This window comes from Ferrovibrio sp. GW821-FHT12E11, from assembly GCF_058806975.1.
This window is the reverse complement of sequence record NZ_JBXAQG010000001.1, coordinates 3060199-3116219: the sequence shown is the minus strand read 5'-3', so window position 1 is coordinate 3116219 and position 56021 is coordinate 3060199. Positions and strand designations below refer to the sequence as shown.

53 protein-coding genes and 2 tRNA genes (2 of these 55 only partly in view) are annotated in these 56021 nt (G+C 64.9%); 25 read left to right on the top strand and 30 right to left on the bottom strand.

Going from position 1 to position 56021, the window contains the following annotated elements:
* Window positions 1-2065 carry the 3' portion of an efflux RND transporter permease subunit gene (locus AC1ROT_RS15475; protein WP_493000052.1) on the top strand. It extends 1088 nt beyond the left edge of the window, so only the last 2065 of its 3153 coding nucleotides appear in the window; its start codon lies beyond the left edge, outside the window; its stop codon occupies window positions 2063-2065.
* A gap of 83 nt (window positions 2066-2148) precedes the next feature.
* Window positions 2149-3267, top strand: a complete 1119-nt coding sequence (locus AC1ROT_RS15470) for a DUF2855 family protein (protein ID WP_493000051.1) — start codon at window positions 2149-2151, stop codon at window positions 3265-3267.
* Window positions 3268-3356: 89 nt separating this feature from the next.
* On the opposite strand, the gene hemW is transcribed toward AC1ROT_RS15470, so the two are convergent.
* Genes hemW through rph form a run of 3 tightly spaced genes read right to left on the bottom strand, consistent with a single transcriptional unit; the run spans window position 3357 to window position 5882 of the window.
* Complete coding sequence (hemW, locus tag AC1ROT_RS15465) at window positions 3357-4568, bottom strand: radical SAM family heme chaperone HemW (RefSeq protein WP_493000049.1); 1212 nt, start codon at window positions 4566-4568, stop codon at window positions 3357-3359.
* Window positions 4552-5163, bottom strand: coding sequence for an RdgB/HAM1 family non-canonical purine NTP pyrophosphatase (gene rdgB, locus AC1ROT_RS15460; protein ID WP_493000047.1), 612 nt, complete (start codon window positions 5161-5163; stop codon window positions 4552-4554). Before rdgB ends, hemW begins: the two co-directional genes overlap by 17 nt.
* Window positions 5164-5165: 2 nt before the next feature.
* Window positions 5166-5882: a ribonuclease PH gene (gene rph, locus AC1ROT_RS15455; RefSeq protein WP_493000046.1), complete on the bottom strand. Its 717-nt coding sequence runs from the start codon at window positions 5880-5882 to the stop codon at window positions 5166-5168.
* 168 nt (window positions 5883-6050) lie between these two features.
* Here rph and AC1ROT_RS15450 point away from each other — a divergent pair, with 168 nt between their 5' ends.
* Complete coding sequence (locus AC1ROT_RS15450) at window positions 6051-7502, top strand: alginate export family protein (protein ID WP_493000044.1); 1452 nt, start codon at window positions 6051-6053, stop codon at window positions 7500-7502.
* A gap of 2 nt (window positions 7503-7504) precedes the next feature.
* On the opposite strand, the gene ybaL is transcribed toward AC1ROT_RS15450, so the two are convergent.
* The 4 genes from ybaL to AC1ROT_RS15430 all read right to left on the bottom strand — a co-directional run bounded on the left by ybaL (window position 7505) and on the right by AC1ROT_RS15430 (window position 12193).
* On the bottom strand, window positions 7505-9211 hold the full coding sequence (gene ybaL, locus AC1ROT_RS15445) for a YbaL family putative K(+) efflux transporter (protein ID WP_493000043.1): 1707 nt from the start codon (window positions 9209-9211) through the stop codon (window positions 7505-7507).
* Between the two features lie 233 nt (window positions 9212-9444).
* Window positions 9445-10671 (bottom strand): threonine--tRNA ligase, encoded by a 1227-nt coding sequence (thrS, locus tag AC1ROT_RS15440; RefSeq protein ID WP_493000042.1) that lies wholly within the window; start codon window positions 10669-10671, stop codon window positions 9445-9447.
* A gap of 237 nt (window positions 10672-10908) precedes the next feature.
* Complete coding sequence (locus tag AC1ROT_RS15435) at window positions 10909-11316, bottom strand: hypothetical protein (protein WP_493000041.1); 408 nt, start codon at window positions 11314-11316, stop codon at window positions 10909-10911.
* A 4-nt stretch (window positions 11317-11320) separates the two neighbouring features.
* Window positions 11321-12193: an AraC family transcriptional regulator gene (locus AC1ROT_RS15430; RefSeq protein ID WP_493000039.1), complete on the bottom strand. Its 873-nt coding sequence runs from the start codon at window positions 12191-12193 to the stop codon at window positions 11321-11323.
* Window positions 12194-12309: 116 nt separating this feature from the next.
* On the opposite strand from AC1ROT_RS15430, the gene AC1ROT_RS15425 reads away from it, so the two are divergent.
* Entirely contained in the window at window positions 12310-12672 is a 363-nt protein-coding gene (locus tag AC1ROT_RS15425) for a nuclear transport factor 2 family protein (RefSeq protein ID WP_492971689.1), read from the top strand.
* A 102-nt stretch (window positions 12673-12774) separates the two neighbouring features.
* On the opposite strand, the gene AC1ROT_RS15420 is transcribed toward AC1ROT_RS15425, so the two are convergent.
* The 5 genes from AC1ROT_RS15420 to AC1ROT_RS15400 form a co-directional block, all read right to left on the bottom strand.
* Window positions 12775-13608: an alpha/beta fold hydrolase gene (locus tag AC1ROT_RS15420; protein WP_493000038.1), complete on the bottom strand. Its 834-nt coding sequence runs from the start codon at window positions 13606-13608 to the stop codon at window positions 12775-12777.
* A gap of 19 nt (window positions 13609-13627) precedes the next feature.
* Window positions 13628-14356: a hypothetical protein gene (locus tag AC1ROT_RS15415; protein ID WP_493000036.1), complete on the bottom strand. Its 729-nt coding sequence runs from the start codon at window positions 14354-14356 to the stop codon at window positions 13628-13630.
* The gene (locus tag AC1ROT_RS15410; protein ID WP_493000035.1) at window positions 14353-15915 is read right to left on the bottom strand and encodes a hypothetical protein; all 1563 of its coding nucleotides are present in this window, start codon (window positions 15913-15915) and stop codon (window positions 14353-14355) included. Before AC1ROT_RS15410 ends, AC1ROT_RS15415 begins: the two co-directional genes overlap by 4 nt.
* 130 nt (window positions 15916-16045) lie before the next feature.
* Window positions 16046-16792: a molybdate ABC transporter substrate-binding protein gene (locus AC1ROT_RS15405; RefSeq protein ID WP_493000034.1), complete on the bottom strand. Its 747-nt coding sequence runs from the start codon at window positions 16790-16792 to the stop codon at window positions 16046-16048.
* 14 nt (window positions 16793-16806) lie between these two features.
* The gene (locus tag AC1ROT_RS15400; RefSeq protein WP_493000032.1) at window positions 16807-17829 is read right to left on the bottom strand and encodes a polysaccharide deacetylase family protein; all 1023 of its coding nucleotides are present in this window, start codon (window positions 17827-17829) and stop codon (window positions 16807-16809) included.
* An 82-nt stretch (window positions 17830-17911) separates the two neighbouring features.
* Here AC1ROT_RS15400 and pyrF point away from each other — a divergent pair, with 82 nt between their 5' ends.
* From pyrF to AC1ROT_RS15370, 6 genes are read left to right on the top strand one after another with little or no spacing between them, the layout of a single operon-like run.
* A complete protein-coding gene (gene pyrF, locus AC1ROT_RS15395) occupies window positions 17912-18631 on the top strand; it encodes an orotidine-5'-phosphate decarboxylase (protein ID WP_492971695.1) in 720 nt (239 codons plus the stop codon).
* Window positions 18632-18636: 5 nt separating this feature from the next.
* A complete protein-coding gene (locus tag AC1ROT_RS15390; RefSeq protein WP_493000031.1) occupies window positions 18637-19278 on the top strand; it encodes a phosphoribosylanthranilate isomerase in 642 nt (213 codons plus the stop codon).
* Between the two features lie 11 nt (window positions 19279-19289).
* Window positions 19290-20501: a tryptophan synthase subunit beta gene (gene trpB / locus AC1ROT_RS15385; protein ID WP_492971697.1), complete on the top strand. Its 1212-nt coding sequence runs from the start codon at window positions 19290-19292 to the stop codon at window positions 20499-20501.
* Complete coding sequence (gene trpA, locus AC1ROT_RS15380; protein WP_492971698.1) at window positions 20498-21319, top strand: tryptophan synthase subunit alpha; 822 nt, start codon at window positions 20498-20500, stop codon at window positions 21317-21319. Before trpB ends, trpA begins: the two co-directional genes overlap by 4 nt.
* 14 nt (window positions 21320-21333) lie before the next feature.
* On the top strand, window positions 21334-22278 hold the full coding sequence (gene accD, locus AC1ROT_RS15375; RefSeq protein WP_492971699.1) for an acetyl-CoA carboxylase, carboxyltransferase subunit beta: 945 nt from the start codon (window positions 21334-21336) through the stop codon (window positions 22276-22278).
* Window positions 22250-23569, top strand: coding sequence for a bifunctional folylpolyglutamate synthase/dihydrofolate synthase (locus AC1ROT_RS15370; RefSeq protein WP_493000030.1), 1320 nt, complete (start codon window positions 22250-22252; stop codon window positions 23567-23569). Before accD ends, AC1ROT_RS15370 begins: the two co-directional genes overlap by 29 nt.
* Here the strand turns inward: AC1ROT_RS15370 and trxA are convergent.
* Complete coding sequence (trxA, locus tag AC1ROT_RS15365) at window positions 23566-23889, bottom strand: thioredoxin TrxA (protein WP_144068820.1); 324 nt, start codon at window positions 23887-23889, stop codon at window positions 23566-23568. The genes AC1ROT_RS15370 and trxA overlap by 4 nt on opposite strands.
* Before the next feature lie 355 nt (window positions 23890-24244).
* Here trxA and AC1ROT_RS15360 point away from each other — a divergent pair, with 355 nt between their 5' ends.
* On the top strand, window positions 24245-25207 hold the full coding sequence (locus tag AC1ROT_RS15360; protein WP_492971701.1) for an alpha/beta hydrolase family protein: 963 nt from the start codon (window positions 24245-24247) through the stop codon (window positions 25205-25207).
* Between the two features lie 79 nt (window positions 25208-25286).
* On the opposite strand, the gene AC1ROT_RS15355 is transcribed toward AC1ROT_RS15360, so the two are convergent.
* From AC1ROT_RS15355 to AC1ROT_RS15320, 8 genes are all read right to left on the bottom strand, one after another.
* Window positions 25287-25778 (bottom strand): DUF4167 domain-containing protein, encoded by a 492-nt coding sequence (locus AC1ROT_RS15355; RefSeq protein ID WP_493000029.1) that lies wholly within the window; start codon window positions 25776-25778, stop codon window positions 25287-25289.
* A gap of 269 nt (window positions 25779-26047) precedes the next feature.
* Window positions 26048-26941: a peptide chain release factor N(5)-glutamine methyltransferase gene (prmC, locus tag AC1ROT_RS15350; RefSeq protein ID WP_493000028.1), complete on the bottom strand. Its 894-nt coding sequence runs from the start codon at window positions 26939-26941 to the stop codon at window positions 26048-26050.
* The gene (prfA, locus tag AC1ROT_RS15345) at window positions 26934-28022 is read right to left on the bottom strand and encodes a peptide chain release factor 1 (protein ID WP_492971704.1); all 1089 of its coding nucleotides are present in this window, start codon (window positions 28020-28022) and stop codon (window positions 26934-26936) included. Before prfA ends, prmC begins: the two co-directional genes overlap by 8 nt.
* Before the next feature lie 4 nt (window positions 28023-28026).
* A complete protein-coding gene (gene hisS, locus AC1ROT_RS15340) occupies window positions 28027-29268 on the bottom strand; it encodes a histidine--tRNA ligase (RefSeq protein ID WP_492971705.1) in 1242 nt (413 codons plus the stop codon).
* A 27-nt stretch (window positions 29269-29295) separates the two neighbouring features.
* On the bottom strand, window positions 29296-30429 hold the full coding sequence (ispG, locus tag AC1ROT_RS15335; RefSeq protein WP_492971706.1) for a flavodoxin-dependent (E)-4-hydroxy-3-methylbut-2-enyl-diphosphate synthase: 1134 nt from the start codon (window positions 30427-30429) through the stop codon (window positions 29296-29298).
* Window positions 30430-30534: 105 nt separating this feature from the next.
* The gene (locus AC1ROT_RS15330; protein WP_493000027.1) at window positions 30535-31554 is read right to left on the bottom strand and encodes a helix-turn-helix domain-containing protein; all 1020 of its coding nucleotides are present in this window, start codon (window positions 31552-31554) and stop codon (window positions 30535-30537) included.
* A 62-nt stretch (window positions 31555-31616) separates the two neighbouring features.
* Entirely contained in the window at window positions 31617-33890 is a 2274-nt protein-coding gene (gene ptsP / locus AC1ROT_RS15325; protein WP_492971708.1) for a phosphoenolpyruvate--protein phosphotransferase, read from the bottom strand.
* Window positions 33891-33959: 69 nt separating this feature from the next.
* On the bottom strand, window positions 33960-35180 hold the full coding sequence (locus tag AC1ROT_RS15320) for an aspartate kinase (RefSeq protein WP_492971709.1): 1221 nt from the start codon (window positions 35178-35180) through the stop codon (window positions 33960-33962).
* 152 nt (window positions 35181-35332) lie between these two features.
* Here AC1ROT_RS15320 and ubiG point away from each other — a divergent pair, with 152 nt between their 5' ends.
* Window positions 35333-36076: a bifunctional 2-polyprenyl-6-hydroxyphenol methylase/3-demethylubiquinol 3-O-methyltransferase UbiG gene (gene ubiG, locus AC1ROT_RS15315; protein ID WP_493000026.1), complete on the top strand. Its 744-nt coding sequence runs from the start codon at window positions 35333-35335 to the stop codon at window positions 36074-36076.
* On the opposite strand, the gene AC1ROT_RS15310 is transcribed toward ubiG, so the two are convergent.
* Window positions 36073-36492, bottom strand: coding sequence for a DUF1178 family protein (locus AC1ROT_RS15310; protein ID WP_492971711.1), 420 nt, complete (start codon window positions 36490-36492; stop codon window positions 36073-36075). The two genes, ubiG and AC1ROT_RS15310, sit on opposite strands and share 4 nt — an antisense overlap.
* A gap of 109 nt (window positions 36493-36601) precedes the next feature.
* On the opposite strand from AC1ROT_RS15310, the gene AC1ROT_RS15305 reads away from it, so the two are divergent.
* The 3 genes from AC1ROT_RS15305 to AC1ROT_RS15295 all read left to right on the top strand — a co-directional run bounded on the left by AC1ROT_RS15305 (window position 36602) and on the right by AC1ROT_RS15295 (window position 38561).
* The gene (locus tag AC1ROT_RS15305) at window positions 36602-37102 is read left to right on the top strand and encodes a class I SAM-dependent methyltransferase (RefSeq protein ID WP_493000025.1); all 501 of its coding nucleotides are present in this window, start codon (window positions 36602-36604) and stop codon (window positions 37100-37102) included.
* Window positions 37102-37656: a GNAT family N-acetyltransferase gene (locus AC1ROT_RS15300; protein WP_492971713.1), complete on the top strand. Its 555-nt coding sequence runs from the start codon at window positions 37102-37104 to the stop codon at window positions 37654-37656. The genes AC1ROT_RS15305 and AC1ROT_RS15300 overlap by 1 nt, the downstream gene beginning before the upstream one ends.
* Before the next feature lie 74 nt (window positions 37657-37730).
* Window positions 37731-38561: an inositol monophosphatase family protein gene (locus AC1ROT_RS15295; RefSeq protein WP_493000024.1), complete on the top strand. Its 831-nt coding sequence runs from the start codon at window positions 37731-37733 to the stop codon at window positions 38559-38561.
* Here the strand turns inward: AC1ROT_RS15295 and AC1ROT_RS15290 are convergent.
* The 3 genes from AC1ROT_RS15290 to AC1ROT_RS15280 are packed head-to-tail and all read right to left on the bottom strand — an operon-like array spanning window position 38519 to window position 40483.
* Window positions 38519-39373 (bottom strand): carbon-nitrogen hydrolase family protein, encoded by an 855-nt coding sequence (locus AC1ROT_RS15290; protein ID WP_493000023.1) that lies wholly within the window; start codon window positions 39371-39373, stop codon window positions 38519-38521. The two genes, AC1ROT_RS15295 and AC1ROT_RS15290, sit on opposite strands and share 43 nt — an antisense overlap.
* Window positions 39374-39397: 24 nt before the next feature.
* Window positions 39398-39655 carry a glutaredoxin 3 gene (gene grxC / locus AC1ROT_RS15285; protein WP_492971716.1) on the bottom strand — a complete coding sequence of 86 codons (258 nt, stop codon included), beginning with the start codon at window positions 39653-39655 and terminating at the stop codon, window positions 39398-39400.
* A gap of 51 nt (window positions 39656-39706) precedes the next feature.
* Window positions 39707-40483 carry a double zinc ribbon domain-containing protein gene (locus AC1ROT_RS15280; protein ID WP_493000022.1) on the bottom strand — a complete coding sequence of 259 codons (777 nt, stop codon included), beginning with the start codon at window positions 40481-40483 and terminating at the stop codon, window positions 39707-39709.
* Between the two features lie 117 nt (window positions 40484-40600).
* On the opposite strand from AC1ROT_RS15280, the gene AC1ROT_RS15275 reads away from it, so the two are divergent.
* The 5 genes from AC1ROT_RS15275 (at window position 40601) to AC1ROT_RS15255 (ending at window position 45951) form a co-directional block, all read left to right on the top strand.
* On the top strand, window positions 40601-42397 hold the full coding sequence (locus AC1ROT_RS15275) for an acyclic terpene utilization AtuA family protein (RefSeq protein ID WP_493000021.1): 1797 nt from the start codon (window positions 40601-40603) through the stop codon (window positions 42395-42397).
* Window positions 42398-42464: 67 nt separating this feature from the next.
* Complete coding sequence (gene ada / locus AC1ROT_RS15270; RefSeq protein ID WP_493000020.1) at window positions 42465-43571, top strand: bifunctional DNA-binding transcriptional regulator/O6-methylguanine-DNA methyltransferase Ada; 1107 nt, start codon at window positions 42465-42467, stop codon at window positions 43569-43571.
* 167 nt (window positions 43572-43738) lie between these two features.
* A complete protein-coding gene (locus AC1ROT_RS15265) occupies window positions 43739-44218 on the top strand; it encodes a Dps family protein (RefSeq protein WP_341895659.1) in 480 nt (159 codons plus the stop codon).
* A 107-nt stretch (window positions 44219-44325) separates the two neighbouring features.
* A complete protein-coding gene (gene msrP, locus AC1ROT_RS15260) occupies window positions 44326-45279 on the top strand; it encodes a protein-methionine-sulfoxide reductase catalytic subunit MsrP (protein WP_493000018.1) in 954 nt (317 codons plus the stop codon).
* A 24-nt stretch (window positions 45280-45303) separates the two neighbouring features.
* A complete protein-coding gene (locus AC1ROT_RS15255) occupies window positions 45304-45951 on the top strand; it encodes an HAD family hydrolase (protein ID WP_493000016.1) in 648 nt (215 codons plus the stop codon).
* 262 nt (window positions 45952-46213) lie between these two features.
* On the opposite strand, the gene AC1ROT_RS15250 is transcribed toward AC1ROT_RS15255, so the two are convergent.
* The 4 genes from AC1ROT_RS15250 to AC1ROT_RS15235 form a co-directional block, all read right to left on the bottom strand.
* A complete protein-coding gene (locus AC1ROT_RS15250) occupies window positions 46214-48415 on the bottom strand; it encodes a PAS domain-containing sensor histidine kinase (RefSeq protein WP_493000014.1) in 2202 nt (733 codons plus the stop codon).
* Window positions 48416-48417: 2 nt separating this feature from the next.
* On the bottom strand, window positions 48418-49314 hold the full coding sequence (locus tag AC1ROT_RS15245; RefSeq protein WP_492971723.1) for a LysR family transcriptional regulator: 897 nt from the start codon (window positions 49312-49314) through the stop codon (window positions 48418-48420).
* Between the two features lie 40 nt (window positions 49315-49354).
* The gene (gene trxB / locus AC1ROT_RS15240; RefSeq protein WP_492971724.1) at window positions 49355-50338 is read right to left on the bottom strand and encodes a thioredoxin-disulfide reductase; all 984 of its coding nucleotides are present in this window, start codon (window positions 50336-50338) and stop codon (window positions 49355-49357) included.
* Between the two features lie 214 nt (window positions 50339-50552).
* Window positions 50553-52544 (bottom strand): hypothetical protein, encoded by a 1992-nt coding sequence (locus AC1ROT_RS15235; protein WP_493000012.1) that lies wholly within the window; start codon window positions 52542-52544, stop codon window positions 50553-50555.
* 552 nt (window positions 52545-53096) lie between these two features.
* Here AC1ROT_RS15235 and AC1ROT_RS15230 point away from each other — a divergent pair.
* Both AC1ROT_RS15230 and AC1ROT_RS15225 read left to right on the top strand, forming a co-directional pair.
* Complete coding sequence (locus tag AC1ROT_RS15230) at window positions 53097-53594, top strand: Lrp/AsnC family transcriptional regulator (protein WP_492971726.1); 498 nt, start codon at window positions 53097-53099, stop codon at window positions 53592-53594.
* A 138-nt stretch (window positions 53595-53732) separates the two neighbouring features.
* Window positions 53733-54272 carry a hypothetical protein gene (locus AC1ROT_RS15225; protein WP_493000010.1) on the top strand — a complete coding sequence of 180 codons (540 nt, stop codon included), beginning with the start codon at window positions 53733-53735 and terminating at the stop codon, window positions 54270-54272.
* Window positions 54273-54349: 77 nt separating this feature from the next.
* On the opposite strand, the gene AC1ROT_RS15220 is transcribed toward AC1ROT_RS15225, so the two are convergent.
* Window positions 54350-54425 (bottom strand) — tRNA-Glu (locus AC1ROT_RS15220).
* A 314-nt stretch (window positions 54426-54739) separates the two neighbouring features.
* On the opposite strand from AC1ROT_RS15220, the gene AC1ROT_RS15215 reads away from it, so the two are divergent.
* The 3 genes from AC1ROT_RS15215 to AC1ROT_RS15205 form a co-directional block, all read left to right on the top strand.
* Window positions 54740-54814, top strand: a tRNA-Gly gene (locus tag AC1ROT_RS15215).
* 131 nt (window positions 54815-54945) lie between these two features.
* Window positions 54946-55764 carry a transporter substrate-binding domain-containing protein gene (locus AC1ROT_RS15210; protein WP_493000008.1) on the top strand — a complete coding sequence of 273 codons (819 nt, stop codon included), beginning with the start codon at window positions 54946-54948 and terminating at the stop codon, window positions 55762-55764.
* A protein-coding gene (locus AC1ROT_RS15205; RefSeq protein WP_493000006.1) for a TspO/MBR family protein crosses the window boundary here: on the top strand, window positions 55761-56021 show its 5' portion. Its footprint extends 243 nt past the window's final position; the window shows 261 of its 504 coding nt (coding positions 1-261); it begins with the start codon at window positions 55761-55763; its stop codon lies off the right edge, out of view. Before AC1ROT_RS15210 ends, AC1ROT_RS15205 begins: the two co-directional genes overlap by 4 nt.

The window sequence follows — 56021 nt, the reverse complement described above, 5'->3', positions numbered from 1 at the left end:
CACCCTGCCGATTGCCGTGATCGGCACGCTGGCCGCCGTGCATGCCGCCGGCTTCACTTTGAACAAGCTGACCCTGATGGCGCTGTCGCTCGCCATCGGCATCCTGATCGACGACGCCATCGTGGTGCGTGAAAACATCACGCGTCACGTCGCCATGGGCAAAAGCCATCGCCAGGCTGCGCTCGACGGCACCAACGAGATCGGCCTGGCGGTGCTGGCCACCACCTTCTGCATCGTCGCCGTCTTCCTGCCGGTCGCCTTCATGGACGGCATCATCGGCCGCTTCTTCCTGCAGTTCGGCATCACGGTGACGGTCGCCGTGCTGATCTCGCTGTTCGTGTCCTTCACGCTCGACCCGATGCTATCCAGCGTCTGGCACGACCCGGACAGCCAGCCCAATGCCAAGCGCGGCCCCATCGGCCGCGCCGTCGGCCTCGTCGACAGGGGCATGGACTGGCTCGGCCGGATCTATCGCCGGATTCTGGCCTGGAGCCTGCGCCTGCGCTGGCTGGTGCTGCTGTTGGCCGTTTTCAGCTTCATTGCCACCATCGGCATCCTGCGCACCGGCGCCATCGGCACCGAATTCCTGCCCGAGCCGGATCTTTCGGAAATCCTGGTCGAGATCACCACCCCGCCGGGCTCGGCCATCGACTATACCGAGGCCAAGATTCGTCAGGCGCAGGACGCCCTGAAGGAATTCCCCGAAGTGGATTATTCCTTCGCCTCGATCAACGCCGGCGGTTTCGCCCGGCGCAATGTCGGCACGCTCTATGTCCGCTTCGTGCCGATCAGCCAGCGTACGAAATCGCCGCAGCAGATGGCGGTGCACTTCCGCGAACGCCTGACCCGCATCGCCGGCATCGACAACATCAATATCGGCCAGGCCAATCTGGGCGGCGGCCTGAACAAGCCGATCATGATCGCGCTGAAGGGCCAGGATATCGCCACGCTCGACCGGCTGACCCAGGAAGCCATGACGATCATGCGCACGGTCCCCGGCGTGGTCGATCTGGAATCGAGCCTGAAGGCCAACAAGCCCACGGTGGCGCTGGATGTCGACCGCCAGCTCGCCGCCGACCTCGGCGTCAGCACCACGGCGATTGCCGCCACGCTGCGTCCGCTGCTGGCCGGCGAGGAAGCCGGCACCTGGAAAGCGCCGGATTCGGAAGACTACAGCGTCTTCGTGCGCCTGCCGCGCGACGATCGTACCGGCATGCCCGACCTTGCCCGCATCTATGTGGCCTCCAGCCAGATGAATGCCGATGGCAATCCGAAGATGGTGGCGCTGTCGCAGGTGGTCCATATCCAGCCCTCCACCGGCTCAACCCAGATCAACCGTCGCGACCTGGCGCGCGAAGTGCTGCTCACCGCCACCACCGATGGCCGTCCGGTCGGCGAGGTCAGCCGGCTGATCCAGACCAGACTGGAAGAGCTGACCCTGCCACCCGGCTACCGCTTCTGGTTCGGCGGCGCCTCGAAGGACATGAAGGAGTCGGCCGGCTATGCCGCCGCCGCGCTGCTGCTGGCGGTGATCCTGATCTACCTGATCCTCGCCTCGCAGTTCGCCAGCTTCCTGCAGCCTATCGCCATCATGGCCTCGCTGCCGCTGTCGTTGTTCGGTGTCGTCGTCGGCCTCTGGGCCTGGGGTTCCACCTTCAGCATGTTTGCCGTCATCGGCTTCATCATGCTGATGGGCCTGGTGACCAAGAACGCCATCCTGCTGATCGATTTCGTCAACCATGCCCGCCGTGAGGGCATGGCGCGCACGGAGGCCATCCTGGAAGCCGGCGAAATCCGCCTGCGCCCGATCATGATGACCACCCTGGCGATGATCTTCGGCATGCTGCCGCTGGCCTTTGCCGTCGGCGAAGGCGCCAAGCAGACCGCCGGCATGGCCCATGCGGTGATCGGCGGCTTGATCTCGTCCACCCTGCTGACCCTGGTGGTCACGCCGGTGATCTTCACCTATCTGGACGATCTGGGCGCCTGGGCGAGCCGCAAGCTGGGCAAACTGCCCGATGACCACGGCACCGATGACGCTGGGGCAAGGCAGCCCGCCGAATAACCGGCATCTTGTCACCATCCTGTCGCCGGCCCATATATAGACTAGAACAGAAAAGAACCGGGCCGATCAGACGGGAGGATCGCATGTCGCAGACCGCCACGCAGAAAGACAGTATTGCCGTCACCAGCGTCTTGATCGACAAGACCGACCTGACCCAGACGAAGACCGCCACCGGCACCCTGCGGCAGAGCGACCTGAAGCCGGGTGAGATTCTGCTCAAGGTCGACAGCTTCGCCTTCACCGCCAACAACATCACCTATGCCGAGCTTGGCGAGAAAATGGCCTACTGGGCCTTCTTCCCGACTGAAGACGCGCGATGGGGCATGATCCCGGTCTGGGGCTTTGCCGATGTGATCGCCTCCAATGCCGAGGGCATCGCGGTGGACGAACGCATCTATGGCTACTTCCCGATGGCCAGCCATCTGGTGCTGCAGCCCGCCAAGATCACCGACAACACCTTCCTCGACTCCAGCCCCCATCGCACCAAGCTGCCGGCGGCCTATAACCATTACATGCGGGTGACCAGCGACCCGACCTTTGCCGAGCCCTTCGATGCCTGGCAGGCCCTGCTGCGGCCCCTGTTCATCACGTCCTTCCTGATCGACGATTTCCTCGCCGATGAAGGTTTCTTCGGCGCCGAAGCAGTCGTGCTGTCCAGCGCCTCGGCGAAAACCGCCTTCGGCCTGGCGCATCAGCTGCACAAGCACAAATCCGTGCAGGTGATCGGACTGACCTCGGCCGGCAACCGGGCCTTCGTCGAAGACCTGGACTGCTATGACACCGTCGTGACCTATGACCAGATCACCAGCCTGCCGCGTCAGAAGGCCGTCTATGTCGATTTCGCCGGCAGCGCCGACCTGCGCCGCGCCGTGCATGAGCATTACGCCGACGACCTGACCTACAGCTGCGCCGTCGGCCTGTCGCATCGCGAACTGAATCCGCCCGGCGGCAAGGACCTACCCGGCGCGCGGCCGATCTTCTTCTTCGCGCCCGACCGTATCGTCAAGCGCAACAAGGACTGGGGCCGCGGCGGCCTTGATATGAAACTGGCATCGGCCTGGACCGATTTCGTGCCGCTGCTGCAGCGCTGCCTCACCGTGCATCGCGGCAGCGGCATCAGCACGGTTGAGGCCGTCTACCGGGCAACGCTTGCTGGCCAGGTGAAGCCGAACGAAGGCCATATGCTGAGCCTGTGGGAGTAAATCGTGGATGCCACGCAAGCGTGGCATGACCGACTATAAAACCCCAGCGTCATCCCACGGCACAGCCGTGGGATCCACGTCTTTATCCTTTAAGCCAACAGCTTCGCCAGCAGCCCGTCCAGCACGGCGCGGCCATCTTTGGTGGCAACGATCTTCTCCGGCGTCCGCTCCAGCAGGCCCGCCTGTTCCAGCGGCCGCGAGCGCTGCGCCGGCACTACGGTATCCAGATCGAGTCCGGTGGCAGCCCGGAAGTTCTGCGCATACACGCCTTCGGCCAGGCGCAGGCCCATCATCAGCGCTTCTTCGGCGCGCTCGGCAGCGGCCACGGTCGCCTGGCTTTCGCGGCCATGACCTGACGCTTCCACCTGCTCCAGCCAGGCTTCCGGCTTGCGCCTGGTCTGCGTCGCCGCCCAGCGCCCATCCTGCAGGATGCGGCCATGGGCGCCCGGTCCGACGCCGATATAGCTGCCACTGCGCCAGTAGACCAGGTTATGCCGGCTTTCGCCGCCCGTCATACCATCAGACGCAGGGCGAGCATGATTGGAAATTTCGTAAGCCGGCAGGCCGGCCTGTTCCATGATCTCCTGCGTCACATCATAGAGCGCCGCCTGCGTATCGGCTTCCATCGGATGCAGCACACCGCGCGCCACCGCACCGGCAAAGCCGGTATTGGGCTCGATGGTCAGCGTGTAGAGCGACAGATGGTCGCCGGCCAGTTTCAGCGCCTCGGTGAGTTCCGCCCGCCAGGCCGCTTCGGTCTGTTCCGGCCGGCCGTAGATCAGGTCGAAGCTGTAGCGCGGCACCGCCTTCTGCGCTGCCTCGATCGCACGGCGGGCTTCGCCGGCATCATGGGCGCGGCCGAGGAATTTCAGCGCCGCAGGCTCGAAGCTCTGCACGCCGATGGAGAGACGGTTGACGCCTGCCGCAGCAAAACCGGCAAACTTGCCGGCCTCGGCCGAATTCGGATTGGCCTCCAGCGTGATTTCGGCATCGGCCGACAGCCGCCAGCGCGCCGCGATCCGCTCCAGAATGGCCGCCGCCGTCTCCGGCGGCATCAGCGATGGTGTGCCCCCGCCGAAAAAGACCGAGGTGACCGTTTCACCGGCGCCGATGCCGGCCGCGGCATAGTGATCCAGCTCGGTCAGATAGGCGGCCTGCCAGCGCCTTGCATCCACCTGCTCGCGCACATGGCTGTTGAAGTCGCAATAGGGGCATTTCGAGACGCAGAAGGGCCAGTGCACATAGAGGCCGAAGCCACGCTGTGGGACTTTGACCGCCGATGGTTCAGCCGAAACAGGCATCGATCAGCTGCCGGAAGGCCAGCGCCCGATGGCTCATGGTCTGCTTTTCGGCATGCGGAATTTCGCCGAAGGTCCGCGTCTCGCCATCGGGCACGAACATCGGATCGTAACCGAAGCCATGGCTGCCGCGCGGCGGCCAGACCAGGCGGCCCGGCACGATGCCTTCGAAGCTTTCGCGATGGCCATCGGGCCAGGCCAGCGTCAGCACCGAGACGAAGCGCGCGGTGAAGGGCGGCTCCGCCCCCTTGTCTTGTACGGCCTGCCAGACCTTTTCCATTGCCTTGCCGAAATCCTTCGACGCCCCGGCCCAGCGCGCGGAATAGATGCCCGGCGCGCCATCCAGCGCATCGACGCTGATGCCGGAATCATCGGCCAGCGCCGGCAGATTGGCGGCCTGGACGGCCGCCAGAGCCTTCAGCTCGGCATTGGCCAGATAGGTATCTCCGGTCTCGTCCGGCTCGGGCAGTCCCAATTCGCCGGCCGAGACCGCGCGCACCCTGAAGGGCGCGATCAGTTCAGCGATCTCGCGCAGCTTGCCCTGATTGTGGGTGGCGATCACCAGCGTATCGCCGGTGAAACGGCGCGCGGTCGTCATGGCTACAGCCCCACCGCCTGGCGCTGCAGGATATTCAGCTCCTTGATGCCCTTCTTGGCCAGTTGCAGCATGGCGGCGAACTGCGCTTCGGAGAACGGCTCCTTTTCGGCGGTGCCCTGCACTTCAACGATGGCGGCGGCATCGGTCAGAACGAAATTGGCATCGGCCTGCGCCGTGCTGTCTTCCGGGTAATCGAGATCGAGAACGGCCGCGCCGTCGCACAACCCGCAGCTGACAGCAGCGACCTGGCCGATCAGCGGAATCTTGGCGATGGCGCCCTCCTTCACCAGCTTGGCGAAGGCCAGATGCAGCGCCACCCAGCTGCCGGTGATGGCGGCGGTACGCGTGCCGCCATCGGCCTGCAGCACGTCGCAGTCGAGGCGAATCTGGCGTTCGCCGAAGCCGGTCAGGTCGGTGACGGCGCGCAAGGACCGGCCGACCAGGCGCTGGATTTCCTGGGTGCGGCCCGACTGCTTGCCGCGCGAGGCTTCGCGATCGGTCCGGGTATGGGTCGAGCGCGGCAGCATGCCGTATTCCGCCGTGACCCAGCCGCGGCCGGTGTTGCGCAGGAAGGGCGGCACCTTTTCCTCGATGGTGGCGGCGCAGAGCACATGGGTCTCGCCGAACTTGATCAGGCAGGACCCTTCGGCATATTTGGCAAAGCCCGGCTCAAGGCGGACAGGGCGCAACTGGTCAACGGCGCGGCCACTCGGACGCATGGACTGGTTCCTCGCGAATAAGTCTGAAAAGCAGCGGCTTTTCTAGTGGAATTCCGGATATCCCACAAGGCGTGTGCTTGAGTGGGACGGCCCGATGCAATATCACGGCAGCATAACCGATGGGACAGTACCGGACCAGCAACCGGCCGCTGGCGGGGGGATTTGTCGATGACCAGATTATCAGGCCTTTTCGCCGCCCTACTCTGCGCGGCGGCACCCGCCGTCGCTGCCGAAGACGATCATGACAAACCCGGCAAGCGCTTCGGCTTCGGCGATGCCGAGCTGACGCTCAACCTGGATGCCGGTTTCGGCGTCTTCGGTGTCGCCAATGCGCAGAACGGTCTGGGCAGCCTGTCCTCCGGCGGTCGACGTCAAGGCGGGCGCGACTGGGCCGAGGGATTCGTCGCGCCGGGCCTGGCGCTGGACTATTTCCTCAACGACACGACGGTTTACGGCAGCATCCGCCTGCTCGGCTCGGCCACGCGTGGGCAGGGCGATGCCCAGCGCACCAGCGGCACCGGCACCCGCCCCGATGCCCTTGCCGTCGATGAAGCCTATCTCGGCTGGAAATCCGGCCTCGCCTTTGCCGCGCTGGGCGAGGATGCGGTCGATGTTTCGGCCGGCCGCCAGGGCTTCGTGGTTGGCGACGGCTTCCTGCTTGCCGACGGCACGCTCGATGGCCTGCGCCGCGGCGCCTATGTGATCGGCCCGCGCGCCAGCTTCGACCGCACGGCGATCCTGCGGCTCAACACCCAGCCGGTGCGCGCCGATGTGTTCCATCTGCAGGGCAATGTCGACCAGGATTTCATGCGTGGCCAGGACAGCGCCGGCACCAAACTCTATGGCGGCAATGTCGAGTGGTTCGGCTCCAGCCACAAGGACCATGGCCGTTTCGAGTATGAGGAACGCGCCTGGTATCTCGGCGCCACGGCCCTGAAAGTCTATGACGCCGACCGCGCCCTGAATACCACCCGCGAGGGTCTGAACGTATGGGCAGTGCGCTCCGGCGGCACGCTACTCAGCCCGCTGGGCGACGCCTTCAGCGATTTCGCGCTCTACAGCGAGTATGCGCGCCAGGACAACCAGATCGGCGCCACCAAGGTCCGCGCCAACGCCTGGTATGTCGAACCGCAATACACGCTCTCCGCCCTGCCCTGGTCGCCGCGCCTCAGCTATCGCTACGCGCATTTCAGCGGCGACGGCAACACGGCCGACAATCGCCAGACCGGCTGGGATTCGCTCTACATGGCTGGTGGGCCGCGCGGCTATGGCAGCTGGGACCAGGGCGAGATCTTCGCCCGCTATGTCGGCAGCAACACCAACCTGAACAGCCAGATGGTGCAGGTGAAGCTGCAGCCGATGGAAGAGCTGAGCCTTGGCGCGATCTATTACCGCCACCGTTTCGACAAGCCCGACCTGGCCAATGGCGTGCGCTCCGACCGCCTGCTGGACGAGATCGACGTCTTTGCGGTCTGGGACACGCCGCTGAAGGGCCTGACCGTCAGCACTGTGCTGGGTGCAGCGAAAGCCGGCGACGGCCGCCGCCAGCAGCAGGGCACTACCGATGCCACCGACCGCACCACCTGGCTCGGCCAGATGGTCTTCGCCTATCAGTTCTAGGATCAGGCCGGCAGCTTCTCGATCATGGCGCGGGCGATCTCGCGCTCGCCCATGATGACAATGCCGGCGCCATGCTCGACCAGATGGTCGATCTCGGCATCGGCATGGGCGCGCGCCATGATCGTGAGCGAGGGATTCTCGGCCCGCGCCACCTGAACGATGCGGCCGGCCTCGAAGACATTGGGGATCGCCACGATCAGCTGCCGCGCGCCGGCAAGATTCGCCGCCGCCAGCACATCGGCGCGCGCCGCATTGCCGGCCAACACCTCGATGCCCTGCTTGATCAGGTCGCGCACCAGCTTCTCGCCGTCCTCGATAACCAGGAAGGGCAGGCCGCGGCTTTTGAGCGCCGCGCCGACCAGGCTGCCGACCCGGCCATAGCCGACCAGCACGATATGGTTGCTGAGCGTCGTCTTCACCGGCACCGCATCGGGATCAGGCACGGCCGCCGCAGCGACCACTTCGGGCGCTGGCGCGATCTCGCCCGGCTTGCTCGTGGTCATGCGCCGTTCCAGATGCGGCTTGAGCCAGTCGATGCCGACGAACAGCAGCGGATTGAGGATGATGGAGAGGATCGCGCCGGCCAGGATCAGGTCGCGGCCCTCTTCCGGCAACAGCTTCATCTCGGTGCCGAGTGCGGCCAGGATGAAGGAGAATTCGCCGATCTGCGCCAGGCTGGCGGAAATCAGCAGGGCCGTGCCGAGCGGATGGCGGAAGGCCAGCACGATGAAAAAGGCCGCCAGCGACTTGCCGATCACGATGATGAACAGCGTCGCCAGCACCGGCAGCGGGTTTTCCAGCAGGATATGCGGGTCGAACAGCATGCCCACCGAGACGAAGAACAGGACGGCGAAAGCGTCGCGCAGGGGCAGCGATTCATTGGCCGCCTCATGGCTGAGCGGCGACTCGCTCATCATCATGCCGGCGAAGAAGGCGCCCAACGCAAAGGATACGCCGAACAGCTTGGCCGCGCCGAAGGCGACGCCCAGCGCAATCGCCAGCACGGCCAGGCGGAACAGCTCGCGCGAACCGGTATGCACGATGTAATGCAGGATCCAGGGGATCACCCGGCGGCCGACCACCACCATGATGGCGACGAAGGCCGCCACCTTGGCCAGCGTGATGCCGACGGTCTTGGCGATGTCCAGCGGCTGCAGCTGCACGGCGCCTGAATTGTCCGGCGCCATCAGGCCGCCCAGCGCCGGCAGCAGCACCAGCGCCAGCACCATGGCCAAGTCTTCCACGATCAGCCAGCCGACCGCGATGCGTCCGCGGTCGGTTTCCACCAGCCGGCGCTCCTGCATGGCGCGCAGCAGCACCACAGTGGACGCCACCGACAGCGCCAGGCCGAAGATGAAGCCGCCGCCGATCGACCAGCCCAGGCCCCAAGACAGGCCCATGCCCAGCACCGTGGCGACCGCGATCTGCACAACCGCGCCCGGGATGGCGATGGCCTTCACCGACATCAGGTCTTTCAGCGAGAAATGCAGGCCGACGCCGAACATAAGCAGGATCACGCCGATCTCGGCCAGCTCGTTGGCGAGCGCCTGGTCGGCTACGAAGCCCGGGGTGAACGGACCGACAAACACACCGGCCAACAGATAACCCACCAGCGGCGAAACCCGCAGGCGATTGGCGATGGCGCCGAAAATGAAGGCGAGCACCAGGCCCATCACGATGGTGGCAATCAGCGGTGTGTGATGCGGCATCCCGTGCAGGTCCCCCGGTTCGATTCTGGTTCAGACTCCCAAAATAGGGTCGCACTCCCTCACCTTCAACCGAAGCCGCATGCGTTTATCGCGACGATCTGCGGAAATTTTGAGAACATCGCGGAACATCGCGCCATACTCCAAAACCGTCATGCCACGCTGGCGTGGCATCCACGTCTTGAAAGCCGCAGCCCAAGTCGTGGATGCCACCGCTGCGCGTTGGCATGACGCAGTTATCTGAACGCCGCATCGCGGAAGCGCCGCGCAACGTCACCCAGCGACAACTCCTCCTGCCTGCCGTCGCGATGGCGCAACGTGAGGCTGCCGCGTTCCATCTCGCGGTCGCCGACAACCGCCAGCAGCGGCACGCCCTGCTCATGGGCCTCGGCGATCTTGCGGCCGATGTGTTCGTTGCGCACATCCACCGCCGCGCGATAGCCCTCGCGGCCCAGCATGGCCGCCGCCTTGCGGGCATAGGTCTCCTGGCCGCCAGTGACACTGGCCACCACGATCTGCTCGGGCGCCAGCCACAGTGGCAGGGCACCGCGATGATGCTCCAGCAGCATGGCGATGAAGCGTTCCAGACTGCCCAGCACCGCGTGATGGATCAGCACCGGCCGCTTCTTCGTGCCGTCGCTGGCCACATAATCGGCGCCCAGCCGCTCGGGCAGCACGAAATCGAGCTGCACCGTGCCGCATTGCCAGGAGCGGTCATGGCTGTCACGCAGATGGAATTCCAGCTTCGGTCCATAGAAGGCGCCTTCACCGCTGCGGATGGCAAAATCCAGCCCGGCGCGCCGCGCCGCCATGGCGAGGCCGGCTTCGGCACGGTCCCAGGTGGCCTCGTCGCCGGCACGCCGCGCCGGTCGCGTGGAGAAGAACACCAGCGGCGCACCGAAACCGAAGTCGCTGTAGATGCTGCGCAGCAGCTCGCAGAAACGCTGCACTTCGCCTTCCACCTGCTCCTCCGTGCAGAAGATATGCGCATCGTCCTGGGTGAAGCTGCGCGTGCGCATCAGCCCCTGCAGGGCGCCGGACGGTTCATCGCGATGACAGGCGCCGAATTCGCAATAGCGCAGCGGCAGCTCATGCACCGAACGCAGGGTCTTGTTGAACACCTGCACATGCCCCGGACAGCTCATCGGCTTCAGCGCAAACGGCCGATTCCCGCTGTTCAGGCGGTACATCTCGTTGGCGAACTTCTCGGCATGGCCGCTCTGTTCCCACAGGCTGTAGCTCAGCAACTGCGGCGTGCGGATCTCGGCAAAGCCGGCCTCGCGCATGCGGCGGCGGATGTAATCCTCCACCACGCGATAGAGCGCAAAACCGCGCGGATGCCAGAACACCATGCCCGGCCCTTCCTCCTGCTGGTGGAAGAGGTCGAGCCTGGTGCCCAGTACACGGTGGTCATAGGCGTCGGAACTGTCCGGGCTGCGGTCTAAACGGCTGAAACTGTTCATGTCGGTCTCCGTGATCGGGTTGGACCGGCGATGAACGGAGCCCCAGAAACACCGAGGCCCCGTCCGTCGCCGGCGGGGCCTCTGGGTGTCTTGCTTTGCGTTATCTTTCTACGCGCAACGACCCAGGGCACCGCCGGTGGCGGTAACCTTAATGGTAGCTACGGTGAGAATAATGCTCTGCATGGTGCGCGGACGGTAAGCGGAGATCGGAATTTGGTCAACCGGAAAATTGCGCGCCTACAATTTCTCGCTTTTCCTTTGCGCCAGCAGGAAGGTGGCACCGGCCTTCGGCAGCTTCTTCAACGTCGCGGCTTCGGCATCCAGCACGCGCCAGACCGGCGTCAGGCTTTTCAGCGGTGCGCTGGCCACACGCGCCTCCAGCATCGCTTCGGCAACGATACGCAGCATGAAGCCCATGGTGATCGGACAGGTCACCTGCGCCTTGTATTGGCGCGCCAGCCGCGACCGCAGGGTCGGTACATCCAGCGCAGCACCCTGCGGCAGCTTGCGGATGAAGCCGTCGACCAGCTTCGCCGTCGGCACCAGCATCACCTGCCCGGCCTTCATGCCGGCGATGTCGATGGGGGCCGGTTTCACCTGGTGCGGCTTGCCGTCATTCAGCTTGTCGGTCCAGTTGGCGGGCATGGCATCACTTCAGCGGCAGGCAGATATCGGTGAGCAGTTCGGTCGGCGCCACTTCGCGCGGATTGTTCAGGTAATCCTCGAACACCGGGGCATCGGCTGCCTCGCGGCCCGACTGCACCAGCCATTCGCCATAAAGCCAGTCATAGGCCGCCTTCATGTCGGAGTAAGGCCCCTTGTGACGCAGCACGGCATAGTCGCCGCCGCGCAAGCTGGCGCGCTCCAGCGGCGCCTCCACCGGAAAACCGGCATCGGGAATGACGATGCCTGCCGCCGAACGCAGTTCGGCTTCCGGCACAGAGGTAGGGTCGGAATAGAACAGGCCCTTCATACACAGGCCCGGCCGGATCAGGTTACGCGCCGCCAGGGTGCCGAACAGCGTTTCGAAGGCACGTCCGATCTCCATATAGGACCCCTTATGCGGGATCACAGCGAGCGTGGCGGGTTCAAGCTTGCGGATGGCGACGTCGCGCATGATGGATACTCCTTTGGGCGATTGCGGCAGGGTGAAGCGAGTGTGGCTGCCGCTCTTGCGGTATTCCGCTGGCGGCAGGCCGTAGGCGTCCTTGAAGCTGCGGCTGAAGGCGGCAGCAGAGCCATAACCGGCGCGCGGCCAGATCTCGTCCAGCGGCATCTGCGTATGCGACAGATCGGCGGCGGCGCGCTGCAGCCGCAGGCGCTTCACCGTATTGGCGATGCTTTCGCCATAGACCGCCTGCCAGATGCGATGCCAGTGCCATGGCGACAGCGCGGCCACCTCGGCCAGCGTGTTGAGGTCAAGCTCGGCATCCATGTTGGCGTAGATATATTCGGTCACGCGGGTGAAGCGCCGGATATAGCTGGCTTCGCTGGCGGAACTGGTTGTCACGAAATCGGTCATCTCGATCTTCCCTCTGACTGAAAGAACGCTAGCACGGCCCCATTTGATAAATCTTGCGAAGTTGGCGCTGCGGGGCCAGTGTGCCGGCCCAGGGACGAAACCGGAGACGCGCCGCCATGGCCGACAGCGACCACAACAAGCTTTTCATGCTCAACGAGCAGTATATCCGCAGCGTCGCCGAGTCCGATGTCGCCTGGTTCGAGGCGCATCTCGCGGCGGACTTCCTGAATTCCAACCCGGACGGCCGATTGATCGACCGCGCCGCCTTCCTGGCGCAGATCGCCAAACCTTCGGCGGCGAAAAACCTGAAAGCCGAGGATGTGCGCATCCGCATGTTCGACAGCATGGCGATCATCCATGCCCGCACGATGTATACCAAGCCCGACGGCAAACCCGGCCAGGGCCGCTACACCGATATCTGGACCCAGCAGACCGACGGCGCTTGGCTCTGCGTCGCCGCCCATGTGACGCGGGGATAGAAATCTCATCGTCATTCCCGCGAAAGCGGGAATCCAGTGCCAGGTTAGACTTTACCGTAGCTCTGGGCCCCCGCCTTCACGGGGACGACGGACCGGCTAGTGTCAACGCTGCGCCAAAAACGCCAGCACCAGCTCATTGAACTGCGCCGGCCGCTGCTCATACATCGGATGACCGGCGCCCTCGATCAGCACACGTTGCACATCGGGCATCAGACGCTGCATCGCATCCAGCACCTTGGGGAAATGACCGCGCGTCAGCGCGCCGCCGACCAGCAGCACCGGCATGCCGATGCTCTCGATCTCGGCTTTCATGAAAGCCGGTCGCGGCTCGCGGGTCTGGCCCAGCAGGGTATAGGCATTGTCGCGCGCCATCTGGCGAAAGCGTTCGCTGCCGTATTTCCAGGCGCGCGGACCGCCGACGGCGGTGACAAACAGTTCCAGCCCGGCATCCACTTCGCCGCGCGCGATCAGGTCGGCGCTGTCGGCAAACATTTTTCCCAGGCCGGCGCCCGGCGGCGGCGCGTCATGATCGCTTAATGCCGGATCGAGCTGGCCGCCCGGTTCGCACAGCACCAGGCTGCGCAACAGCTGCGGGTGATGCTGCGCCAGGCGGAAACTCACATGGCCGCCGCGCGAATGGCCGAGCAGATGCGCCGGGCCGGCATCGAGATCCGCGATGAAGGCGGCAATGTCATCGGCATGGCGATGGATGTCGTAGCCGTCACCCGCGCCGTTCCACCGCTCGGGCCAGCAATGGCGCAGGCTGAGCGCCAGCACGCGGTACTGCTCGGCAAACGGCTGCATCTGCGCCGCCCAGATGCGCTGGTCGCAGAGCGAGCCATGCACCAGCACCAGCGGCGTACCCCGCCCGGCTTCCAGATAGGACAGGTCATAGCCGTTGACGCGGCGCGTCTGCCGGACCGGTTCCGTGATCATATCCTCATACCGAAGCGCATCAGTCCTTTGATGCGGCATGGGCATCGTCGTTCGGGCGATGGCCTCGATGGTTCGTCGAGTCGAAGAGCTGCCGCCGACTGTCTTCGCGCACCCAGCGCACCGCGTCATGCCCCAGCCACACATCCGAACCTTTATCGATGAGAAATGTTCTCTCTATAACCGAGCCATGCTCAAAACACGCAACGATCTGGTTCTTGTTGGAAACGAATCGCCCGAGCAGGCGATAGAATCGCCGCGCGAAACTGATATGCGCTTCATTCCGGTATTCGCAATAGACATGAACGTCGGCAACCTGGATACGCTCAGGTCCGAGCGGACCCGCAGGCCGTATGCCAGCCACCCAGGGGCGGAACAAGATGGACGGCAACGGCACCCTATTTCGCATCCATCGCGGCCGTCCATCCTGATTCTTGTAGGGCCGATATCGCCAGTCCGGATCCAGGCACATCGCAATATCAACCGGCATCCTGCCTTCCAGCTCCAGATATCCGCAGAGGTGATCGACCGTGCGAATGTCCGGGACGACATCCGGATTGGTCGCCTCCGCCTCGGTGCAATGACGATGATACAGACCCGGCGGATAAGCCTCCTGCAGGGCATCCCCCAGAGCCTGCCAGTCGGCAATCGAAAGACAGATTTTCCGGGAGCGGATCGTGGGCCAGTAATACGGGTCATCCGGATACGGGCGCAGGTCCTTCAGGTCGAAGAAAACGGCGGGGTCACTCATTGCAGCCTCCCGAACGGTTCGATCACGCCTTCCTGTTCCAGCTTATGCTCCAGCCGGCGCCACATGTCCTGGCAGCGGAGGGTGACATACTGGCGATACGCTTCGTCGCTTTCACCCGGCTTCATCTTGCGCGCCCAGCCGGCAATACCTCCCTTCAGATTCCGCAACAGATTGTCATAGCGGCGGCGCTCGTTTGCCGTCATCGTTTCGGTTTCGATACTATCGCTGCCGGTCTTCAGGATATCGACCGTATTCATGCGGGCAGCAAATTTTTCGTTCTGTTCGTTGATGTGGCTGTTATCGGGCCGGCTGCTACCACGCAGGGATTTCTCATCCTTGTTCCGTTTGACGATTTCCTCGGGCAAAGGTTCTCCGGCTTCATTCACCCCGCCATATTTATGCGTGATCCCCCGCAGGCGGGGAAAACCGACCAGGCTGTCCTGGCAGGCCTTGGCCGCAATGGTATTGGCTTTCACGGTTTCCGGTTTGCCGCGGATGCCATACGGATTGGATTCCAGGATGATGCCCCAGAGGTCCTTGGCAAACGGCCGCTCCTGCGGCGGCAATTTGCCGATCCAGGCGCTGACTTCAGGCGGGATCAGTTTTTCGATCTGCGGTTTGACGTCAGACGCAGGGAATGGCGGAGTCGGGAGCGGTGGCGCCGGGTCCGGTGCCGGCCCTTGTAAGGGCCCCGCTTTCAGCCCGCCATCGGCAGGAAACGGCGGCGTGCCGGTTTCGGCCTCGACAGGGGTAAAGGCCTCGGACCGGTCTTCATTGACGCGCAATGCCTGCTGCATCATCTCGGCAGGCACACGCAGCAGATTGAGCGGCCCGACGGCGTCAAGCGCATCCTTGATCCGGGCCACATCATCGATGCCGCGGCGGATTTTCGTTTCGGCGTTGTCCAGACCACGCCGCACCGTTCTTGCGGCGGCCTTAACCTCCGGCGCGTCCTGCGGATAGGGATGCGGACCTCTGCCCTGGCCGGTGGCCGCGGGGATGATGGGCGGCGGCGCCGGCACCGGAACGACCTGCGCCACCTGCTGCCCTGCCTGAAAACGGGGCGGCGCCGGTTCATCCACGTCGCTAAGGATTACACCCTGCGGCAGATCGCGCCCGATGCGATCCTGCACTGTTGCAATGCGCGGCGGCGCTGCTGTTGCCGGATCAGGCTCGCCGTGACCGGGCATCCACGTGTCCCAGTAGGCATCGACCTGCTGCGGCGTCGGCGCATCATAGCCATCCAGCTTGGAACCGAGCGACCGCTGCATCGCCTCGATCGTCTCGCCCTCGCCTCGCTCGCCGACCTTGCCATGATTGAGCGGCAGGAGAATGCCGTCAGGATCCACGTCTTCCTGTTTCTGCAGCCGGGTGATGGCGTCTGAAAGTTCGATACCGGGCCAGCCAGTTGGCACACCGGGATACGGCAGTTTCAAAAAGCCGGTGTTGGCCAGCAGCAGTTCAGCCTTGATCACATCGGCGCGTTTATTGTCGCCAAAGCGGCCGACCGAGCCGGACAGGCGATACGGGTTGCGATCATCACGCGGAAGCCAGCTCATGCGAGACCTCGAAACATGTTTTTACTATGTTCTCATTTAATGTACATGATATGTTCCTTTTGTCAAGTTGCGCTCTGTCACTTTTATTCCCGCAAAGCGTGAATACTTATGTATGTCAGTCCGGTCCCGGTCAGGGCGCCTGCATGCCCTTGGCCGCCAGCAGCCGGGCCGTCTGCGGCCCGGCCAGATGCTCCAGCAGGGCGCGGGCGGCGGCCTGATCCGAGGGCGCCGGCCCCAGGGCGGCAGCATAGGTGGTGTAATTCTGGATCTCGGCTGGCAGCGGCCCGACCAGATCGACGCCGGCGACCGGCAGGATTTCGCTGATCTGGTGGATGGCGAGTTCGGCCTCGCCACGCGCCACCCGCTCGGCCACCAGGCCGCCGGGCACCAGCACGGCCTTGGGCGCGATCTGGGCCGCGATGCCCCATTGCTCGAACAGGGTCTGCAGGTAGATACCGCTGGAACCGCCGGCAGCCGGATCGATATAGGCGACGCGCGACGCGGCCAGCAGCATCTGACGAAAAGCGGCGGTGGTGGAGATATCGGGCCTGGCTGCACCGGCCTTCACCGCCACGCCGATGCCGACCTTCGCGAGGTCACGCCGGCTGCCCGGCATGACAAGGTTTTTCGCCGCCAGCGCATCGATGGCGGATGGCGTCAGCACCACCAGGTCGAAACGCGCGCCAGCCTCGATGCGGCGCACCAGCGCCCCGGCGGTGTCGTTGTCGAGCGTGATGCGATGGCCCTGCTGCTCGAATGCCGGCAATGCCGCCTGCAGCGAGGACTTGAAGGCGCCGGTGGTCAGCACCGCAAGGTCGGCTGCCGATGCAGGCAGTGCCAGAAAGCTGAACAGTGCCGCGAGGACGTGGCGTTTCACTTGACCCGCCTGCTTCATTTGACAACGGTGAACTGGATGCCGAACCAGCGGAAGCGGCCCTGCTCCGATGACGGCACGCTGCAGGAAATGCGGTCACGCGGCGGCTTCAGCGCATCGGGCGCCTGCAGCTCGTAACGGCGCTCGGCGATCTCCTTCGGCATGATCGATTTGCCCTCGCCGGTGTAGCAGACCATCTGTTTCAGCCGCTCGATGCCAGGCGCCACGGTGAAGCGCAAGACTGGCGGATTCCGTGTCTGGCCGAGCTTCACCAGCACGTCGGTGGGCTCGACATCGGTGACCGGCAGCGGTAGCGCATTCAGCGCCTGGCGGATGCGGTCGACGCTGCCGAAATGCTCGTTCATGGGAAAGCGCGGCAGCCAGAACATGTCGTGTTTCGGATGCGCGACGCCGGAATGCTGGCCGAAGGCGACGCTGTAGCCCAGCGACTTCACCAGGGTCAGGGTCTTGGCGTCCCATTCGCCGAAGGGATAGGCGAACAGCGTCGGCTTCTCGCCCAGTTCCTTCTCGAACAGCGCCATCGAGGTTTCCAGGTCCTCGCGCGCCTTCTCGGGCGAGAGCTGCGGCAGCGAGGGATGGCGATGGCTGTGCGCGCCGATTGTGACGCCTTCCGCCTTCATCTGGCGGATCTGGTCCCAGGTCAGATAGCCGCGCAGCTTCGAGGTCACCGGCTCGGTGGCGACGAACAGCGTGAAGGGCAGGCCGGCTTTTTTCAGCCGCGGCCAGCCCTCGGTGAAGGCGGAGATATAGGCGTCGTCGGCGGTGATGGCGACCGCGCGGTCGGGTAGCGCCTCGCCGGCTTTCAACTTGGCCACGATCTCAGGCAGGCCCAGCACCCTGTAGGGACCGGACTTCAGCTCGGCGATATGGGCATCGAACTGCTCCAGCCGGATATTGGTGCTGGGCACCGTATTCTCGCCGAAGCGGTGGTACATCAGGATGCTGGCATGGTCGGCGGCGATGGCCGGGCCGCCGACCGCCAGCAGGCCGGCGATCAGGATATAGGGGCTGGTTTTCATGGCTGCAGTGTAGCCTTAACGGCCTGGCCGGGGGAGGTCTGGGGGGAGACTTCCGGGGGCAATTCCGCTATAAGCCCGCCCCATGCAGACCCCATCGAAAAATCCGGCGCCGGTCTTCTGCGCCATCGACACCGTGGACCTGGAATTTGCCGCCCGCTGCGCCCGCGCTGCCGCCTCTGCCGGCTTCGGGGTCAAGCTGGGCAAGGAATTCTTCACCGCCCGCGGCCCGGCCGATGTGCGGGCCGTGGTGCCGGCCGGCACGCCGCTGTTCCTCGACCTGAAATTCCACGATATCCCCAACACGGTGGCCGGTGCCGTGCGCTCGGCCGCCGAGGCGATGGGCCCGGCAATGCTGACCGTGCATGCCTCTGGCGGGCCGGCGATGATCCGCGCCGCCGTCGAGGCCGCCAAGGGGGCGAAGACCCGCCCGCTGATCCTGGCCGTCACCGTGCTGACCTCGCTGGATGCCGCCGACCTCGCCGCCATCGGCGTCACCGGCGATGTCAGCCAGCATGTGATCCGGCTGGCGCGGCTGGCCCAGCATAACGGCGCCGACGGCGTGATCTGCGCCGCCACCGAGATTTCGCTGCTGCGTCAGAATTGCGGCCCCAATTTCAAGCTGGTGGTGCCGGGCATCCGCCCCAAGGGTTCGGCGGCCGGCGACCAGAAGCGCGTGATGACGCCCGGCGATGCCATCCGTCTCGGCGCCGACCATCTGGTGATCGGCCGGCCGATCACCGAAGCGGAGAATCCGGAAGCCAGCGCCCAGGCGATTGCCAAAGAACTGGCCGAGGCGGCGTAAATCAGATGGCGCTGTTCACCAAAATCTGCGGCCTGACCGACGAAACGGCCCTTGCCGCCGCCGTCGACCACGGCGCCGACATGCTGGGTTTCATCTTCTTCCCGCCCTCCCCGCGCAATCTCTCGGCCGAACAGGCGGAAGCCCTGCTCAATATCGTGCCCAGCGGCATCGATCGCGTCGGCGTCTTTGTCGACCCGGACAATGATTTCCTCGACAAGGTCCTGGCCAAGGCACGGCTTGACCTGCTGCAGCTGCATGGCGACGAAACGCCGGAACGCTGCCGTGCCATCAGCGTGTTCTTCGGCCTGCCGATCATCAAGGCGATCAAGGTCTCTACCAAGGCCGACCTGAAAAAGGCCAAGGATTACGAGGACTGCGTCGACTGGCTGATGTTCGACGCCCAGGCGCCGAAAGATGTCAAGCTGCCCGGCGGCAACGGCGTCGCCTTCGACTGGAGCATCATGAAGGGCGCGCAGTTCAAGCGCCCGTGGATCCTGTCGGGAGGCCTGACAGCGGACAATTTGCCGCAGGCGATCCAGCAATCCGGTGCCAAGGCTGTCGACGTATCTTCCGGGGTGGAAATTTCCCCCGGCAAAAAAGACCCGGCGAAGATCGAGGCCTTCCTGGCCGCCGCCAAAGCTTTGTAACGAGGTAGCTGATGACCGCGATCAATTCCTATCGCACCGGCCCGGACGAACGCGGCCATTTCGGCAAGTTCGGTGGACGCTTCGTCGCCGAGACGCTGATGCCGCTGATTCTGGAGCTGGAGAAGCATTACAAAGAGGCCAAGGCCGATCCCGCCTTCAAGGCCGAGATGGACTACCTGCTGCGCGATTATGTCGGCCGTCCGAATCCGCTCTATTACGCCGAGCCGCTGACCAAGCATCTGGGCGGTGCCAAGATCTACCTGAAGCGCGAAGAGCTGAACCACACCGGCGCGCACAAGATCAACAACTGCATCGGCCAGATCCTGCTGGCCAAGCGCATGGGCAAGACCCGCATCATCGCCGAGACCGGCGCCGGCCAGCATGGCGTGGCGACGGCGACGGTGGCCGCCCGTTTCGGCCTGCCCTGCGTGATCTATATGGGCGAGGTGGATATCGAGCGCCAGCAGCCGAACGTGTTCCGCATGCGCCTGCTGGGCGCCGAGGTCCGCGCCGTGAAGTCGGGCTCGAAGACCCTGAAGGACGCGATGAACGAGGCCCTGCGCGACTGGGTCACCAACGTGCATGACACCTTCTACATCATCGGCACCGCCGCCGGCCCGCATCCCTATCCGCAGCTGGTGCGCGACTTCCAGTGCATCATCGGCGAAGAAACCAAGGAGCAGATGATCGAGCGCGAGGGCCGCATCCCGGACTCACTGGTCGCCTGCATCGGCGGCGGCTCGAATGCCATCGGCATGTTCCATCCCTTCCTCGACGAGCGCAGCGTGCAGATCTATGCCGTCGAAGCTGCCGGCGAAGGCCTGGAGACCGCGCGTCATGCGGCCTCTCTGGCCAAGGGTGTACCCGGCGTGCTGCATGGCAACCGCACCTTCCTGCTGCAGGACGAGGACGGCCAGATCACCGAGGCGCATACCATCTCGGCCGGTCTCGACTATCCCGGCATCGGCCCGGAACATGCCTGGCTGCATGATGTCGGCCGTGTCACATATCTCTCGGCCACTGACAAGGAAGCGCTGGATGCCTTCCAGATGCTGTCCCGCCTGGAGGGCATCATTCCCGCGCTGGAATCGTGCCATGCGCTGGCGCAGGTGATCAAGCTGGCGCCCAAGCTGCCGAAGGATCACCTGATGGCGGTCTGCCTGTCGGGCCGTGGCGACAAGGATATCTATACCGTGGCGAAAGCCCTGGGAGTGACGCTGTGAGCCGCATCGACAAACGCTTCGCCGACCTGAAGCAGCAGGGCCGCGCCGGCCTCGTCACCTTCGTCACCGCCGGCGACCCGGACCTCGCCACCTGCGCCCGCCTGATCGAAGGCCTGCCGGACGCCGGTGCCGATGTGATCGAACTGGGCATGCCGTTCAGCGATCCGATGGCCGATGGTCCATCCATCGAAGCCGCCGGCCTGCGCGCACTGGCCAATGGCGCCAGCATGAAGACGACGCTGGATCTGGTGCGCGGTTTCCGCAAGAAGGATAATGCCACGCCCATCGTGCTGATGGGCTATTTCAATCCGATCTCCGCCTATGGCGTCGACAAATTCCTTGTCGATGCCAAGAGCGCCGGCGTCGATGGCCTGATCGTGGTCGACCTGCCGCCGGAAGAGGACGACGAACTCTGCATTCCGGCTGTGAAGGCCGGCATTCATTTCATCCGGCTGGCGACCCCGACCACCGACGAGCGGCGGCTGCCGGCCGTGCTGGCCAATACCTCGGGCTTCCTCTATTACGTCTCAATCGCTGGCATCACTGGCGCGGCAGCCGCCGATCCGAATGCGGTGGGCAAGGCAGTGGCGCAGATCAAGAAGCACACGAAGATTCCGGTGGCGGTCGGCTTCGGCATCCGTGACGGCAAGCGCGCCGCCGAGATCGCCGCGGTGGCCGACGCCGCCGTGGTGGGCACCGCCCTTGTGGAACGGGTGGCCGAGGCCCAGATGAAGAAGATCGATCCGGCCAAGCATGTGCTGGATCTGGTGCGCGAACTGAGCGCCGCCGTGCGCGGCGTCGCCAAGGCCGCGGCTTAAGAAGGAAGATTGCCATGAACTGGCTGACCCGTACCGTCCTGCCCAAGATCCGCGAGTTCACCGCCAAGAAGGACACGCCGGACAACCTGTGGCGCAAGTGCCCGAGCTGCCAGCAGATGATCTATGCCAAGGAGCTGGAAGAGAACCAGCATGTCTGCCCGAAATGCGATCACCATATGCGCATCGGGCCGAAGGAGCGCTTCGCCGGCCTGTTCGACAAAGGCGAATACCAGACCATCGAACTGCCTGATGTGGTGCAAGACCCGCTGCATTTCCGCGACTCCAAGAAGTATCCCGACCGCCTGAAGGATGCCCGCGCCAAGACCGGCCAGAAGGACGCCTTCGCAGTCGCCCATGGCACGCTGAAGGGCCAGGACGTTGTCATCGCCGTACAGAATTTCGCCTTCATGGGCGGCTCGATGGGCATGGCCACCGGCGAGGCGCTGATTGCAGCATCCACGCTGGCCATCAACCAGAATGCCGCGCTGATCCTGTTCGCCGCCGCCGGCGGCGCGCGCATGCAGGAGGGCATCCTCAGCCTGATGCAGATGCCGCGCACGGTGATCGCCGTGCAGCGCCTGCGCGAGGCGCATCTGCCCTTCATCGTGGTGCTGACCGATCCGACCACCGGCGGCGTCACGGCCTCCTACGCCATGCTGGGCGATATCCAGATCGCCGAGCCCGGCGCGCTGATTGGCTTCGCCGGCCCGCGCGTGATCGAACAGACCATCCGCGAAACCCTGCCCACCGGCTTCCAGCGCGCCGAGTATCTGCTGGAACACGGCATGCTGGATATGGTGGTGCATCGCCGCGACCTGCGCGACACGCTGGGCCGCATTGCCGCCCTGCTGCTCGACCCGCAGCCGAAGGCCGATGTGGTAGCCCTGCCGCGTCCGGGCCTGGAGATTCCGCCGACCGGTGAGATTCCCCATGGCTCCGCCGGCAAACGACTCCGCTAAGCGCGACCTGATCCTGCAGCGCCTGATGGCGCTGCATCCCAAGGCCATCGACCTGTCGCTGGACCGCATCCGCGCCCTGCTGGTGCGGCTGGGCGATCCACACCTGCATCTGCCGCCGGTGTTCCATGTCGCCGGCAGCAAGGGTAAAGGCTCGACCACCGCTTTCCTGCGCGCCATGGCCGAGGCCGCCGGCTATCGCGTGCATGCTTATACCTCGCCGCATCTGGTGCGGTTCAACGAACGCATCCGGCTGGCCGGTCAGCTGATCGACGACGACCGGCTGATCGCGCTGCTGGAACGCTGCGAGGGCGTGAATGACGGCGCGCCGATCACCTTCTTCGAGATCACCACCGCGGCCGCCTATCTGGCCTTTGCCGAGACGCCGGCCGACCTGGTGCTTCTGGAAACCGGCCTGGGCGGCATTGCGGATACCACCAACGTCATCCCGCAGCCGATCCTGACCGCGCTTACGCCGATCGGCATCGACCATGTGGCCTTCCTGGGCGACACCATTGCGAAGATCGCCGTCAACAAGGCCGGCATCCTGAAGCCCGGCGTCCCCTGTGTGGTCGGCCCGCAGCCATCCGAAGCCATCGCCGTGATCGAGGCGCGCGCCGCCGAGACCGGCTCGACGCTGTTCCGCCAGGGCCGCGACTGGACGGTACGCGAGACGGCCGACGGTCTGGTCTGGCGCGACAGCACGGTGACGCTGTCGCTGCCCCGTCCGGCCCTGCTCGGTGCCCATCAGGTGGTCAATGCCGGCGTGGCCGTGGCCTGCGCCCGGCATCTTTCCGGTTTCAAGATCGGTCCGGATGCCATGGCCGCCGGCCTGCGTCAGGTCGACTGGCCAGCCCGCATGCAGCGCCTCGCCAAAGGCCCGCTGCCCAACCTGCTGCCGCCCGGCACCGAGCTGTGGTTGGATGGCGCGCATAACGCCATGGCGGGCACGGCGCTGGCCGACACTCTGAAGCAGCTGCCGCCGCGGCCGACCTGGCTGCTGGCCGGCATGCTGAACACCAAGGATGCCGCCGGCTTCCTCCGTCCCCTGGCGCCCGGCCTGCAGGGGGCGCGCTGCATCAGCATTCCGGGCGAGGCCAACAGCCTCTCGGCCGAAGACCTGGCCGCTGCCGCCCGCAGTGTCGGTCTGACGGCGGAACCCGCAGGCAGCGCCGCGGCAGCCATCCGGCAGATCGCACAAATGATACGGGCCGATGCTTTTTCAGCACCGGCCCGGGTCGTCATTGCCGGCTCGCTATACCTCGCGGGCCGGATCTTGGCGGAGAATTCCTAGATCGCGGAGTTGATCCACTCGACGATGCGGCTCTTCGGCATCGAGCCGACCTTGGTCGACACCGGCTTGCCGTCCTTGAACAGGATCAGCGTCGGGATGCCGCGCACGCCGAACTTCGACGGCGTCATCGGGTTCTCGTCGATGTTGACCTTGGCGATGGTCAGCTTGCCGGCCATCTCGCTGGCGATCTCATCGAGCGCCGGGGCGATCTGCTTGCAGGGACCGCACCACTCGGCCCAGAAATCGACGAGCACGGCGTCGGACGACTTCAGGACGTCGCTTTCAAAGGAGGCGTCGGTAACTTTGGTCGGCGCGGACATTGCGGAAACCCTCTTGAGAATGGGAAGCGCCGGATTCGCTATTGGTAAACGACTCCGGCTTCGGTGGTTAAAGGTAAGTAGGCACCCCCGGGGCGTCAAGCTGACGCCGATCACAGGACGACCACCCGGCAAATTTTGCCCAACCCCATGATATTACTAGAAAAGCAGGAAATATTAGACGAAATCAAGGGTAGACAAGTCGCAGCCGGGGTTGTTACAACTGGTTACAGACAGCGGGTCGGGGCCCGCTTTTGTTAATAAATTCGAGAGTGCGGGGGATGGTATGACTGGGGGAAACGCATTGACGCTGCGCACGTTCCGCAGTCTCTGCCGAATTTCTGCCCTTGCGTTGCTTTTGGGCAGTGTCGCCGCCTACGCGCCGGCCACCAGCGCCCAGCCGCGCGCCGGCCAGACCAAGTCCTCTGTCGCTCCGAAGCCCGATGCAAAACCGGCGAAGGCTGCCCCGCGCAAACTGAAATCCGCCGAACCTGCCCGCCGCGCCGCCGAGGCCGAGGGCAATGGCTTCACCATCGATGGCCGCCGCGTGCGAGTCGATGTGGTAAAGGCTGAGACCGATCTGCTGGGCCCGGATGGCAAGACCCCGGCCGTGCTGATCCTGCATGGCGCCCATGGCCTGGGCGACGGCTCGCTATTCTACCCGCAGGCCAAGGCGCTGGCCGAAAAGGGCATCACCGCCTTTGTCATCCATTACTTCGACGGCATCACGCAGGCCCGCAAGGCCGCGCCGACCCTGCATGACGAGCGCGAGCGCGTCATCGCCGAAGCCGTCTCCTATGTTTCCAAGCAGGCCTATATCGATGCGGACCGCATCGGCGTGTTCGGCCTGTCGCTGGGCGGCTTCCATGCCCTGGCGCTGGGCAGCCGCGATCCGCGCATCCAGGCCGTGGTCAATGTCGTCGGCGCTATGCCGTCGGAAGTGCAGCGCAGGGGCGTGTCGCGCATGCCGCCGACCCTGGTGCTGCATGGCGACAAGGATGCCACCGTGCCGGTGCGCCGCGCCTACGAACTGACCAACCTGCTGGAAGAGGTTGGCGCCGAGCATGAAGTGAAGATCTACAAGGGCCAGGGCCACACCTTCCGTGGCGATGCCCAGACCGACAGCATCACCCGCACCGTCGGTTTCTTCGAGCGCCATCTCGGCACCGACCGCGGCCTGCTCGACAAGGAGCTGGAGATCGACATCGCGCTGGCGCCGGTGGTGCCGGAAACCGAAATGCTGCCGATCCGCGAGTTGACCATCGCCGACGAGGCCCTGTGGGCCCAGGCCGAACAGGCCGGCACAGAGGCCACCAACTAAAATCCGGGTTTTCTTCCGCCATTAAAAAAGGCCGCCAGATTATCTCTGGCGGCCTTTTTTGTTTCTGTCGCGGCGCCGTTCAGGCGGCGTTGGCTTCGTCGCGTTCGGCGGCAGCCTTGGCTTCCGGATCGAGCACGGCTTCCAGCTCCATCTCCAGGCTCGGCTGTTCGCCGCCCTCGGTGGCGGGCTGCTGCTGCTGGGCCGGCTGACCCGGCTGCTGCTGCGGCTGCTGGCCGTTCTGCTGCTGGTTGGCGGCGCGCTGCATCGGCGTCACGCCCTGGGCCAGCATGATGCGGTAATAGTGTTCCGCATGCTGGAGGTAATTCTCGGCAGAGACGCGGTCGCCGGAGGAATTGGCATCGCGCGCCAGCTGGCAATATCGCTCGAAGATATTCGTGGCGGTGCCGCGGATTTTGACGTCGGGACCGTTGGAGTCGAAATTACGGTGGGAATTGTTCATCCCGCCGTTATTGCCGCCTCCACCGCCACCGCCGCCTCCACCACCGCCGCCACCACCATGCGGCCTCCGGCCCTGGGGACGGCCGCCACGTTGACGATTCTTGTTATTCACAGCTTCATCTCGCTTGTTTTCAGCAAATAGCGCAGTCAGGCACCATGCGCACACACATTGCGTCGCTAACGCGCGCCATGCGGTCGGCCTCTCGATGATCCCATCGCTACGATGTCAGTCGAAGAGGCGATGACGCTGCCTGCCTTATGCGCCCCTGGTTAACACCCGTAGGCGAGTTCCTTGGGACCGCGTCATCCCGGACCCAAGATAAGCGGGGCCCGTGCCGCTGCCAACCCTTTTTTCACGGAATTTCCGTCACTTCCCCGGATTTAGCGGAGTTTCATGCCCATGATGACGCGACCGATGCCGGACAGATCGGGCAGGACGGCGATTTCGGCAAAGCCCGCCCCAGCCAGCAGGGCGGCCACTGCGACATCTTGCCCCATGCCGACCTCGAGCGCCGCGCAAGCGCCGGGCACGCCCAGACGGGCCAGATCGGGCATCAGCCGGCGATAGGCCTCCAGGCCATCCGCGCCGCCATCCAGCGCCAGATGCGGATCATACTGCGCCACTTCAGGCTCCAGCGTCGGCACCACGGCGCTTTCGATATAGGGCGGATTGCTGATCAGGATATCGAAGCCGCCATCCAGGCCCTGCCCCCAGTCGCCCTGACGAAATGCAGCGCGATCCGAAAGACCGAGGCTGCGGGCATTGTCCTGTGCGACGGCCAGCGCCGCCGGCGAAAGATCGATGCCGAGGCCGGTCGCATTCGGCAGGTCATGCAGCAGGCTGAGCAGCAGGCAGCCCGAGCCGGTGCCGAAATCGACCAGCCGCAGCGGCGCACCACGGTCGGCAACATGCGCCAGCACACCGGCGACCAGGGTTTCGGAATCCGGGCGTGGGTCGAGCACGTCGCGGCTGGTACGGAAGTCCAGACTCCAGAATTCGCGCCGGCCGATGATCTTGGTGACCGGTTCGTGCTGCAGGCGGCGCGCGAGCAGGGCCTCGAAAGCGGCGACGATTTCCGGCGCCAGCAAAGCGGCGGGATCGAGGCGGATGCGGTCGGCGCTGATCCCGCTCACATGCTCCAGCAGCAGGATGGCGTCCAGACGCGGCGTCTCGGCGATATCGGCCTGTTTCAGGCGTTCGGTGGCGGCGGCGATCACCGCCCCGGTCATCTGCGCCCCGGTCATCTGCGCCCCGGTCATCTGCGCCTCAGGCATTGAGCTCCGCCAGGCGGCTCGCCTGATCCTCGGCCATCAGCGCCTCGATCACATCGTCCAGCGCCTCGCCCGTCATCACCTGTTCGATCTTGTAGAGCGTCAGATTGATGCGATGGTCGGTGACACGCCCCTGCGGGAAATTGTAGGTGCGGATGCGTTCGGAGCGATCGCCGGAACCGACCTGGCCCTTGCGGTCGGCGGCGCGGGTGGAGGCCAGGCGCTCGCGCTCGGCCTCATACATCTTGGCGCGCAGCAGCTTCATCGCCTTGGCCTTGTTCTTGTGCTGCGACCGCTCGGTCTGCTGCGCCACCACGATGCCGGTCGGAATATGGGTGATGCGGACGGCGGAGTCCGTGGTGTTCACATGCTGGCCGCCGGCGCCCGACGAGCGGTAGACGTCGATGCGCAGGTCGTTCTCGTTGATGTCGATATCGACATCCTCCGCTTCCGGCAGCACGGCAACGGTGGCGGCCGAGGTATGGATGCGCCCTTGAGTTTCGGTATCGGGCACGCGCTGCACGCGATGCACGCCGGACTCGAATTTCAGCCGGGCGAAAACGCTGCGGCCGGAGATCGTCGCCACAGCTTCTCGGAAGCCGCCCAGTTCGGTATCGGCGATGTTTTCCACCTCGAAGCGCCAGCCATGCTTGGCGGCATAGCCGCGATACATCTCGAACAGGTCGCGCGCGAACAGCGCCGCCTCATCGCCGCCGGTGCCGGCGCGCACTTCGAGGATGGCGTTCTTCTCGTCAGCCTCGTCCTTTGGCAGCAGCATGACCAGCACGCGCCGCTCGGCATCGGGCAGGGCCGCCTGTGCGGCTTTCCACTCGGCTTCCGCCAAGCTCCGCATCTCCGCATCGGAAGAGGGATCGTCACGCATCGCCAGCAGATCGGCCACTTCGCTGCGCAGCCGGCGCCACTCGTTGATGCCCTGCACCAGCGGTTCGATCTCGGCATATTCCTTCGACAGCTTGACGAAAGCCTCGGCCGCGAGCCCGCCGGCCGCCATCTGGGCCTGCAGCATCTCGTAGCGCTCGATCACCTTGTCGAGCTTGGCCTCCGGCAGGCCGGCAACATCCATTCGTTCAGGCCTTCAGTTTCGCGGCCAGACCAGACAGCGGCACTTCCGTCTCTTCGCCGCTCTTCAGGTCCTTCAGCTTGGCCACACCCTTGGCCAGTTCGTCATCGCCGATCACCACCGCATGGGTGCAGCCCATCTTGTCGGCGCGCTTGAAGCGCTTGCCGGCATTGCCCTTGTAGGCCAACTCGACGGCCACATCCGCACGGCGCAGTTCGGCGGCGATCTTCACGGCCGCGGCTTCGGCGTTTTCGCCAATCGGCACGATGGCCACGGTGGCGACCAGCACCGGCTTCGGGTCGCTCAGCATCACCAGCCGCTCGATACCGCCGGCCCAGCCGATGCCGGGCGTCGGCTTGCCGCCGAGCTGCTCGACCAGGCCGTCATAGCGGCCGCCGGCGAGAACCGTGCCCTGGGCACCCAGCATGTCGGTGGTGAATTCGAAAGCGGTGTGGGTGTAGTAGTCGAGGCCACGCACCAGGCGCGGACTGACCTTGAAGGGTACGCCGTTGCCGGTGAGGCCATCCTGCACGGCCTTGAAGAACTCGGCGGCGGCCGGCGTCAGGTAGTCCTGGATCAGCGGTGCATTGGCCACGAGGGCCCGATCTCCTTCATCCTTAGAGTCGAGGATGCGCAGCGGGTTCTTCTCCAGACGCTTGCGACTGTCTTCCGACAGTTTGTCGACATGGCCGCCGAAATACGCCACCAAGGCGTCGCGATAGCCAACGCGGCTTTCCGGATCGCCCAACGTATTCAGCTCCAGCACGCATTTGTCGAGGATACCGAGGCGGCGCAGGATTTCAGCCGCCACCGAGATCACTTCCACATCGGCCTGCGGTTCGGCTGCGCCGATCACCTCGACGTCGATCTGGTGGAACTGGCGCTGGCGGCCTTTCTGCGGCCGCTCGAAGCGGAACATCGGACCCCAGCCGAATACCTTGAACGGCACATGCTGCTGCAGGCCATTGGAGATGAAAGCGCGGCAGATGCCGGCGGTGTATTCCGGACGGAGCGTCAGGCCTTCGCCGCCTTTGTCGGTGAAGGAATACATTTCCTTGGAGACGACATCCGAGGTCTCGCCCATCGAGCGGGCGAAAACATCGGTGAATTCGAAGATCGGCGTCGCCATCTCGCGATAGCCGAACAGGAAGGCAGCCTGACGCGCCGTGTCCACCACATGGCGGAAGCGGTCATACTCGTCAGGCAGAATGTCATGCGTACCGCGCACGGGCTGCAGCTGCTGGGCCACGGCGTGTCTCCTAAGAAGATTGGAAAGCTAAGAAGCGGCGTCGGCCGCGTCGGCGGACTGCGTCTTGGCGGCTTCGATCTCGCGCGCCTTGTTCTCGACCAGCCTGACCAGATGCGCGACGATATCCTCGTTCTGCAGCCGGTGTGCCGGCTGTCCGGCAAGATAGACCTGATGCGAGCCCTTGCCGCCGCCGGTGAAGCCGATATCGGTCTCGCGCGCCTCGCCAGGACCGTTGACCACGCAGCCGATCACACTGAGCGTCATCGGCGTGGTGATATGGCTCAGCCGCTGTTCCAGCACCTCGACCGTCTTGATGACATCAAACTGCTGGCGCGCGCAGGACGGGCAGGAAATCACGTTCACGCCGCGATGACGCAGGTTCATCGACTTCAGCATGTCGAAGCCGACCTTGACCTCTTCCTCGGGTGCGGCCGAGAGCGACACGCGCAGCGTATCGCCGATGCCCGACCACAGCAGCATGCCAAGACCGATGGAGGACTTCACCGTGCCGATGCGCTGGCCGCCGGCTTCGGTCACGCCGATATGCAGCGGATAGTCGCAGGCCTCGGCCAGACCCTGATAGGCGGCAACGGCGAGGAAGACATCGGACGCCTTCACGCTGATCTTGAATTCGCGGAAGTCATGGTCTTCCAGAATGCGCGCATGATCCATAGCGCTTTCCACCATGGCTTCCGGGCAGGGCTCGCCGTATTTTTCCAGCAGGTGCTTTTCCAGCGAACCGGCATTGACGCCGATGCGCATCGAGCAGCCGTGATCCTTGGCGGCCTTCACCACTTCGCGTACGCGGTCAGCAGAGCCGATATTGCCGGGATTGATGCGCAGGCAGGCGGCGCCGGCCTCGGCGGCCTCGATGGCGCGCTTATAGTGGAAGTGGATGTCGGCGATGATCGGCACCTTCGACTGGCGCACGATCTCTTTCAGCGCCCTGGTCGAGTCTTCATCGGGGCAGGAGACGCGCACGATATCGGCGCCGGCCTCTTCGCAACGACGAATCTGCTCCACCGTCGCCTGGACGTCGCTGGTCAGCGTGTTGGTCATGGTCTGCACGGTGATCGGCGCGTCACCGCCCACCGGCACCTTGCCAACGAAAATCTGCCGCGATTTGCGGCGCTGGATATCGCGATAGGGTCGGATGCTCATGATCTGGTTTCCGTCCGGCTCAGCTCAGGCTTTATTGGGGCCTGCGGACGCGGCGTAACATGGCGTCTTTACCGGGTGATGGCAAGGCAGGCCGGGCCCGAAAGCCTAGCCCTGGCGCTCGTTTCCGGGGTTTTTCAGGCGTTCCGGATCGAGCGAAATGCCGCGCTTGACCTCACCCTCGTTGCCCAGCGGGGCCAGGGTCTGGCCATCGACCACCACCCGCACGCCACCGGCATTGCCGGTCAGCAGCGTCAGGCCGGCGCGGTCGGGCACCTGGTAGCGCTCGCCGGCATTCAGCAGCCGGGTGAAGACCTGTTCGTTGTTGGGGCCGCGCACCTGGATCCACGATGGTGCGGTGGCTTCCAGGCGGATGCGACTGCCGGCATCGGCGGTGCCATAGCTGGTGGGGGCCGCGGCCGGCGGCTGCGCAGGCGCGGCTGCGACAGGGTGTGCGGGCGCCGGCGCGGGTGCGGCGGCGATGGCCGGAGCGGGCGGCGCGGGCGCCGGAGATGCGGGTACGGATGCAACGGCGGGCGGCGGGGTTACCGGTGCCGGCGTCGCGACCGGGGCTGGCGTGCTGGCAACCGGTGGCGGCGGCAGAATCACCGGCGGCGCAGCCGGCGCGATCGGCTGCGGGCTGGGCACAAGATCGGCGAGCCGCGACGGCACAGCCTGGATCAAATCCTGGCCGACACGCAGCGCTTCCTGGTGCTTGTACCACAGCGCATAGACGATGCCGGCCAGCACCAGGGCGCCGATCACCAGCCACAGGCGCGGCGTGCGCTCTTCCGGGCGCGGCAGCGGGAAATTCAGAACCGTGCGGCGCACCGAGCCATCGGACTCGCCCTGATAGGTCTTCAGCACGTTTTCGGGATCGAGGCCGAGGAATTCTGCATACTGGCGCAGGAAGCCGCTGACATAGACCGCGCCAGGCAGTTCGCCGAAGCGGCCGGCTTCGATGGCTTCCAGATATGGACGACGGATACGCAGGCGTGCAGACACGTCGGCAAGGGCGAGGCCTCGCCGCTCACGCACAACCTTCAGGCTATGGCCTACCCCGTCGTAACGCTCCTCAACGCTGACGGCAGTTGCCATGGCGGCTTGTTCGCCGGACTGGCTATTCATTCTTTTCGCCCGCATCGTTCGCCCCGGCATCTTACGGCAAATGGCCAATGAGGCCAGCTATTTCAAACAATTACCGCGTTTTCCCGGGCAAATTCTTCTAGCGCTGCGCGCATGCTGCGTTCCGGCGAGGCGTAATGCTTAGACATAAAATCAGCCAAAAGAGGAACATCCAGACTACGGAGCATTTCCTTGACCGGGCCGATGGCATTGGCCGGCATGGACAGGCGGCGGAAGCCCAGGCCCAGCAGGGCCATGGCCTCCAGCGGCCGGCTGCCCATTTCGCCGCACATGGTGACCGGCTTGTTGGCCGCATGGCACTGCTGCACCACCCAGTGCAGGAAGCTGAGCAGGGCCGGGCTCAGGGGGTCGTAGCGATCGGCAAGCTTCGGGTTGCCGCGGTCGGCGGCGAACATGAACTGCATCAGGTCGTTCGAGCCGACCGAAACGAAATCGACCAGCGGCAGCAGGGCTTTCAACTGCCAGGCCAGCGCCGGCACTTCCAGCATGCTGCCGACAGCCACCTTCAGCGGCACCGGCTTGCGCAGATTGACCAGGCGCTGCACCTCGCGGTCGAGCAGCCGGCGGGCGCGGCGGAATTCGTCGACCTCGGCGATCATCGGGAACATGACATGCAGATTGCGGCCGGCGGCAGCTTCCAGCATGGCGCGCAGCTGCACCTTCAAAAGGGCCGGACGGTCGAGCGCCAGACGGATGGCGCGCCAGCCGAGCGCCGGATTCTCTTCCGGATGCTTCACCAGATAGGGCAGCACCTTGTCGCCGCCGATATCGAGCGTGCGGAACACCACCGGGCGGTCGCCCGCATGTTCGATGACGCGGCGATAAATCGCCGTCTGCGCCTCGGCCTTGGGCAGGGTCGGCCGCACCATGAACTGCAGCTCGGTGCGATAGAGCCCGATGCCGTCGGCATTGGTCTCGTCCAGATGATTGAGATCGATGAGCAGGCCGGCATTCACCAGCATGGCAACGCGCATGCCGTCGCGCGTGACCGGCGGATCCTCGCGCTGGGCGGCGTATTTCGCCAGTCGGGCGCGGCGCAGGCTGACGCTCTGGTGGAAGGCATTGACGACATCGGCAACGGGACGCACGAAGACCTGTGCGTGGTCGCCATCGACCACCACCGTATCGCCGGGCTCGACTTTGGCGATCACGCCGGCAACGCCGCCCAGCACCGGAATCGACAATGCACGCGCGACGATGGCGACGTGACTGACGCTGGAACCTTCTTCCAGCACCACGCCCTGCAGCTTGCGGCGATCGTAATCCAGCAGCTCGGCCGGACCCATCTGGCGCGCGAACAGGATCGCGTTGTCAGGCAGGTTCTCGGCCGCCGAATGCTGCGGTTTGCCGGTCAGATGCAGCAGCAGGCGATTGGCCAGATCGTCGAGATCGGCCAGGCGCTCGCGCAGGTACGGATCGGTGATCGCCTGCATGCGATGGCGCGTATCGCCCTGCACGCGCTGCACGGCGGCTTCCGCGGTCAGGCCTGATTCTACCGCCTGGTGCAGCTTGGACAGCCAGCCGGTGTCATGGGCGAACATCTTGTAGGTTTCCAGGATGTCGCGGCTCTCGCCGACAATGTCGCTGTCGGGCGCCTCCAGCATCCGGTTGACCTGGTCGCGCATCGAGGCGACCGCCGCATCCAGCCGCTCCTTCTCGAGCGGGATGTCGTCGGCCATGGTCTTTTCGACATGGATGCGCGGCTCGTGCAGCACGGCAACGCCCAGCGCCAGGCCTTCCGACAGCACGCGGCCATCGGCGCGGAAGGGCATCGTCGAGGTGCGGTTGGTGGCGGCGATATCCTCGCCGCCCGAGAGCTGGCCCGAGGCCACCATCTCGGCCAGCACCATGGCAATGGTTTCCAGCGCCTCGGTTTCTTCATCGGCATATTGCCGGCGCGTCTGGTTCTGCACGACCAGCACGCCGATCACGCGGTTGTCGCGCAGCAGCGGCACGCCGAGCAGCGAGTGATAGATTTCTTCGCCGGTTTCCGGCTTGTAGGCGAATTGCGGGTGGTTCTGTGCATCCGCCAGCGCCAGCGGGCGCGCATGGGCGGCGATATCGCCAACCAGACCCTCGCCCACATGCAGGCGGGTCTTGTGCACGGCGTCGGGGTTCAGACCCTCGGTGGCGTAGAGTTCGAGTTCATCGTTGCGCAACAGATAGACCGAGCAGACTTCCGCCACCATGTTGGTGGCGATGTTGCGCACCACACGCGCCAGCCGCTCGTCGACGGTGCCGGCTTCCGCCATCACCTCGCGCAGGCGGCGCAGCAGGCCGCGCGGGCCGGGCGCGGATGCGCGTCCCGGCGGCGTCACAGCCCGTCTCCGCTAACCGTTACCGGAGAGGCTGGTGTGGCGTGCCCTCCCCGCATTGCCCCCCCGCTTTCATTCGGCGTCGAGGCCGAAGGCGGTGTGCAGGGCGCGCACCGCAAGCTCGGTGTAGTCGGCGCTGATGAGGACGCTGACCTTGATCTCTGAGGTGGTGATGGCCTGGATATTGATGTTCTTCTCGGCCAGCGCCTTGAACATGATATGAGCCACGCCCGCATGGCTGCGCATGCCGACGCCGACCACCGAAACCTTGATCACGTTCTTGTCCGGGATCAGCTTGGCCCAGCCCAGGCTCTTTTCCTGCTTCTCCAGGATGGTCACCGCGCGATCGAGATCGCTGCGCCCCATGGTGAAGGTCATATCGGTCTTCTTGCCGTCCTCGGAGATATTCTGGACGATCATGTCGACATTGATGCCGGCATCTGACAGCGGGCCGAAAATGCCGGCGGCGATCCCCGGACGATCGGCCACACCGATCAGGGTCACCTTGGCTTCGTCGGCGGAATAGGTCACGCCGGAAACGATCTGCTTTTCCACGATCTCATCCTCATCGACAACCAGAGTACCCGCAACATCGGCGAAACTCGACAGAACCTGGGTGCGCACCCGATGGTTCATCGCCATTTCCACCGAGCGGGTCTGCAGCACCTTGGCACCCAGCGAGGCCAGCTCCAGCATCTCCTCGTAGGTGATCTTATCCAGCTTGCGGGCTTTTTTCACGATCCGCGGATCGGCGGTGTATACGCCATCCACGTCGGTATAGATATCGCAGCGGTCGGCCTTGAGCGCCGCCGCCAGGGCCACCGCCGAGGTATCCGAGCCGCCGCGGCCCAGAGTGGCGATGCGCTCGCCGGGGCCGACGCCCTGGAAGCCCGCCACCACCGGCACAACGCCGGCGGCCATATCCTTGAGCATCGCGGACCCGTCGATCTCCTCGATCCGGGCCCGGCCATGCATGTCGTTGGTGCGGATCGGCACCTGCCAGCCCTGCCAGGACCGGGCCTTCACCCCGGCCGCCTGCAGGGCGATCGAGACCAGGCCGGTGGTGACCTGCTCGCCGGCCGCCACCACGGTGTCGTATTCCTTCTGGTCATGGACCGGGTCGATCTGCTTGCACAGGTCGACCAGCCGGTTGGTCTCGCCGGACATGGCAGAGACCACCACAGCCACCTGGTGGCCGGCGTCCACTTCCCGTTTCACTTTGGCCGCGACATTCTTGATCCGGTCCACCGAACCGACCGAAGTGCCGCCGAATTTCATCACCAAGCGCGCCATGTCGCTCGATCCCGTTTCACGATACGTTGTCGATAGCTACCGGCGGAACCTTGCCGGTAAAAAGGCGCGACCTTAATACTCTCGGGGCCGGCCGGGAGCAAGCCGACCAAACGTAAAAATTCCCTGTTTTTGCCAGACCTTGCCGGACCCAGATGACCCAGACCGCCGCCAGCATCGACCCTGCCGAAATCGAACGTTTTTCCGCCCTGGCGGCCGAATGGTGGGACCCGCGCGGCAAGTTTCGCCCCCTGCATAAATTCAACCCGGTACGGCTGGGCTTTATCCGCGACCGAATCGCCGCCCATTTCGCCCGCGACACGGCCGCCGAGGCCCCGCTGGCCGGCCTGCGCCTGCTGGATATCGGCTGCGGCGGCGGCCTGGTCTCCGAGCCGATGGCCCGGCTGGGCGCGGCCGTCACCGGCGCCGATGCCGGCGAGCGCAATATCGGGGTGGCCAGCCTGCATGCCGCCGAGGCCGGGGTGGCGGTGGATTACCGCTGCACCAGCGCCGAAGACCTGGCTGCGGCCGGCGAAAGCTTCGACGTGGTGCTGGCCCTGGAGGTGGTGGAGCATGTGGCCGACCTGTCCGGCTTCCTCGCCGCCTGCGGCCAGATGGTAAAGCCCGGCGGCCTGCTGATCGCCGCCACGCTGAACCGCACGCCGAAATCCTTCGCGCTGGGCATCGTGGCGGCCGAATACATCCTGCGCTGGGTGCCGCGCGGGACGCATGACTGGAAGAAATTCGTGCGGCCCCATGAGCTGGCCGGCGGCCTGCGCAACGCCGGCCTGAGCCTGAAGGAAGTGGCCGGCGTCAGCTACGATCCGCTGGCCGACCGCTGGAGCATCGGCCGCGACACGGATGTGAATTACATGCTGGTGGCGGCGAAAGACTCTTAGGCGTCGCTGCGCGGCAGCCAGGGAATCATCGCCACGTCGATGCCTTCTTCCACCAGTTCCTTGGCCTCGTCCTTGCTGGCCTCGCCGTAGATGTTGCGCTTGTCGGCCTCGCCGTAATGCATCTTGCGCGCTTCCTCGGCGAACTGCTCGCCGACATAATCGGCGTTCTTTTCGACATGGTCGCGGATTTCGCTGAGCGCCTTCATCGCCACGGCCATTTCCTTGGCTTCGGCGGCGGCGCGCTCGCCCTTGGAGCGGCCGATGCGCGGCGCCATCGGCGCCTTGGTCACCTTGCGCGAGTTGCACACCGGACAGACGACCTCGCCGGCTTCCGCCTGCGTGTCGTAGGTGGCGCTGTCATAAAACCACGCTTCGAAGACGTGGTCCTTGCGGCATTTGAGTTCGTACTTGATCATGCTGTCGCAGGTGATTCGGCGGGGGTCATGTCTCGTAAGGCGTGCAACAGGTTATACATGGGGCAGTCACAGGCCTGCAACAAGGGGCCAGACAGCCGGGAGGCCATCGATGGCGCCGGCACCGTCTGACTGGGTGCAGCGATTCGCACCGCAGGTTGCAGCCGGCGGGCGCGTGCTCGACCTTGCCTGCGGCAGCGGCCGTCATGGCCGGCTGTTCCTGGGCGCCGGCTATCGCGTCACCTTCCTCGACCGCGATCTCACCGGCGTCGCCGATCTGCGCAATACCGCTGGCGCCGACCTGATCGAGGCCGATATCGAGCATGGTCCATGGCCGCTGTCGGGTCAGGATTTTTCCGCCGTGGTGGTGACCAGCTATCTCTGGCGGCCGCGGTTCGGCCATCTGGTCGCCGCCGTGCAGCCCGGCGGCCTGCTGATCTACGAGACCTTCATGCGCGGCAACGAGCGCTTCGGCAAGCCGAGCAATCCCGACTTCCTGCTCGTGCCCCATGAACTGATCCGACTCTGCCAGGATGCGTTCGAGATCCGCGCCTTCGAGCAGGGCGAAGGAGCCAACAGCCTGTGCCAGCGCATCTGCGCCGTGAAGCTGTGATGCGCGAGACTGTTGAAACCGAGCGCCTGCGCCTGCGCCGGTTCCACGGCTCTGACTGGCAGGGCCTGGCGCGCTTCTATACCGACGACCAGGTGATGCGCCACATGCTGCCCGGCCGCGGCCTCGCCCGCGAACAGGCGCAGGAACGCGCCAAGGGCAACATCCACAATTTCAACGATCATTGGGACCGCCGCGGCTATGGCGTCTGGGCCGTCACCGATCGCGACAGCGGCCGTTTGCTGGGCCAGTGCGGCCTGCGCTGGATTCCGGAAGCGGAGCAAACTGAACTGCTGTATCTTTTCACCAAGACCGTCTGGGGCCGCGGCCTTGCCACTGAGGCCGGACGCGCGGTGATTACTTACGCTTTCGAGACTGCCAAGCTGCAGGGCCTGATCGCCCTGACGGCACCGGAAAATCGCGGTTCGCAGCGCGTACTGACCAAGCTGGGCTTTGTCCATGCCGGCGAGAAGCCGTTATGGGAGCGCATGGTCAGTTGGTTCGATCTGCCGCGCAGCGACTGGAACGCGACGCAAACAGAAAGTGCTGAATCGTAGTCCCTGCAAAAAGCAGTTGGGCCGCGTCGCTGCGAGGCGTAGCATCGCCGCGAACAACAGAAACCGTTTGCGCCATGACCATCGATATCGGGCAAAGACTGCAGCATGCAACGCAGGTGATCCGCGAAGCCGGAAAGCTGGCGCGCGGCTTTTACGACAACCGCAAGGATCTGGTGATCAAGCTGAAGGGCGTGCAGGATTTCGTCAGCCAGGCGGATTCCGAAACCGAGGACCTGATCACCTCGCGGCTGCTCAGCAAATTCCCGCATGACGGCATTCTGGGCGAAGAGCGCGGCAAACGCGGCGGCGAGATCGATGCGCTCTGGGTGATCGATCCCATCGACGGCACGGCGAATTACGTGCGCGGCCTGCCTTACTGGTGCATCGCCATCGCGCTGGTGGCGGGTGGCAATCTGGAGCTTGGGCTGATCTACGACGTGATCGGTGATCGCCTGTATACGGCGCGGCGCGGCCATGGCGCCTTCTGCAACGGTCAGCCGATCATGGTGAGCGACACCCAGCAGATCGAACGCGCCTGCCTCGGCATCGGCTATGGCCATGGCGAACCGGCCGATGTGCATGCCGGCATCATCGACAACCTGCTGCGCGCCCATTGCCAGTATCGCCGGCTGGGCAGCGGCCTGCTGCTGATGGCCCTGGCCGCCGAGGGTGCGCTGGACGGCTTCTACGAAGCGCGCATGAAGCCCTGGGACGCGCTGGCCGGCCTGCTGCTGGTGCGCGAAGCCGGCGGCATCACCAACGACTACGATTTCAACGGCGAGACCAAGGCCGAGCCGGTGCTGGCGCTGACGCCGGCACTCTGGGCGCCATTCTCTGCGGCAATGAACGTGTCGCTGCCGGTCTATTCGGCGGCGCGGCCCGAAAGGCGCGTCGGCAGGGCGTAAACCGGATCGTGATTCCAGGCCGGAATCTGTGCCCGCGCCTTGGCCACTTCGGCCAGATCGATCTCCACCACCGTGGCGCCAACGCCCTCGCCCATATCGGCCAGCACGCGACCCCAGGGATCGACCACCAGCGAATGGCCATAGGTCTGGCGGTTGCCCGGATGGTCGCCCCACATCGCCGGCGCGACCACGAAGGCGCCGGTCTCGATGGCGCGCGCGCGCATCAGCACATGCCAGTGCGCCTTGCCGGTGGTGCGGGTGAAGGCGGCCGGGATCGAGATCACATCGGCGCCGGCCTGGGCCAGGCCGCGATACAGGCCTGGGAACCGCAGGTCGTAGCAGACCGACATGCCGAGCGTGCCGAACGGCACCGGCACCACGATGCCATCGGCACCGGGCGCGATCGAGTTGCTCTCGCGATAGGTTTCGCCCGACGGCAGATCGACATCGAAGAGATGGATCTTGTCGTAGCGCGCGGCGATGCCGCCATCGGGATTGAGCAGATACGAGCGGTTGAAGTTGCGGTTGGCGCCTTCAGGCTTGATGGCGAGCGAGCCGACCAGCAGGCGGACATTCAGCTCTTTCGCCAGCGCCTGAAACGCCAGCAGCGCCGGATGGCTGTCTTCCGGCCGTCCGGCCGCCACGCTGGCCGCCGCGTTCAGACCCATGAAGCCGGAATTCTCCGGCGTGGCGATGAACTCGGCGCCGCCGTCCCTGGCCTTGCGCACCAGAGCGGAGACATGGGCGATATTGGCGGCCATGTCGTCCCAGATATTGGGCTGCACCAGACCGATCTTCACTTTCTGCGCCATCGCCCTGCCCCGTTTTCTTTCCGTTTAGGCCGCCAGCAGCGGATCGAGCTTGCCGGCGCGGTCCAGCGCATGCAGGTCGTCACTGCCACCGACATGCTGGCCGTTGATCCATATCTGCGGCACCGTGCGCACACCGCCGGCCTTTTTCGTCATCTCCTCGCGCGTCGCCGCATCGTAGGTGACGTCGATCTCGTTATAGGTCTGACCCTTCCTGTCGAGCAGCGCCTTGGCGCGCGCGCAATAGGGGCACATGAAAGTGGTGTAAATCACGATATCGGCCATGACGTCCTCGTTGGAAGCCCCTCAGCTTCTGCCAGGAATTATTGACGGGGATTATATGGTGCCCTGCTCGGCCCGAACAACCCGGGCCAGCGTCAGGACATCGACCGCCGCTGCCCCGCCCTGCCGCAAAATCCGGCAGCAGGCCGAAACCGTGGCACCGGTGGTGAACACATCGTCGATCAGCAGCAGGCGTTTTCCATGAATTTCATCCCTGGCATCGGGGGCCAGCCGGATCGCCCCGGCCAGCGTCCGGCGGCGCTCGGTCCGGTTCAGCCTCCCTAAGCTGCGGGTCGGCTTCGGGCGCTCCAGCAGATCGAGGCGGGCCGGCTTGCCGCTCAGCCGCCCGAGCTGCTGCGCCAGCAGGCCCGACTGGTTGAAGCGCCGCCGCCACAGCCGCCAGCGATGCAGCGGCACCGGCAGGATCAGGTCGCAGTCGGCCAGAAGCGCCGCGCCGGCGGTCTGCATCAAGGCCGCCAGGCCCGGCGCCAGATCGGTGCGGTCGCCGCGCTTGAAGCGCAGCACCAGGTCGCGGCCGCCACCGCCATAGGCAAACACCGCGCGCGCCCGGTCGAAGCGCGGCTCGCGCTGCAGGCAGGCGGCACAGACCAGGCCATCGGGCACCGGCATCGCGTAAGGGATACCGCAGCGCGGACAGCAAGGCTGGGCAATGAACCCGACTTCAGGCCAGCATTGTGGGCACAGACGTCCGGGCTGATCCACCGTTGTCGTGCAGAGCATGCATTGCGGCGGTAGCAGCAGATCAACGCTGCTGCGCCAGACCCGGCGCAGGGCGCGCAGGGGCAGGATGGAGTCTTCGCTCTGCAGCATACCGGCTTGCACCTCGCATGACGCAACGGCAGGCCGCCCGAAAGGCATAAGGACGCATGACGGCGGCTGCCGGCCTCGGTTATGGTGGCAGAAAAGCAGACCAGAGGAAACGACAGTATGAGCGCCAAGGGCAGCAGCAGGACAATCCGCATCGGCGGCGCATCGGCCTTCTGGGGCGACAGCATGGTGGGCGCGCCGCAACTGCTGTTCCAGGGTGAGGTCGATTACCTGATCTTCGACTACCTGGCCGAGATCACCATGTCGATCATGGCGCGCATGCGGGCGAAAGACCCGCTGCAGGGCTACGCCACCGATTTCGTCACGGTCACCATGAAGCGCCTGCTGCCAGAACTGGCGCGGCGCAAGGTGAAGGTGGTGGCCAATGCCGGCGGCGTGAATCCCGCCGCCTGCGCCGCCGCCATCCGCGCGCTGGTCGCCGAGGCCAGCCTGTCGCTGAAGGTCGGCGTCGTGCTGGGCGACGACCTGATGCCCGAGCTGGCCAGACTCAAACCCATGCTGGAACCCATGCAGCCCGGCGCACAGCCGCCCGAGCGGTTCATGTCGGCCAATGCCTATCTGGGCGCGGTGCCGATTGCCGCCGCGCTGAAGGACGGCGCCGATATCGTGGTCACCGGCCGCTGCGTCGACTCAGCGCTGTGTCTCGGCCCGCTGCTGCATGAATTCGGCTGGGACCTGAAGGATTTCAACCGCCTCTCGGCCGGCAGCCTCGCCGGCCATATCATCGAATGCGGCGCGCAGGCCACCGGCGGCCTGTTCACCGATTGGCGCGAGGTGCCGGACTGGGACAACATCGGCTATCCCATCGCCGAGATTTCCGAAGACGGCAGCTTTATCATCACCAAGCCGCCCGGTACCGGCGGCCTGGTCACGGTCGGCACCGTGGCCGAGCAACTGGTCTACGAGATCGGCGATCCGGCCGCCTATATCCTGCCGGACGTGACCTGCGACTTCACCGCCGTGACAGTCGAACAGGTGGGCGAAAACCGCGTGCGCGTCTCAAATGCCAAAGGCCGTCCGCCATCCGACAAGTACAAGGTTTCGGCCACCTACATGGACGGCTTCCGCGCCGTGGCCCATATCACCATCGGCGGCATCGAGGCGCGCGCCAAGGCCGAACGCACGGCCGAGGCGATCCTGAAACGCACGCGCCGCATCTTCACCCAGCTCAATCTCGGCGACTACCGCGCCACAGAAACCGAAATCCTCGGCGCCGAAGCCATGTATGGTCCCCATGCGAATGCCGGCGCGCAGGCTTCACGCGAAGTGGTGATGAAGCTGGCGGTCAGCCATGCGGAAAAAGCCGCGCTCGATATCTTCGCCCGCGAGATCGCGCCAGCCGGCAGTTCCTTCTCGCCCGGCACCACCGGGTTCTTCGGCGGCCGGCCGAGCCCGCAGCCGGTGGTGAAGCTGTTCTCCTGCTTCATCCCGAAAAACACTCTGACCGTTGCGCTGGATGCCGACGGCACCGCGCATCCGCTCACTCTGCCCGCAATCGCCGGCAGCACAGATGGTCCGCCGGCCGCCAAACCGCAGATCGCCGAACTGCCGGCTGGTGCGCGCAAGACGGTGCCGTTGATCCGGCTGGCCTTTGCCCGTTCGGGCGACAAGGGCGACAACAGCAATATCGGCATCATCGCCCGCAAGCCGGAATACCTGCCCGCGATCCGCGCCGCCCTTACCGAACAGGCGGTGGCCTCGCATTTCCGCCATCTGGTGACAGGCCCGGTGCAGCGCTTCGACCTGCCCGGCATCCATGGCCTGAATTTCCTGCTGCAGGGCGCGCTCGGCGGCGGCGGCATCGCGTCCTTGCGCAACGATCCGCAGGGCAAGGCCTATGCCCAGATGCTGCTGGATTTCCCGGTTCCGGTGCCGGCAGCCTGGGGAATCGCGTGATCCGGGACTGGAATAGCTGCGCAAAAGGCGGATAGTGGCGGCCGGGCCGCCGCCCTATTTTGCTGGCATGACACAGACACAGCGACTGCCAAACCAAAGACTGCCAACCGAAACGGAATACGCCGCCATCCGCAGCAACGATGCATCGGCCGATGGCCGGTTCTTCTATGGCGTCACCAGCACCAAAATCTTCTGCCGGCCCTCCTGCGTCAGCCGGACGCCGAAGCCGGAGAATGTGCGCATCTTCGCCAGCGCCGAACAGGCGGAGACCGTCGGCTTCCGGCCCTGCAAGCGCTGCCGCCCAGAAAATTACATTGCTGGCCAGGCGCCCGCCGCCGATGCGCGGCTGGAACGCGCCCGCGCCCTGATCGACCGCCGTCTGGCCGCCGGCGACCCGACCCCGACGCTCGCCGAACTGGCCAAGACGGCGCATATGGGCGCCACGCATCTGCAGCGCCGCTTCGCGGCAGCCTATGGCCTCAGTCCGCGGGCCTATGCCGAAGCCCAGCGCGTGGCCAACTTCAAGCAGGAACTGCGCCGCGGCAATGGCGTGACCGATGCGATCTATGGCGCCGGTTTCGGCGCCGCCAGTCGCGTCTATGAAAAAGCCGACCGCTGGCTGGGCATGACTCCGGCCGATTACCGCCGCGGCGGTGAAGGCCTCACACTGGAGGTCGCGGTCCGCCGCACCGAAATGGGTTTGACCCTGGTGGCGGAAAGTCCGCGCGGCATCGCCGCCCTGCTGTTCGGCCAGAATGAAAAAGCCATGCTGGCCGAACTGCGCGGCGAATTTCCTGCCGCCGCGATTCGCCGCAATGAAAAAGCCGGCAGCGGCGCCTTTGCCGCGCTGGCCGCCATGCTGGCCGGCAAGCCGGCACCGAAAAACCTGCAGCTGGATCTGCGCGGCACGCCGTTCCAGATCCGCGTCTGGACCGCCCTGCAGGCGATCCCCGCCGGCGAGACCCGCAGCTACCAGCAGATCGCCGTGGCGCTGGGCAATCCCAAGGCCTCGCGCGCGGTGGGTTCAGCCTGCGGCAACAATATCCTCGGCGTGCTGGTGCCATGCCACCGGGCGCTGCGCAGCGATGGCAGCCTGGGCGGCTATCGCTGGGGGCTCGACCGCAAGGAAAAGCTGCTCAGCACTGAAGGCGTCGAACTGGAACCGGCCGAATAGGCCGGGACCAACGCCTATGTATAACTGGCCGAAATATTTGGGGGGTATATCCTTGTCCGGGCTGCTTTCCGGCCATGCCGTCATCGCATGACCGGCACCTTGCAGTTGGTTGGAATAGCTCTAAATTCATCGCCTGAAGTCCGGAAAACCAAGAAGGAGTTGCCCCCATGGCTGTCGCAGTCGACATCGGCATTGCCGAAAAGGAACGCAAAAAAATCGCCGATGGCCTGTCGCGCCTGCTGGCCGACACCTACACGCTCTACCTGAAGACCCACAACTATCACTGGAATGTCGAAGGCCCGATGTTCCAGACCCTGCACACCATGTTCGAGCTGCAATACACCGAACTGGCGCTGGCCGTGGACCTGATCGCCGAACGCATCCGCGCGCTCGGTCATTACGCGCCGGGCTCCTATGCGCAATACGCCAAGCTCTCGTCCATCAAGGAAGAGACCGGCGTGCCGGGTGCGCAGGACATGATCAAGGACCTGGTCAAGGGCAACGAAGCGGTGAGCAAGACGGCGCGCGCGCTGTTCCCGGTGGTCGACAAGTCGTCCGACGAGCCGACCGCCGACCTGCTGACCCAGCGCATGCAGATCCATGAGAAGACCGCCTGGATGCTGCGCAGCCTGCTGGAAAAGAAGTAAGCGCGGCATTTTCACGCACGGCTTCACCGAAGCTTGATTGGCGCCCGGCCGATGACCCGCTAGCTTAAGGTCATCACCGGGCGCCTTTCTTTTGCGGAGTAGGGATTATGCTGATCAAGCGACGTCGTGGCTGGGAACTGCCGGAATCGATGGCCACGCCGGAAGAGCTGTTCTTCGACCGCCGCAAGCTGTTGCTGGGCCTGGGTGCGGCCGGCCTGATCGGCGCCACCGGTCTGAAATCGGCACGGGCGGAAACCGCCACCGAGCTGTATCCGGCCAAGCGGATCGATACTTACAAGCTCGACCGCGAGATCACCGAGGAAAAGATCGCCACCACCTATAACAACTTCTACGAATTCGGCACCAGCAAGAACATCGTCAAGGCAGCTCAGGCACTGACGCTCAAGCCCTGGCAGGTGAAGATCGACGGCATGGTGGCCAAGGAGATCACCATCGATGCGGAAGAGCTGATCCGCAAGATGCCGGTGGACGAGCGGCTCTATCGCCACCGCTGCGTCGAGGCCTGGGGCATGGCCGTGCCGTGGAGCGGCTTCCCGCTGAAAGCCCTGGTCGATTTCGCCCAGCCCACCTCCGGTGCGAAATACCTCAAGATGGAAACCTTCTCGCGCCCGCAGGAAGCCAGCGGCCAGAAGCAGTTCTGGTATCCCTGGCCCTATGTCGAGGCCGTGACCATCGAGGAAGCCAATAACGAGCTCGCCTATATCGCCACCGGCGTCTATGGCAAGCCGATCCCCAAGCAGATGGGCGCGCCGCTGCGTCTGGCGCTGCCGTGGAAATACGGCTTCAAGTCGGTGAAATCCATCGTGCGCTTCACCTTCACCGACCAGCGCCCGAAGACCTTCTGGGAAGCGATGGGTCCGAGCGAATACGGCTTCTGGGCCAACGTCAATCCAATGGTGGCGCATCCGCGCTGGAGCCAGGCCAGCGAAGAGCTGATCGGCACCGGCAAGCGCGTGCCAACCCTGCTGTATAATGGTTATGGCGATTTCGTCGCCGACCTTTACAAGAACGTGCCGGCGAGCGAGAAGCTGTTCATGTAAAAGCGCATGGGTTATCCATAACGGATGACCCATGACCTGATCATCTTCGATCTCGACGGCACGCTGGTGGATTCCGAAACGCTGGCCAACCGCGTCTTTTATGACCAGCTCGTGACACTCGGCCTCGACAGTGCTTTCGATCTGGCGCGTGTCACCCGCGATTTCACCGGCCTCACCGTGCGCAACTGTCTGGCCCTGGCCTATGACGTCTATGGCCTGGCACCGGTGCCAGAGGATTTCACCGCCCGGCTCAAAGACGCCACCTATGCCAGCTATCGCGAGAGCCTGGTCCCGATCCCCGGCGTGCCCGAGATGCTGCCGCAACTGCGCCAGCCCAAATGCGTCGCCTCGTCTTCGTCACCGGAAAAGATCGCCTTCAGCCTGGCGCTGACCGGCCTGACAGCGCATTTCGGCAGCGACCTGTTCAGCGTGCATCATGTGGCCGCGCCCAAGCCGGCGCCCGATGTCTATCTCTATGCAGCCGAGCAGATGGGCCATGCGCCGACGCGCTGCGCCGCCATCGAGGACAGCCTGCCGGGCGCCACCGCTGGCATCCGCGCCGGCATGACGGTCTATGCCTATCGCCCCGATGGCGATGACGCGGCTTTCGCCGCCATGGGCTGCCGCATCTTCCGCGACATGAAAGACCTCCCCGCCCTGCTGGCCGCCTGAAGGCAAAAAAAAAGCCGGCCTGGGTTACAGGCCGGCAAAGTCTTAACAGGGAGGCTCCGCGCGAGACGCGCGGACGGCCGGAGCAGCGGGGGAGCTGCCACGGCCAAGTTTCTGGCCAAAGCCAAAAACCGGAAGATGTTGCGACGCAACATCTGACAGGCACAGGTGTACGACGTGTCGACAGGTTTGAGTATCCATTGAATTGGCAACTCAGGTATGCGACACGCGCATAACTAATTGGTGAGTCAAATCTGCTGACGGATCAGTGCATTAGGGTATTCACACCGGCATTCGGGCCGGGCGGGAAATACAGACGCACCGTGGTGCCGCGGCCCGGTATGCTCTCGATGTCGAGCCGGCCGCCATGCAGTTCGATCAGGGCTTTGACCAGCGGCAGCCCCAGGCCGGTGCCGCGCATCTGCGAGACCAGCGCCGAATCGATGCGGCCGAAGGGCTCCAGCGCCTTCTGCACATCGACGGCATCCATCCCCACACCGGTATCGGCAACAGCGATCACCGCGCCGCCATCGGGTGCAGCGGAAATGCCGAAGCGGACCTGGCCGCCCGAGGGCGTGTATTTCACGGCATTCGACAGCAGGTTCACCAGCATCTGCTTGGCCAGACGGTCATCGGCGAACAGCGTGGCGCCATCGGGCGCGGGCTCGGCCTCCAGGGTGACCAGGCGATCGGCAGCCAGCGGCCGCAGCAGCGTGGCGCAATCCTCGGCCAGCCGCGCCCAGCTCATATGTTCCGGCACCAGCTTCATCTTGCCGGCCTCGACCTTGGACAGATCGAGGATGTCGTCGATCACCGCCAGCAGATGGCGGCCGGCGGCCAGGATGTCGTTGGCGTAGCGGTCATACTGCGGCACGCCCGAGGTGCCGAGCAGCTGCAGCGCCATGATCTCGGAAAAGCCGATGATGGCATTCAGCGGCGTGCGCAGCTCGTGGCTCATATGCGCGAGGAACTGGCTCTTGGCGCGGTTGGCGTATTCGGCCTCCTGGTGCGCCTTGATCGCCGCGGTGCGCGCCGCCTCCAGGGTTTCAGTGCGTGCCGCCAGGCTGTCGTTGACCTCGCGCAGCTCGCGCTCGCCGCGCTTGAGCGCCGTGATGTCGGTAATCAGCGAGGCGGTGCCGCCGGAGCCGAGCCGGAAGTCGCGAATCTGCAGCCAAAGCCGGTCGCGCGTATCGTAGAAGATATGCGCCTCGCCATTCGCGGCCTTGAAGATGCGCCGACGCTCGGCCTGCCAGGCGGTGTAATCGGTTGTCACCCCGGCGCGCGAGGGCAGCGGGCGGCAGGCCACGGAGGCATCGCAGATCTGGTCATGGGTCTGACCGGGCGCCTCGGCCAGCGGTACGCCGATGATGGCGGCATAGGCCGGATTGCAGATCACCAGCCGGGACTGCTGGTCGAACAGCGCGACGCCATCGGGCGCCACGGCCAGCGCATCGGACAGGCGCTGCTCGGCCTCGCGCAGGCGCTGTTCGGAGGCCTTGCGGTCGGTGACGTCGTTCACCACCACCAGGGCGGCATCCTCGTCGGCATAGCGCATCGGCACCGCGGCCATGGTGGCCCAGATGACATGGCCCTGGGCGGTGGCAAGCTGCAGTTCCTCGTTCGGCCGGGATGCCGTCTCGAAGATGCGGGCCCGGTGCGCGGGATCGAGCACATAGCGCGGCGGCGCTGTCGCCACGCCGCCATCGACGATACCGAACAGATCGGCGGCGGGCCGGTTGCTGTAGAGGAAGGCGCCATCGTGGCGCCGCGCCACCACCAGCGGGAACGGCGCCGTATCCAGGATCGACCGCAGGCGGCGCTGGCTTTCCTCGGCATTGGCGCTGACCCGCGTGCGATCCTGCAACATGCCGCGCAGGCGCTCCACCATGCTGGTGGTGCGGCGGAAATAATGGTTCAGCCGCCATGCAAAGCTAAGCAGCAACAGGATGGCGATGAGGGCGACGCAACCAAAAATCCGGTCGTCCTCCGTCGGACCAAGGAGCATCAGAAGGCTGGCCGGCAGCAGGGACAGCACGATCACCACTGCGGCCGCGACGAATTGCACCGAAATGGTCAGGCTGAGCGAGGCGATGCTGCAGATCACGCAGAGCAGGGCCAGCATCGTGGCCGGCTCGAAGGGCAGTTTGGCCAGCACCGCCGTGATCGCGCCCAGCACGATGCCATTAAGGACGTAGACGGCGACCAGGCGCCGGCGCCAGGTCTGCGGTCGGCCGCGGCGTTCCCGGTCGGCCAAGAACCAGCGATGCGTCAGATATTGCAGGACAATGGCAAAAACCGTTGCACCGACATAGACGGCACGCATCGGCAGGTCGAGATAACGGTCAAGCAGGATGGCGACAGCGATGGCAACCGCGATTTGCGCCAGCATGTCGACCGGCCGGCGAATCCGCACCAGCAGTTCATTGCGGCCCGCCGCGCCGCTCCCAGCCTCGGATTGCCATGGCATGGTCAGTAGCGCCAGTCCGCCACTTTGCGCAGCAGGAAGTCGCGGAAGACGGCCAGCCGCTTGGTGGCCCGCAGCTCTTCCGGATAGACGAGGTAGGTATCGAAGCTGGGGCCGTCGATATTGGGCATCACGCGCACGATGCGCGGGTTGCCTTCCACCATATAGTCGGGCAGCGCGGCGATACCGAGACCGCTGGCCACCGACTGCATCACGCCATAGACGTTGTTGACGGTGAGAATCGGATCGCGCGGCACGGCCGGGTCGCCGACCTTCAGCAGCCAGTTGATGTTGTTGAAATGCGCCGGGGCTTCCTCGCCATAGACGATCAGCTGGTGGCGGTCGAGATCGGCGATCGACTGCGGCGCGCCGTGGCGGGTGACATAATCCACCGAGGCATAGACGTGGTTATGCACGGTGAGCAGCTTGCGATGGATCAGGTCGGCCTGGGTCGGCTTCCACATGCGGATCGCCACATCGGCCTCGCGCATGGAGAGGTCGAGTTCGCGGTCGTCCACCACCATCTCGATACGGATATCGGGATAGAGGTCCATGAACTCCTTCAGCCGCGGCGCCAGCCAGACGGTGCCAAAGGCCACCGTGGTGGTGACGCAAAGCTCGCCGGACGGCTTGTCCTTGGCATCGGCAATCATCGCCTCGGTCACCGCCAGGCGCGAGAAGATGTCGCGCGCGGTGCGATAGAGCAGCTCGCCCTGTTCGGTCAGGATCAGGCCGCGGGCATGGCGATGGAACAGCGTGGCGTTGAGCTGGGTTTCGAGCGCGCCGATCTGGCGGCTGACCGCCGACTGGCTGAGGCCCAGCGACTCACCCGCATGGGTCAGACTGCCAGCCTCGGCCACCGCATGAAAAATGCGCAGCTTGTCCCAATCAAGCGCCGACATACACCCCCCTTAACACCGGCCACCGCCCTGCAGGGCGGCGTCAGTCAGCCGCTTCGGCCGCCGGTTGCGCGTGATGCGCGATGAACTTTTCCGCTTCCAGCGCGGCCATGCAGCCGGTGCCGGCGGCCGTGACGGCCTGGCGGTAAATCTTGTCGGCCACGTCGCCGGCGGCGAACACGCCCGCGATGCTGGTCTGCGCCGTGCCCGGCTTGGTCGACAGGTAGCCTTCCGCATCGAGCGGCAGCTGGCCCTTGAACAGTTCGGTATTCGGCGTATGGCCGATGGCGATGAAGACGCCATCGGTGGCGATCTCCTGCGTCGCGCCCGTGGTGGTGCTCTTCAGACGCACGCCGGTGACGCCGCGCGGCTCGTTGGCGCCGGCATCCTTGGGCCCGAGAATCTCGTCCACCACATGATCCCAGATCACCCTGATTTTGGGATGCTTGAACAGCCGCTCCTGCAGGATCTTTTCCGCGCGCAAGGAATCGCGGCGATGCACCAGCACCACCTCGGTGGCATGATTGGTCAGATATAGCGCCTCTTCGACAGCCGTATTGCCGCCGCCGACCACGACCACCTTCTTGCCGCGGTAGAAGAAGCCGTCGCAGGTGGCGCAGGCCGAAACGCCGAAGCCCTGGAAGTCCTGCTCGCTCTGCAGCCCGAGCCAGCGCGCCTGGGCGCCGGTGGCGATGATCAGCGTATCGGCGATGTAGGTATCGCCGCCGTCGCCCTTGGCGACGAAGGGCCGCTTGGAGAGATCGACCGAGACGATGTAGTCGTTGAGGATGGTGGTGCCGACATGCTTGGCCTGCGCCTCCATCTGCTCCATCAGCCAGGGGCCCTGGATGGTCTGCGCGAAGCCGGGATAGTTCTCGACATCGGTGGTGATGGTGAGCTGGCCGCCGGGCTGCAGGCCATGCACCAGGATCGGCGCCAGCGAGGCGCGCGCAGCATAGATCGCCGCGGTCAGACCCGCGGGGCCGGAGCCGAGGATGAGAACCTTGGTGCGATGGGTCGTGGCCATGGAAAAACTGCTCCGAACGCGATGCGACAGGCGCTGAATAACGGGTTGCCGGCGATTATGGCAGCCGTCCGGGCCTGCGCCAAGGGAAAGCCCGGCAAGTCGCGGAGAATGCGGCTTTTTCACCCCTGCGGATTACAGGATTGTGAAGGCGCCGCCGCGACTCGCTGCCGGTTATATAGGGCCGCTTCCAGCGGCCTGAAGTGCCCTATCCGGCTTAAAAACCGAACATGTGATCGATGCAGAAACTCTCGGCGCCGTTCTGCAGGCCGTGGAAGCCGAACAGACGGCAGCTGGCATCGCGCACCTGGATCCAGGCGCCTACGCCGGCGGCCTGGCGTTCGGTTGCGGAAAACGTCTCCGACACCCGGAAGAAGCGCGAGCCGCCATAGGGAATCGCCAGCGGCCGCTCGGCGACCTTCTCGGCCTTGCCGTTGAACAGCGTCAGCGTGGTCTGCGACGCATCCTGGCCGTAGACCTCTTTGGGTAGCGAGGCCGGATAGACCAGATGGCAGATCGCATCGAAGCGCGCCTCGCCCAGACGCAGGAACAGCCGCGTGGTCAGGCCCGGCGGCCGATGGGTGTAGCTCTGCGGCTCGTCGCGATAGGTGATCGGCATATTGTAGATATGCGCGCCGAAGATCGTTTCGGCGGCATGGCCGGAGCTGCGCTGCTCGTACAGGCCGAGCGCATGCAGCCAGCCATCGCCCTCGCCGCCATCGCGGAAGTCGTAGAGATATTCGACATGGCCGTAACCGGAGGGCAGCTTTGCCTTGGCCTCCTGCAGCCAGGCATCGGTATCGACCGGATGCGACTCACGCCGCGCCAACCGGCCCATGAAGCGTTCGGCCGCCACGCTGCCATCGGCATCATGCAGCACCACGCGCACCGGCAGTTCGGTCTGCGCCGTCGACATCGGGGTGGGCAGCGTTACCGTCTTCCACTGGTCCAGCGGCAGCACCGGCAGCGGCATGATATAGCCCTTGCCGAGCAGGGCTTCGAGCTGCGGCAGTTTCGGATCGGCGACCAGGTCGGTGCGTTCGACATTGGCGTGCGCAATACGACGCTTGCCCGCCTTGCCGTTACTCTTCTGCACGATCTCGTAGCGCGGGCGGATCAGGTAGCGCCCGGCCTGCAGCTCGATCTGGTCGGGGAATTTCGCGTTCGGCAGCAAGGCGCCGAGATCGACCGGCGCGGTGCCGAAGGGCGGCACTTCGCCGCTCCACCAGGCGATATCCTGCGAGCCGACGAGATTGACGCCGAGACCGCCGGACGGGATCGCCACCGGATGGCTGTTCTGCACCCAGAGCAGCAGGCGCTCGCCGTCTTTCGGCGCCGGCACGCCCGCGTAAAGATCGGCCGGCCAGGCATTGGCATCGTGGCTGCAGCTCAGTTGCCGTCCCGAATCCGAGAAGCAGTCGAGCGCGTATTTCACCACGTCATGACCCTTGATGCGGATCGCATGGATGAACAGCGAACCGGCAAAATCCTTGAGCCCGAAGCGCTGCTTCACATCGCGGCTGTCAATCTGCACGGCATGAAACGCGCCGGACAGCGGCTCGGTCCACTCCGCCAGCACGGCGCCATCGGGGCCGAAGAGGCAGAGCCAGAGTGCCGGATCGGCGGCGCCATAGCCGCTCCAGTAATTGCCGGTGACTACCTGCGTATGCAGGGCGTCGCCATCCTCGCCGGCATCCTCGCGCAGGAAAGCGAAGTTGGTGGCGAAGTTGATCGGATCGAGATAGCGGCCCGGACTGGACAGCCACTCTTTCGGCAGGCGCATGGCATCGAGGGTGAAGACCGTGCAGCCCGGCGGCAGCAGGCGGGCGATCTGCGCCTTGTGGATCTCGGCATCGAAGGCCGTGATCAGCAGGGCATCGGGTTTGAGCGCGGCGATCGCGGTGATCGGCTGGGTCGGCAGGCCGAGGCGGGTCTGGCCTAAGTCTTCCACGCGCTGCACGAAGACGCCGGCGAGATTGGCGCGCGGGATCGGGAAGAAGGTGTCGAAATGGGCGGCGGCCGGCTGCGGCTCGGGGTCATAGACGGCGAGGCGCTGGAAGCCGGCGAGATCGGCGGCGAGCTGGCGGCCGAGGGCTGCGGTCTTCGGATGGCCGAGCGCCTTGAACAGGCTGTGGCCGCCGAAATTGTTGCCGGGCCGCCAGCCGTTCCTGGCATCGGCATTGGTGAAGGTGTCGATTTTCAGCGCCATCTGATCCGCGCGGCCCGAGGCCGTCTCAAAATGCCGGTGCCCCCGCTCCGGCCGGTGAAGGACCCTGCTTTAGCATCTGGGCCGGCCGGTTGGAATCGGCTTGGGCGAGCCAAGGCGGCCGGCGATTGACTTATCGCAACCTGTGGCGCCCGGCAGCAGCCCGTGGCAGCCGCAAAACCTGCCAACTGGCGCCATCCTGAGCCTAACCGGACCATGCCTGGCCACCCTGAGCCAAACTTTGCCAAACCGGGCCATCCTGGACCGTCCTGCGCCTTCCTGAGCCCACCCCTTTTTCTCATAAACACCGGTTTACCGGCATAAATGCGGTGCGCCATCGCTCTGGAGCCTGCGAAACGCGATTCACGATGCCCAACAACAGCCATTCTCCTGCCAGCGGAGAGGTCCGGGCAGTCGAGATTTAGAACATATATCGTACATTTATGCAGGAATAAAGTCAAATTCCAACTCGGGTAATTTTATGTCCACCCTGCCCCTTGGATTCTTGCGAGTTTTTATAATATTATTGCGCAAACCTCCCAAACGAGAAAACTTATGCAACGCGTGAAGCTCGACCTCATCGACCGCAAGATTCTGACCGACCTGCAGGCGGACGGCCGCATGACCAATGTGGAGCTGGCCCAGCGGGTCGGCATCTCGGCCCCGCCCTGCCTGCGCCGGGTGCGCGCGCTGGAGGAGGCCGGCTATATCAAGGGCTATCACGCCGACCTCAATCCGCAGCAGCTCGGCTATGGCGTGACGGTGTTTGCCATGGTGGGCTTAAGCAGCCAGGCCGAGCATGACCTGGTGGCCTTCGAGCAGACCGTGGCCGGCTGGGCCCAGGTGCGCGAGTGTTTCATGCTGGCCGGCGAGAACGATTTCATCCTGAAGATCGTGGCCCGCGACTGGGACGCCTACCAGACCTTCCTGACCAAGGAACTCACCGCGCTGACCAATGTGGCGCATGTGAAGACCGCGCTGACCATCCGCTGCTCGAAAAGCGAACCCGGCGTGCCGGTGGACATGCCGGCGGAGGAACACGCGGCGGAGTGAGGGTTAAGTAAAACAACCATCACGTAAGAATACGACGGCAAAAAAATCAAACCGTGCCTGATGGGGGAAATAGTGCCAACGCAGATTGAGACTCGTATTCTCGCTGGTGCCGTCAAAGCACAGCGGAACTACCTTAATATGACCAGCTACTGGCTCGACCACGCGCCAGAGTCATTCATCAATGTGCACGTCGGGCTGTCTGTCGCCGAAGGCGAGTATTATGCCAACGTTGATACGTCCGTAAAAAAGCTCAACAAGGACATACAGAAAAAAGGATCTGGTGCAGGACGGAAGCTTCGCTTCGAAAAAGAGCGTCCAGATATCGCTATTTGGTATAAATCCAGGAATGAGCTGGCCGCGATTGTCGAAACTAAAAAGGCTTTCAACGGCGGCGTTCTCGACACGGATATCAAAAAACTAAAGCGGCATCTCAATCATCGCCATTCCGCAAGCCGCGGCTATCTGCTTGTTTTTACCACCAGCGGCAAAATGAGTTCCGACAAATCGGACACTGCAATCGTGTGCGACGTGCTTTCCGACAAACTTGAACGTTGGGGCGAAAAACCCGGCATTAAGCTTGTTGCATCGCATGTCTGCGGCAATAAGGACACTTGGTACAACAAGAAGACGGGTCGCCACTGGGGCTGGGCGATCGGTCTGTACCGTTACGTCCAGTGATTAGGCCAAGAGAACAGACAATGCAGAAGCGTCGCTCCCGCACTCTGCAGAACATGAAATTCTGAAAGAAAAGAAGTTGGCGTCCCCACGGGGATTCGAACCCCGGTTTGCGCCGTGAGAGGGCGCCGTCCTGGGCCTCTAGACGATGGGGACCCATAAGTCGCAGCGGGCTAAGCCCGCGCGAGGTCGCACCAGATACAGGAGGCCTCCCCGCCGCGCAAGGGCTTTCGAGCCCAGGCGGCAAATATGCCCGGTCTGCCAGCGGTTTGGCTGCACCGGCCCGGGGCTAATGCTGAGTCCCGCCAAGGCCTTGGACCCATGGCGAAATTGTTAAACGAGACGCTTGCATCGGACTCTTGGCTGGGTATAGTGCGCGCCTGCAACCGGCACCCCGCCGGTTGGTCGGTTTCAGGGCCTGCCCGAAGCCGTCGCCGGGTCTCCCGGCCACACCGGTTTACCGGCGCCGAGCGGGCGTAGCTCAGGGGTAGAGCACAACCTTGCCAAGGTTGGGGTCGAGGGTTCGAATCCCTTCGCCCGCTCCAATTTCTCTCCCAGACCAGATCAACCACCAGAACGGCCCGGTCCCTGCCGCCGGCCACGCTTTTGTGTCCGCGTTACCACCCGCCTGCCGCTACACTTGCGCCAACGGCCATCCGGCCGGCGGGAGGACTGAATGCGCGCCTTGCTGATGCGTGCGGCCATGCTGGCTGCGCTGAGCCCGATCCTGACCCTGATGACAAATGCCATGGCGCAGTCTTCGCCGCCGCCGCTGAATGAACTGGCCCCGAAAGGTCCGGTGAGGGTGGCGATTGCCTATTCGCCGGCGCCCTCGGCGCTGTATGTGGTGAAGGACGGCGAGCGCTTCAAAGGCGTCACCGTCGATCTCGGCACGGCCATCGCCGCCAAGGCCGGGCGGCCGGTGCAGTTCGTGGCTTACGCCTCCACCGGCGAGATCACGGCGGCGGCCGATACGGATGCCTGGGACGTTACCTTCATGCCGCATGATGCGGCGCGGGCGAAGCTGGTGGAGTTCGGCAACGGCTATCACCTGCTGCAGAGCACGCTGCTGGTGGTCGAGCGCGCCAAAGCCAGCACACTGGCCGAGATCGACCGGCCGGAGATCCGCATCGCCGGCGTGGAAGGCACGGCGACGGCGCGGGCGGCGATGGCGCATTTCAAGCAGGCGAAAGTGGTGAGCGTGCGCGGCGTGGATGATGCCGTGGCGCTGGTGCAAGCCGGCGGCGCCGAGGCCATCGGGCTGTCGCGCGAATCCCTGGTTGGCCTGGTGCCGAAACTGCCGCGCTCGCGCGTGCTGGAGGAGGGTTTCCTCAACACGCTGACCGCCGTCGCCGTGCCGCGCGGCCGGCCGGCGGCGCTGGCCTTCGTCAATGCCGTGATCGAGGAAGAAAAAGCCCGGGGCAATGTGCGCCGCTCGCTGGATGCCATGGGACTGACCGCATCGGTGGTGGCCCCGGCCGGGATGAAGCCGTGACGCGCTATCACGTGCCTGCGGTGCTGTCGCCGCGCAGCCTGGGCGTGCTGCTGCTGAGCCTGGCCGTCTGCTTCGCGGTATCCGCCGGTGGCGGCGCGATCACCTCGGGATCGGTGAAAAGCTGGTATCCCGGCCTGATCAAGCCGCCGCTCAATCCGCCCGACATCGCCTTCCCCATCGTGTGGACCCTGCTGTTCGCCATGATGGCGGTGGCCGCCTGGCAGCTCTGGCGCCAGGCCGGCTGGCCGCGCGCCCGC

What these genes read in the sequence shown, in the direction of transcription:
- AC1ROT_RS15470 (WP_493000051.1), top strand. Translation starts at nt 2,149, where the DNA reads ATGTCGCAGACCGCCACGCAGAAAGACAGTATTGCCGTCACCAGCGTC.
- hemW (WP_493000049.1), bottom strand. Translation starts at nt 4,568, where the DNA reads ATGCCTGTTTCGGCTGAACCATCGGCGGTCAAAGTCCCACAGCGTGGC.
- rdgB (WP_493000047.1), bottom strand. Translation starts at nt 5,163, where the DNA reads ATGACGACCGCGCGCCGTTTCACCGGCGATACGCTGGTGATCGCCACC.
- rph (WP_493000046.1), bottom strand. Translation starts at nt 5,882, where the DNA reads ATGCGTCCGAGTGGCCGCGCCGTTGACCAGTTGCGCCCTGTCCGCCTT.
- AC1ROT_RS15450 (WP_493000044.1), top strand. Translation starts at nt 6,051, where the DNA reads ATGACCAGATTATCAGGCCTTTTCGCCGCCCTACTCTGCGCGGCGGCA.
- ybaL (WP_493000043.1), bottom strand. Translation starts at nt 9,211, where the DNA reads ATGCCGCATCACACACCGCTGATTGCCACCATCGTGATGGGCCTGGTG.
- thrS (WP_493000042.1), bottom strand. Translation starts at nt 10,671, where the DNA reads ATGAACAGTTTCAGCCGTTTAGACCGCAGCCCGGACAGTTCCGACGCC.
- AC1ROT_RS15435 (WP_493000041.1), bottom strand. Translation starts at nt 11,316, where the DNA reads ATGCCCGCCAACTGGACCGACAAGCTGAATGACGGCAAGCCGCACCAG.
- AC1ROT_RS15430 (WP_493000039.1), bottom strand. Translation starts at nt 12,193, where the DNA reads ATGACCGATTTCGTGACAACCAGTTCCGCCAGCGAAGCCAGCTATATC.
- AC1ROT_RS15425 (WP_492971689.1), top strand. Translation starts at nt 12,310, where the DNA reads ATGGCCGACAGCGACCACAACAAGCTTTTCATGCTCAACGAGCAGTAT.
- AC1ROT_RS15420 (WP_493000038.1), bottom strand. Translation starts at nt 13,608, where the DNA reads ATGATCACGGAACCGGTCCGGCAGACGCGCCGCGTCAACGGCTATGAC.
- AC1ROT_RS15415 (WP_493000036.1), bottom strand. Translation starts at nt 14,356, where the DNA reads ATGAGTGACCCCGCCGTTTTCTTCGACCTGAAGGACCTGCGCCCGTAT.
- AC1ROT_RS15410 (WP_493000035.1), bottom strand. Translation starts at nt 15,915, where the DNA reads ATGAGCTGGCTTCCGCGTGATGATCGCAACCCGTATCGCCTGTCCGGC.
- AC1ROT_RS15400 (WP_493000032.1), bottom strand. Translation starts at nt 17,829, where the DNA reads ATGAAAACCAGCCCCTATATCCTGATCGCCGGCCTGCTGGCGGTCGGC.
- pyrF (WP_492971695.1), top strand. Translation starts at nt 17,912, where the DNA reads ATGCAGACCCCATCGAAAAATCCGGCGCCGGTCTTCTGCGCCATCGAC.
- AC1ROT_RS15390 (WP_493000031.1), top strand. Translation starts at nt 18,637, where the DNA reads ATGGCGCTGTTCACCAAAATCTGCGGCCTGACCGACGAAACGGCCCTT.
- trpB (WP_492971697.1), top strand. Translation starts at nt 19,290, where the DNA reads ATGACCGCGATCAATTCCTATCGCACCGGCCCGGACGAACGCGGCCAT.
- accD (WP_492971699.1), top strand. Translation starts at nt 21,334, where the DNA reads ATGAACTGGCTGACCCGTACCGTCCTGCCCAAGATCCGCGAGTTCACC.
- AC1ROT_RS15370 (WP_493000030.1), top strand. Translation starts at nt 22,250, where the DNA reads ATGGCTCCGCCGGCAAACGACTCCGCTAAGCGCGACCTGATCCTGCAG.
- trxA (WP_144068820.1), bottom strand. Translation starts at nt 23,889, where the DNA reads ATGTCCGCGCCGACCAAAGTTACCGACGCCTCCTTTGAAAGCGACGTC.
- prmC (WP_493000028.1), bottom strand. Translation starts at nt 26,941, where the DNA reads ATGCCTGAGGCGCAGATGACCGGGGCGCAGATGACCGGGGCGCAGATG.
- prfA (WP_492971704.1), bottom strand. Translation starts at nt 28,022, where the DNA reads ATGGATGTTGCCGGCCTGCCGGAGGCCAAGCTCGACAAGGTGATCGAG.
- ispG (WP_492971706.1), bottom strand. Translation starts at nt 30,429, where the DNA reads ATGAGCATCCGACCCTATCGCGATATCCAGCGCCGCAAATCGCGGCAG.
- AC1ROT_RS15330 (WP_493000027.1), bottom strand. Translation starts at nt 31,554, where the DNA reads ATGAATAGCCAGTCCGGCGAACAAGCCGCCATGGCAACTGCCGTCAGC.
- AC1ROT_RS15320 (WP_492971709.1), bottom strand. Translation starts at nt 35,180, where the DNA reads ATGGCGCGCTTGGTGATGAAATTCGGCGGCACTTCGGTCGGTTCGGTG.
- ubiG (WP_493000026.1), top strand. Translation starts at nt 35,333, where the DNA reads ATGACCCAGACCGCCGCCAGCATCGACCCTGCCGAAATCGAACGTTTT.
- AC1ROT_RS15310 (WP_492971711.1), bottom strand. Translation starts at nt 36,492, where the DNA reads ATGATCAAGTACGAACTCAAATGCCGCAAGGACCACGTCTTCGAAGCG.
- AC1ROT_RS15305 (WP_493000025.1), top strand. Translation starts at nt 36,602, where the DNA reads ATGGCGCCGGCACCGTCTGACTGGGTGCAGCGATTCGCACCGCAGGTT.
- AC1ROT_RS15300 (WP_492971713.1), top strand. Translation starts at nt 37,102, where the DNA reads ATGCGCGAGACTGTTGAAACCGAGCGCCTGCGCCTGCGCCGGTTCCAC.
- AC1ROT_RS15295 (WP_493000024.1), top strand. Translation starts at nt 37,731, where the DNA reads ATGACCATCGATATCGGGCAAAGACTGCAGCATGCAACGCAGGTGATC.
- AC1ROT_RS15290 (WP_493000023.1), bottom strand. Translation starts at nt 39,373, where the DNA reads ATGGCGCAGAAAGTGAAGATCGGTCTGGTGCAGCCCAATATCTGGGAC.
- grxC (WP_492971716.1), bottom strand. Translation starts at nt 39,655, where the DNA reads ATGGCCGATATCGTGATTTACACCACTTTCATGTGCCCCTATTGCGCG.
- AC1ROT_RS15280 (WP_493000022.1), bottom strand. Translation starts at nt 40,483, where the DNA reads ATGCTGCAGAGCGAAGACTCCATCCTGCCCCTGCGCGCCCTGCGCCGG.
- AC1ROT_RS15275 (WP_493000021.1), top strand. Translation starts at nt 40,601, where the DNA reads ATGAGCGCCAAGGGCAGCAGCAGGACAATCCGCATCGGCGGCGCATCG.
- ada (WP_493000020.1), top strand. Translation starts at nt 42,465, where the DNA reads ATGACACAGACACAGCGACTGCCAAACCAAAGACTGCCAACCGAAACG.
- AC1ROT_RS15265 (WP_341895659.1), top strand. Translation starts at nt 43,739, where the DNA reads ATGGCTGTCGCAGTCGACATCGGCATTGCCGAAAAGGAACGCAAAAAA.
- msrP (WP_493000018.1), top strand. Translation starts at nt 44,326, where the DNA reads ATGCTGATCAAGCGACGTCGTGGCTGGGAACTGCCGGAATCGATGGCC.
- AC1ROT_RS15255 (WP_493000016.1), top strand. Translation starts at nt 45,304, where the DNA reads ATGACCCATGACCTGATCATCTTCGATCTCGACGGCACGCTGGTGGAT.
- AC1ROT_RS15250 (WP_493000014.1), bottom strand. Translation starts at nt 48,415, where the DNA reads ATGCCATGGCAATCCGAGGCTGGGAGCGGCGCGGCGGGCCGCAATGAA.
- AC1ROT_RS15245 (WP_492971723.1), bottom strand. Translation starts at nt 49,314, where the DNA reads ATGTCGGCGCTTGATTGGGACAAGCTGCGCATTTTTCATGCGGTGGCC.
- trxB (WP_492971724.1), bottom strand. Translation starts at nt 50,338, where the DNA reads ATGGCCACGACCCATCGCACCAAGGTTCTCATCCTCGGCTCCGGCCCC.
- AC1ROT_RS15235 (WP_493000012.1), bottom strand. Translation starts at nt 52,544, where the DNA reads ATGGCGCTGAAAATCGACACCTTCACCAATGCCGATGCCAGGAACGGC.
- AC1ROT_RS15230 (WP_492971726.1), top strand. Translation starts at nt 53,097, where the DNA reads ATGCAACGCGTGAAGCTCGACCTCATCGACCGCAAGATTCTGACCGAC.
- AC1ROT_RS15225 (WP_493000010.1), top strand. Translation starts at nt 53,733, where the DNA reads ATGACCAGCTACTGGCTCGACCACGCGCCAGAGTCATTCATCAATGTG.
- AC1ROT_RS15210 (WP_493000008.1), top strand. Translation starts at nt 54,946, where the DNA reads ATGCGCGCCTTGCTGATGCGTGCGGCCATGCTGGCTGCGCTGAGCCCG.